The 56,321-nt window shown below is 64.7% G+C and carries 53 protein-coding genes (2 of these 53 running past the window's edge); 20 read left to right on the top strand and 33 right to left on the bottom strand.

Annotated features, from left to right (window positions below; all coding sequences use genetic code 11):
• From D6B98_RS20900 to D6B98_RS20880, 5 genes are all read right to left on the bottom strand, one after another.
• Window positions 1-786, bottom strand: the 5' portion of a protein-coding gene (locus D6B98_RS20900) for an ABC transporter permease (RefSeq protein WP_126259016.1). 27 nt of this gene lie to the left of the window's left edge; 786 of the gene's 813 nt are visible here — the first part of the coding sequence; it begins with the start codon at window positions 784-786; its stop codon lies beyond the left edge, outside the window.
• Window positions 787-790: 4 nt separating this feature from the next.
• Window positions 791-1,705, bottom strand: a complete 915-nt coding sequence (locus D6B98_RS20895) for an ABC transporter permease (protein WP_126258814.1) — start codon at window positions 1,703-1,705, stop codon at window positions 791-793.
• Window positions 1,702-2,871: an ABC transporter ATP-binding protein gene (locus D6B98_RS20890; RefSeq protein WP_126258813.1), complete on the bottom strand. Its 1,170-nt coding sequence runs from the start codon at window positions 2,869-2,871 to the stop codon at window positions 1,702-1,704. Before D6B98_RS20890 ends, D6B98_RS20895 begins: the two co-directional genes overlap by 4 nt.
• Before the next feature lie 52 nt (window positions 2,872-2,923).
• Complete coding sequence (locus tag D6B98_RS20885; RefSeq protein ID WP_126258812.1) at window positions 2,924-4,402, bottom strand: glycerol-3-phosphate dehydrogenase; 1,479 nt, start codon at window positions 4,400-4,402, stop codon at window positions 2,924-2,926.
• Between the two features lie 142 nt (window positions 4,403-4,544).
• Window positions 4,545-7,232, bottom strand: a complete 2,688-nt coding sequence (locus D6B98_RS20880; RefSeq protein ID WP_126258811.1) for a sensor domain-containing protein — start codon at window positions 7,230-7,232, stop codon at window positions 4,545-4,547.
• Between the two features lie 202 nt (window positions 7,233-7,434).
• On the opposite strand from D6B98_RS20880, the gene D6B98_RS20875 reads away from it, so the two are divergent.
• Window positions 7,435-8,538: an NAD(P)/FAD-dependent oxidoreductase gene (locus tag D6B98_RS20875; protein ID WP_126258810.1), complete on the top strand. Its 1,104-nt coding sequence runs from the start codon at window positions 7,435-7,437 to the stop codon at window positions 8,536-8,538.
• 127 nt (window positions 8,539-8,665) lie between these two features.
• On the opposite strand, the gene D6B98_RS20870 is transcribed toward D6B98_RS20875, so the two are convergent.
• Window positions 8,666-8,845, bottom strand: coding sequence for a YdcH family protein (locus D6B98_RS20870; protein ID WP_028138361.1), 180 nt, complete (start codon window positions 8,843-8,845; stop codon window positions 8,666-8,668).
• 330 nt (window positions 8,846-9,175) lie between these two features.
• Here D6B98_RS20870 and D6B98_RS20865 point away from each other — a divergent pair, with 330 nt between their 5' ends.
• The 3 genes from D6B98_RS20865 (at window position 9,176) to D6B98_RS20855 (ending at window position 9,986) form a co-directional block, all read left to right on the top strand.
• A complete protein-coding gene (locus D6B98_RS20865) occupies window positions 9,176-9,382 on the top strand; it encodes a YdcH family protein (protein ID WP_008546179.1) in 207 nt (68 codons plus the stop codon).
• Window positions 9,383-9,494: 112 nt separating this feature from the next.
• Window positions 9,495-9,713 carry a hypothetical protein gene (locus D6B98_RS20860; protein ID WP_026201909.1) on the top strand — a complete coding sequence of 73 codons (219 nt, stop codon included), beginning with the start codon at window positions 9,495-9,497 and terminating at the stop codon, window positions 9,711-9,713.
• A gap of 21 nt (window positions 9,714-9,734) precedes the next feature.
• Complete coding sequence (locus tag D6B98_RS20855) at window positions 9,735-9,986, top strand: hypothetical protein (RefSeq protein WP_126258809.1); 252 nt, start codon at window positions 9,735-9,737, stop codon at window positions 9,984-9,986.
• 3 nt (window positions 9,987-9,989) lie between these two features.
• Here the strand turns inward: D6B98_RS20855 and D6B98_RS20850 are convergent, their stop codons facing one another.
• Entirely contained in the window at window positions 9,990-10,703 is a 714-nt protein-coding gene (locus tag D6B98_RS20850; protein WP_164718748.1) for a GGDEF domain-containing protein, read from the bottom strand.
• A 141-nt stretch (window positions 10,704-10,844) separates the two neighbouring features.
• Here D6B98_RS20850 and purE point away from each other — a divergent pair, with 141 nt between their 5' ends.
• Window positions 10,845-11,333, top strand: coding sequence for a 5-(carboxyamino)imidazole ribonucleotide mutase (purE, locus tag D6B98_RS20845; protein ID WP_126258807.1), 489 nt, complete (start codon window positions 10,845-10,847; stop codon window positions 11,331-11,333).
• Window positions 11,330-12,436, top strand: coding sequence for a 5-(carboxyamino)imidazole ribonucleotide synthase (locus tag D6B98_RS20840; RefSeq protein ID WP_126258806.1), 1,107 nt, complete (start codon window positions 11,330-11,332; stop codon window positions 12,434-12,436). Before purE ends, D6B98_RS20840 begins: the two co-directional genes overlap by 4 nt.
• A 95-nt stretch (window positions 12,437-12,531) precedes the next feature.
• On the opposite strand, the gene aqpZ is transcribed toward D6B98_RS20840, so the two are convergent.
• Window positions 12,532-13,254, bottom strand: a complete 723-nt coding sequence (gene aqpZ, locus D6B98_RS20835; protein ID WP_126258805.1) for an aquaporin Z — start codon at window positions 13,252-13,254, stop codon at window positions 12,532-12,534.
• A gap of 259 nt (window positions 13,255-13,513) precedes the next feature.
• On the opposite strand from aqpZ, the gene rpsU reads away from it, so the two are divergent.
• Window positions 13,514-13,810: a 30S ribosomal protein S21 gene (rpsU, locus tag D6B98_RS20830; protein ID WP_008546194.1), complete on the top strand. Its 297-nt coding sequence runs from the start codon at window positions 13,514-13,516 to the stop codon at window positions 13,808-13,810.
• A gap of 125 nt (window positions 13,811-13,935) precedes the next feature.
• On the top strand, window positions 13,936-14,583 hold the full coding sequence (locus D6B98_RS20825; RefSeq protein ID WP_126258804.1) for a tetratricopeptide repeat protein: 648 nt from the start codon (window positions 13,936-13,938) through the stop codon (window positions 14,581-14,583).
• A 27-nt stretch (window positions 14,584-14,610) separates the two neighbouring features.
• Here the strand turns inward: D6B98_RS20825 and D6B98_RS20820 are convergent, their stop codons facing one another.
• The 12 genes from D6B98_RS20820 to D6B98_RS20765 all read right to left on the bottom strand — a co-directional run bounded on the left by D6B98_RS20820 (window position 14,611) and on the right by D6B98_RS20765 (window position 25,511).
• The gene (locus D6B98_RS20820) at window positions 14,611-15,510 is read right to left on the bottom strand and encodes a hypothetical protein (protein ID WP_126258803.1); all 900 of its coding nucleotides are present in this window, start codon (window positions 15,508-15,510) and stop codon (window positions 14,611-14,613) included.
• Between the two features lie 92 nt (window positions 15,511-15,602).
• Window positions 15,603-15,887, bottom strand: coding sequence for a cupin domain-containing protein (locus D6B98_RS20815; protein ID WP_126258802.1), 285 nt, complete (start codon window positions 15,885-15,887; stop codon window positions 15,603-15,605).
• A 57-nt stretch (window positions 15,888-15,944) separates the two neighbouring features.
• Window positions 15,945-17,042 carry a calcium:cation antiporter gene (locus tag D6B98_RS20810; RefSeq protein WP_126258801.1) on the bottom strand — a complete coding sequence of 366 codons (1,098 nt, stop codon included), beginning with the start codon at window positions 17,040-17,042 and terminating at the stop codon, window positions 15,945-15,947.
• 49 nt (window positions 17,043-17,091) lie between these two features.
• Window positions 17,092-18,423, bottom strand: coding sequence for a sodium:proton antiporter (locus D6B98_RS20805; protein ID WP_245481438.1), 1,332 nt, complete (start codon window positions 18,421-18,423; stop codon window positions 17,092-17,094).
• A gap of 97 nt (window positions 18,424-18,520) precedes the next feature.
• On the bottom strand, window positions 18,521-19,318 hold the full coding sequence (locus D6B98_RS20800; RefSeq protein ID WP_126259015.1) for an alpha/beta hydrolase: 798 nt from the start codon (window positions 19,316-19,318) through the stop codon (window positions 18,521-18,523).
• A gap of 216 nt (window positions 19,319-19,534) precedes the next feature.
• Window positions 19,535-20,932 carry an NAD(P)(+) transhydrogenase (Re/Si-specific) subunit beta gene (locus D6B98_RS20795; RefSeq protein ID WP_126258799.1) on the bottom strand — a complete coding sequence of 466 codons (1,398 nt, stop codon included), beginning with the start codon at window positions 20,930-20,932 and terminating at the stop codon, window positions 19,535-19,537.
• A 39-nt stretch (window positions 20,933-20,971) separates the two neighbouring features.
• Window positions 20,972-21,289, bottom strand: a complete 318-nt coding sequence (locus D6B98_RS20790) for a proton-translocating transhydrogenase family protein (protein WP_126258798.1) — start codon at window positions 21,287-21,289, stop codon at window positions 20,972-20,974.
• A gap of 21 nt (window positions 21,290-21,310) precedes the next feature.
• Window positions 21,311-22,441 (bottom strand): Re/Si-specific NAD(P)(+) transhydrogenase subunit alpha, encoded by a 1,131-nt coding sequence (locus D6B98_RS20785; protein ID WP_126258797.1) that lies wholly within the window; start codon window positions 22,439-22,441, stop codon window positions 21,311-21,313.
• A gap of 137 nt (window positions 22,442-22,578) precedes the next feature.
• Window positions 22,579-22,731 (bottom strand): aa3-type cytochrome c oxidase subunit IV, encoded by a 153-nt coding sequence (locus tag D6B98_RS20780; protein ID WP_008136857.1) that lies wholly within the window; start codon window positions 22,729-22,731, stop codon window positions 22,579-22,581.
• Between the two features lie 97 nt (window positions 22,732-22,828).
• Window positions 22,829-23,224, bottom strand: coding sequence for a type II toxin-antitoxin system death-on-curing family toxin (locus D6B98_RS20775; protein ID WP_126258796.1), 396 nt, complete (start codon window positions 23,222-23,224; stop codon window positions 22,829-22,831).
• 12 nt (window positions 23,225-23,236) lie between these two features.
• Window positions 23,237-23,461, bottom strand: coding sequence for an AbrB/MazE/SpoVT family DNA-binding domain-containing protein (locus tag D6B98_RS20770; RefSeq protein WP_061850860.1), 225 nt, complete (start codon window positions 23,459-23,461; stop codon window positions 23,237-23,239).
• An 82-nt stretch (window positions 23,462-23,543) separates the two neighbouring features.
• The gene (locus tag D6B98_RS20765) at window positions 23,544-25,511 is read right to left on the bottom strand and encodes a M3 family oligoendopeptidase (RefSeq protein ID WP_126258795.1); all 1,968 of its coding nucleotides are present in this window, start codon (window positions 25,509-25,511) and stop codon (window positions 23,544-23,546) included.
• Between the two features lie 127 nt (window positions 25,512-25,638).
• Between D6B98_RS20765 and D6B98_RS20760 the strand changes: the two genes are divergently transcribed.
• The 3 genes from D6B98_RS20760 (at window position 25,639) to mepK (ending at window position 31,575) form a co-directional block, all read left to right on the top strand.
• Window positions 25,639-27,135, top strand: a complete 1,497-nt coding sequence (locus D6B98_RS20760; RefSeq protein WP_126258794.1) for a sigma-54-dependent transcriptional regulator — start codon at window positions 25,639-25,641, stop codon at window positions 27,133-27,135.
• Between the two features lie 346 nt (window positions 27,136-27,481).
• A complete protein-coding gene (locus D6B98_RS20755) occupies window positions 27,482-29,683 on the top strand; it encodes a L,D-transpeptidase scaffold domain-containing protein (protein WP_126258793.1) in 2,202 nt (733 codons plus the stop codon).
• Between the two features lie 266 nt (window positions 29,684-29,949).
• A complete protein-coding gene (mepK, locus tag D6B98_RS20750; protein WP_126258792.1) occupies window positions 29,950-31,575 on the top strand; it encodes a peptidoglycan L,D-endopeptidase MepK in 1,626 nt (541 codons plus the stop codon).
• A 142-nt stretch (window positions 31,576-31,717) separates the two neighbouring features.
• Here mepK and D6B98_RS20745 read toward each other — a convergent pair whose 3' ends face one another.
• Window positions 31,718-31,990 (bottom strand): DUF2312 domain-containing protein, encoded by a 273-nt coding sequence (locus tag D6B98_RS20745; protein ID WP_008546273.1) that lies wholly within the window; start codon window positions 31,988-31,990, stop codon window positions 31,718-31,720.
• Between the two features lie 189 nt (window positions 31,991-32,179).
• Window positions 32,180-32,485 carry a DUF1244 domain-containing protein gene (locus tag D6B98_RS20740; RefSeq protein ID WP_126258791.1) on the bottom strand — a complete coding sequence of 102 codons (306 nt, stop codon included), beginning with the start codon at window positions 32,483-32,485 and terminating at the stop codon, window positions 32,180-32,182.
• A 177-nt stretch (window positions 32,486-32,662) separates the two neighbouring features.
• Here D6B98_RS20740 and D6B98_RS20735 point away from each other — a divergent pair, with 177 nt between their 5' ends.
• Both D6B98_RS20735 and pyk read left to right on the top strand, forming a co-directional pair.
• Entirely contained in the window at window positions 32,663-33,244 is a 582-nt protein-coding gene (locus D6B98_RS20735; protein WP_126258790.1) for a DUF1036 domain-containing protein, read from the top strand.
• The gene (pyk, locus tag D6B98_RS20730) at window positions 33,241-34,677 is read left to right on the top strand and encodes a pyruvate kinase (protein ID WP_126258789.1); all 1,437 of its coding nucleotides are present in this window, start codon (window positions 33,241-33,243) and stop codon (window positions 34,675-34,677) included. Before D6B98_RS20735 ends, pyk begins: the two co-directional genes overlap by 4 nt.
• Window positions 34,678-34,837: 160 nt before the next feature.
• On the opposite strand, the gene D6B98_RS20725 is transcribed toward pyk, so the two are convergent.
• Window positions 34,838-35,518, bottom strand: coding sequence for a TetR/AcrR family transcriptional regulator (locus D6B98_RS20725; RefSeq protein ID WP_028138383.1), 681 nt, complete (start codon window positions 35,516-35,518; stop codon window positions 34,838-34,840).
• A gap of 228 nt (window positions 35,519-35,746) precedes the next feature.
• Here D6B98_RS20725 and D6B98_RS40015 point away from each other — a divergent pair, with 228 nt between their 5' ends.
• The 3 genes from D6B98_RS40015 to D6B98_RS20715 all read left to right on the top strand — a co-directional run bounded on the left by D6B98_RS40015 (window position 35,747) and on the right by D6B98_RS20715 (window position 37,695).
• Window positions 35,747-35,917 (top strand): hypothetical protein, encoded by a 171-nt coding sequence (locus D6B98_RS40015; protein ID WP_164718747.1) that lies wholly within the window; start codon window positions 35,747-35,749, stop codon window positions 35,915-35,917.
• A gap of 292 nt (window positions 35,918-36,209) precedes the next feature.
• Window positions 36,210-36,944 (top strand): hypothetical protein, encoded by a 735-nt coding sequence (locus D6B98_RS20720; protein WP_126258788.1) that lies wholly within the window; start codon window positions 36,210-36,212, stop codon window positions 36,942-36,944.
• A gap of 271 nt (window positions 36,945-37,215) precedes the next feature.
• Window positions 37,216-37,695, top strand: a complete 480-nt coding sequence (locus D6B98_RS20715; RefSeq protein ID WP_126258787.1) for a hypothetical protein — start codon at window positions 37,216-37,218, stop codon at window positions 37,693-37,695.
• A gap of 347 nt (window positions 37,696-38,042) precedes the next feature.
• Here D6B98_RS20715 and D6B98_RS20710 read toward each other — a convergent pair whose 3' ends face one another.
• Window positions 38,043-38,207, bottom strand: coding sequence for a Flp family type IVb pilin (locus tag D6B98_RS20710; protein WP_126258786.1), 165 nt, complete (start codon window positions 38,205-38,207; stop codon window positions 38,043-38,045).
• Window positions 38,208-38,616: 409 nt separating this feature from the next.
• Here D6B98_RS20710 and D6B98_RS20705 point away from each other — a divergent pair, with 409 nt between their 5' ends.
• From D6B98_RS20705 to D6B98_RS20690, 4 genes are all read left to right on the top strand, one after another.
• Window positions 38,617-40,122 (top strand): hypothetical protein, encoded by a 1,506-nt coding sequence (locus D6B98_RS20705; RefSeq protein ID WP_126258785.1) that lies wholly within the window; start codon window positions 38,617-38,619, stop codon window positions 40,120-40,122.
• 32 nt (window positions 40,123-40,154) lie between these two features.
• Window positions 40,155-41,657 carry a hypothetical protein gene (locus tag D6B98_RS20700; RefSeq protein WP_126258784.1) on the top strand — a complete coding sequence of 501 codons (1,503 nt, stop codon included), beginning with the start codon at window positions 40,155-40,157 and terminating at the stop codon, window positions 41,655-41,657.
• Window positions 41,658-41,818: 161 nt separating this feature from the next.
• The gene (locus tag D6B98_RS20695) at window positions 41,819-42,814 is read left to right on the top strand and encodes a glycosyltransferase family 2 protein (protein ID WP_126258783.1); all 996 of its coding nucleotides are present in this window, start codon (window positions 41,819-41,821) and stop codon (window positions 42,812-42,814) included.
• An 8-nt stretch (window positions 42,815-42,822) separates the two neighbouring features.
• Window positions 42,823-43,506 carry a class I SAM-dependent methyltransferase gene (locus tag D6B98_RS20690; RefSeq protein WP_164718746.1) on the top strand — a complete coding sequence of 228 codons (684 nt, stop codon included), beginning with the start codon at window positions 42,823-42,825 and terminating at the stop codon, window positions 43,504-43,506.
• A 2-nt stretch (window positions 43,507-43,508) separates the two neighbouring features.
• Here the strand turns inward: D6B98_RS20690 and D6B98_RS20685 are convergent, their stop codons facing one another.
• From D6B98_RS20685 to tolA, 9 genes are all read right to left on the bottom strand, one after another.
• Window positions 43,509-44,954 carry a hypothetical protein gene (locus D6B98_RS20685; protein ID WP_126258781.1) on the bottom strand — a complete coding sequence of 482 codons (1,446 nt, stop codon included), beginning with the start codon at window positions 44,952-44,954 and terminating at the stop codon, window positions 43,509-43,511.
• Between the two features lie 196 nt (window positions 44,955-45,150).
• The gene (gene ftsH, locus D6B98_RS20680) at window positions 45,151-47,076 is read right to left on the bottom strand and encodes an ATP-dependent zinc metalloprotease FtsH (protein WP_097659839.1); all 1,926 of its coding nucleotides are present in this window, start codon (window positions 47,074-47,076) and stop codon (window positions 45,151-45,153) included.
• A gap of 271 nt (window positions 47,077-47,347) precedes the next feature.
• Window positions 47,348-48,406 carry a tRNA lysidine(34) synthetase TilS gene (tilS, locus tag D6B98_RS20675; RefSeq protein WP_126258780.1) on the bottom strand — a complete coding sequence of 353 codons (1,059 nt, stop codon included), beginning with the start codon at window positions 48,404-48,406 and terminating at the stop codon, window positions 47,348-47,350.
• An 82-nt stretch (window positions 48,407-48,488) separates the two neighbouring features.
• Complete coding sequence (gene ybgF / locus D6B98_RS20670; RefSeq protein WP_126258779.1) at window positions 48,489-49,583, bottom strand: tol-pal system protein YbgF; 1,095 nt, start codon at window positions 49,581-49,583, stop codon at window positions 48,489-48,491.
• A gap of 202 nt (window positions 49,584-49,785) precedes the next feature.
• Window positions 49,786-50,274 carry a peptidoglycan-associated lipoprotein Pal gene (pal, locus tag D6B98_RS20665; protein ID WP_018317777.1) on the bottom strand — a complete coding sequence of 163 codons (489 nt, stop codon included), beginning with the start codon at window positions 50,272-50,274 and terminating at the stop codon, window positions 49,786-49,788.
• 286 nt (window positions 50,275-50,560) lie between these two features.
• Window positions 50,561-51,301 carry an N-acyl amino acid synthase FeeM domain-containing protein gene (locus tag D6B98_RS20660; protein WP_245481429.1) on the bottom strand — a complete coding sequence of 247 codons (741 nt, stop codon included), beginning with the start codon at window positions 51,299-51,301 and terminating at the stop codon, window positions 50,561-50,563.
• Window positions 51,302-51,444: 143 nt separating this feature from the next.
• Window positions 51,445-53,775 carry a putative bifunctional diguanylate cyclase/phosphodiesterase gene (locus tag D6B98_RS20655; protein WP_126258778.1) on the bottom strand — a complete coding sequence of 777 codons (2,331 nt, stop codon included), beginning with the start codon at window positions 53,773-53,775 and terminating at the stop codon, window positions 51,445-51,447.
• Window positions 53,776-54,014: 239 nt separating this feature from the next.
• On the bottom strand, window positions 54,015-55,379 hold the full coding sequence (gene tolB / locus D6B98_RS20650; protein ID WP_478270996.1) for a Tol-Pal system beta propeller repeat protein TolB: 1,365 nt from the start codon (window positions 55,377-55,379) through the stop codon (window positions 54,015-54,017).
• A gap of 23 nt (window positions 55,380-55,402) precedes the next feature.
• Window positions 55,403-56,321: the 3' portion of a cell envelope integrity protein TolA gene (tolA, locus tag D6B98_RS20645; protein ID WP_126258776.1), read on the bottom strand. It continues 41 nt past the right edge of the window; only the last 919 of its 960 coding nucleotides appear in the window; the start codon falls outside the window, past its right edge; the stop codon is at window positions 55,403-55,405.

Here is a 56,321-nt window from a genome sequence, read left to right as displayed (position 1 = left end):
CGAGCTCGACAGTTTCGAGGCGAGCGAGGCGATGACGATGACGACCGCGATCAGGGCGATCACCAGCGTGCAGATCGCGTTGATCTCGGGCTTCACTCCCAGCCGCACCTCGGAATAGATCCGGATCGGCAGCGTCGCCGAGCCGGGGCCGGTGGTGAAGCTCGCGATCACGAGATCGTCCAGCGACAGCGTGAAGGCGAGCATCCAGCCGGCGACGATCGCGGGCGCGATCAGCGGCAGCGTCACTGAAAGAAACGCGCGTACCGGGTCGCAGCCGAGGTCCATCGCGGCCTCCTCCAGCGAACGGTCGAGCGAGCCGAGCCGCGACTGCACCACCACGGCGACGAAGCACATCGTCAGCGTGGTATGGGCGATGGTCACGGTCCAGAAGCCGCGCTCGGCGTTGAGCGCCACGAACAGCAGCAGCAGCGACAATCCCGTGATCACCTCGGGCATCACCAGCGGCGCATAGAGCATGCCGGAGAACAGCGTGCGGCCGCGGAACCGCTCGCCGCGCGACAATGCGACCGCGGCGAGCGTGCCGAGCAGCGTGGCAATGGTCGCGGAGGAGACCGCGACCCGCAGGCTCATCCAGGCCGCCTCGATCATGGCGCGGTCGTTGAAGAACTCGTGATACCAGCGCAGCGACCAGCCGCCCCAGACCGTCACCAGACGCGAGGCGTTGAAGGAATAGATGACGAGGATGAGGATCGGCAGATAAAGGAACGCCAGTCCCAGCGCCAGCGAGGCGACGTTGAAGCGGGACAGGCGGGAGGCCTTGCGCATCATCTCAGCGCCCCTGTTCCAGCTGCCGCTTCTGCAGGCGCTCATACAGCAACAGCGGCACCAGCAGCACGGCCAGCAGCATGATGGCGGCGGCAGAGGCGACCGGCCAATCCTTGTTGGTGAAGAATTCGAGCCACAGGGTCTGGCCGATCATCAGCGAATTGGAGCCGGCCAGAAGATCCGGAATGACGAACTCGCCGACGATGGGGATGAAGCACAAGAGCACACCGGCGCCGACGCCGGGCAGCGACAGCGGAAACGTGACCAGCCAGAACACCTGCCAGGGCGGTGCCCCAAGATCGGCGGCTGCCTCCTCCAGCGCCGGCTCCATCTTGGCGAGCGTGGCGTAGAGCGGCAGGATCATGAACGGCAAGTAGGAATAGACGATGCCGATATACATCGCGCTGTCGGTGGAGAGCCAGACCACGGGCTGGCTGACCAGGTGCAGCGCCAGCAGGATCTGGTTGAGCAGGCCGTCGTGCTGGAGGATGTTGATCCAGGCATAGATGCGGATCAGGAACGAGGTCCAGAACGGCACGATCACCAGCACCATCGCCACCGCCTGCCAGCGCTTCGGCAGCCGCGCCATGCCATAGGCGATGGGATAGCCGATCAGGAGCAGAAGCGCGGTCGCCGTGACGGCGACGGTGAGGCTGCGCAGATAGGCGAACATGTAGATGTCGTCGGAGGCGAGCAGCCTGAAATTATCGAACGACAGCGCCGCCAGGGCCGCCTTGAGTGCGTCCCACCCCGCCGTCAGATCGAACACCGGCTCGTAGGGCGGCTGCGCGATCGCCGTCTGCGACAGGCTGATCTTCAGCACGAAGGCGAACGGCACCAGGAAGAACAGCACCATCCAGACATAGGGAGCGATCGCGGCGAAGCGCGCCGGCCTCGCGAAGATGCGGCGGGCGCTCATGATTGCAGCACCACGCAATCGTCGGGCGTGAACCAGGCGACCACATGCTGGTTCAGGCTGTAGGCATCGACGTCGATGCGCGCATTGTTGGCGACGGACGCCAGCACCGTTCCGCCGGCGTCGAGCTTCACCTTGTAGGTCGTGGTGCCGCCGAGATAGCAGATGTCGGCGATCACGCCATCGAGCCGGTTGATCGCCGTCTCACGGCCGGCCTCGCTCACCGGGCCGTGCCGCGACAGCTTGACCTTCTCAGGACGGATCGCGACCGCCAATCTTCCCGCGCCGACCGGCTCACGCGGCTCGGCTACCACCAGCGCCCCCGCATCGCGCGTGCCGATGATCAGACGATGACCGTCGCGCAATTTGGACTCGCCGTCGAACAGATTGACGTCGCCGACGAACTCCGCGATCCAGCGCGAGCGCGGCGCCTCGTAGAGCTGGCGCGGGCTCGCGACCTGCGCGAGCTTGCCTGATTTCATCACGCCGATCCGGCTCGCCATCGTCATCGCCTCTTCCTGGTCGTGGGTGACGACGATGAAGGTCATGCCGAGCCGGCGCTGCAGCGCCATCAGCTCGCCTTGCGTGCTCTCGCGCAGCTTCTTGTCGAGCGCCGCGAGCGGCTCGTCGAGCAGCAGCAATTGCGGACGGCGGGCCAGCGCGCGGGCCAGCGCCACGCGCTGGCGCTGGCCCCCGGAGAGCTGGTCCGGCTTGCGCTTCTCGAGCCCTTCGAGCTTCACCAATGCGACCATCTCGGTCACACGGGTGGCGATGTCGCCGCGCGCCATCCCGGCGCGCTTCAGGCCGAAGGCGATGTTGTCGCGCACGGACAGATGCGGAAACAGCGCGTAGTTCTGGAACATCATGTTGATCGGCCGCTCATGCGGCAACGCCTGCGCGATGTCCTTGTCCCCGAGCAGGATGCGTCCCTCGTCCGGCGCCTCGAAGCCGGCGAGCATGCGCAGCAGCGTGGTCTTGCCGCAGCCGCTGGGCCCAAGCAGCGCGAAGAACTCGCCGGCCTTGATGTCGAGCGAGACGCCATCCACGGCGCGGAACGTCCCAAAGCTCTTGGCGACGGCCTCGATGCGCAGCAGCGGCTGGCCGGCTGCGACCGCGTCTCCATCGGCCGCACCCGTCGCGCCGTGCGTTTTCGGCAATTCGTCCGTCATGTTTCCTGCCAACCCCGATTCCGCCGCACGCTAGCGTTCGATCGGCTTTTGCTCAACCGGGTCGGGGTGGATCGTTCACACCCGCCATGAACGCGGCCAGCGCCTCACGATCCGCGGCCGGCATGGTCAGGCCGAGCTTGGACCGGCGCCACAGGACATCATCCGGAAAGCGCGCCCATTCGCGGGTCATGAGATAGCGCACCTCGGCCCCGGTAAGCTCGGGCCCGAAGGCGGGCCCGAGCTCGCCGCGGGTCTTGGCCTCCCCCAGCACGACGGCCAAGCGTGAGCCATAGGCGGCGACGAGGCGCTGGGCCTGCGCTTCGGAGAGAAAGCGCCAGCGATCGCGCGCAAGGTCGACTTCGGTGTCGAAACGGTCCCAGGCGAAATCGCCCCCGGGCAGCGCTGCCCCCGCAGTCCAGGGTGGTGACATCGGATAGAACGGCGTCAGCTTCGTCACCGCCCGCTCGGCGCGCAGACGCGAGGTGGTGACGTCGCCGCCGAACATCGTGATCAGCGGCGCCTTGCGCCGGCGCGCGTGGAACAAAGTCGTGCCATGACCTCGCCGTGCGGACGCCGGCACCAGATTGACCCCGGAGACCGTCCGGACCACATCGGCCGGGGCGACGCGCTCGCGGAAATAGCGGCTGACCGCCTCGCAGAGATAGCTGACATCGGCCCCCCGCATCGCGACGATGGCGGGATCGCCGGTAAACTCGTTCGTGACAGTGCCGATCAGCGTGAACTCCCGCTCGAAAGGGGAGGCGAAGATCAGGCGTCCGTCGCTGTTCTGGAAGACGTAGACGTTGTCGGAATCGAACAGCCTGGGCACGATGATCTGGCTCATCTGTATGGGCGCTGCGGCGGGTTGCGGCAGGCGCAGCACCGTCTCCGCGACCGTCGACGCCCACGCCCCGCTGGTGTTGGCCAGCGCCCGGGCCGTGATGGTGCGGCGATGGCCGCGATCGACCACCGCGAGCCGCCAGATGTCGGTTCGATCGGCACGCACGCAGCGCGCGCCGGTCCGGACCGCAGCGCCGCGTTCGGCCGCGTCCAGCGCCGTGAGCACCACCAGGCGGGAATCGTCGACGACGCAGTCCGAATATTCAAAGGCCGTGCCGAACGGGCGCTTCAGCGCGTTGCCGACCGGATGATGCGTGATGTCGATGGAAGCTGATGGCGGCAGGCCGCTTGGGCTGGAGAGCCTGTCATAGAGCAACAGGCCGGCGCGCAGCAGCCACGGCGGACGCGCGTCGGAATGCGCGGGGATCACAAAGCGCATCGGCCGGACCAGATGCGGCGCGATGGCGAGCCAGATCCGGCGCTCGGCCAGCGCCCGACGAACCCGGCAGAACCCGCGCCGCTCCAGCACCGACAGATCGCCGTGGATCAGCCGGGGTGTCGCCGAGGACGCCGCGCCACCGAGATCGCCCTGCTCGAACAGGACGACCCGCAGACCGCGGCCGGCCGCATCGCGCGCGAGGCTGACACCGTTCAGACCGCCGCCGATGATCGCAAGGTCGTAATCCGCCATGAGGCCGTCGAGAAGGAGCGAAGCGCCCCATCATCTCTAGAACGATTTCCGTTCCGATGAAATCAGAACGGAAATGGCTCCAAATTCCTATTTCGACGCGTTTTCTTGACGCGAACCGGTGTCCACTTCGCTCGAAAACGCTCTAGCCGGTCTTGAGCGCAAGCTCCATGACCTCTGCGCGACCGACCAGACCGGCATATTTGCCGATCGGCAACGGCTTGCCGAGGAGATAGCCTTGCACGCCGTCGCAGCCCTCCTTGGCGAGGAAGGCGAGCTGCTCGATCGTCTCGACACCCTCGGCGATGATCGACATGTCGAGGCCGTGGCCGAGATCGATCACCGCACGGACGATCGCAGCCGATTGCGGGTTGCGGCCGAGATTGATGATGAAGGCGCGGTCGATCTTGATCTTGTCGAACGGGAACGCCTGGAGATAGCTCAGCGAGGAATATCCGCTGCCGAAATCGTCCATGGAGATGCGCACGCCCAGCGCCTTGAGGCGTCGCAGCAGCGCGAGACCCCGGTCGAAATCTTCGATCAGCACGCCCTCGGTGATCTCAAGCTCGAGCCGGCCGGGCGCAAGGCCGGTCTCGATCAGGATCGAATGGACGAGGCCAACCACGTCGCCGTGCATGAACTGCGCCGGCGACAGATTGACCGCGACCTGAAGCGGTTTCGGCCAGGACGCCGCCTCGCGGCAAGTCTCGCGCAGGATCCACTCGCCCATTTCGACGATCAGGCCGCTTTCCTCCGCGATCGGGATGAATTCGGCCGGCGAGACCTGGCCGCGCACCGGATGCTGCCAGCGCGCCAATGCCTCGAAGCCGATGATCTCGCTCTCGGCGACGCTGCCGCCCGCGGCCCCCTGCGGCTGGAAGGCAAGCGAGAGCTCGCCGTTCTTGATCGCCATCGACAAGTCCTGATGCAGCACGCGGCGATCGCGGATCTGCTGGTCCATCTCCGGCTGGTAGAGGCTGATCGTGCCGCGGGACTTCTGCTTGGCGCGGAACAGCGCCGCACCGGCATTGGCAAGCAGCGAGGCGCCGTCGGTGCCATTGTGCGGGAAGACCGCCATGCCGGTGGTGGCGCCGGCGCGGACCGCCCGGCCGTCGATCTGGAATTCCTTCGCGACGGCTTCGCCGAGGTGCCGCGCCAGCGCAAGGCCGGAATCCGGCTGCTTGCCGTCGATGATGAGGCCGAATTCGTCCCCGGAGAGGCGCGCGACCACGCCGCCGCGAGCGGAGTCCTGAAGCCGCTGGGCCACCTCGATCAGGAGCTTGTCGCCGAGTGCGTGGCCGAAGACGTCGTTGACCTCCTTGAGACCGTCGAGGTCGACGCAGAGCACGGCGAACTCCTCGTCGGTACCCTCGCAGGCCTCGATCATCTGGGTCAGCGCCTGAAGGAAGGCCGCCCGGTTCGGCAGGTCGGTGAGGCCGTCGTGATAGGCCATGTGCGCCATGCGCGACTCGGTCTGCCGGCGGTCGGTGACGTCCTCGTGGGTCTTGATCAGATATTGCGGCTCGCCGGTGTCGCCGAGCACGGTGGCGCGGCGGGTCAGGAACAGCCGCAGGCCGTCCTTGGTGGAGATCGGATGCTCCTCGGTGATCATCCCGCGTTTCTTGATCGCGGCCTCGTCGCGCGCGATGATCAGCTTGGCTTCCTTGGGGTTGAAGATGTCGGACGCCGTCAGGCCCGTGGCTTCCTCGCGCCGGCGATTGAGGATCGTCTCCGCGCTGCGGTTGGCGAGCAGATAGCGGCCATCCTTGACCTGCTCGACGATCAGCGCCACCGGGATGTTGTCGACCACCAGTTCGAGGAACTTCTTGGTGCTCTCCAGCTCCTTCGACAGCGAGCGGCGGTCGGTGATGTCCTCGAACACGAGCATCAGGAATTCGGGCTTGTTGCTCTCGTTGCGGACCACGATCCGGATCGAGGCGACCATGCGCCGCTCGCCGCCCCGGTCGACCTCGAATTCGTTGCGGAACTGGCCGTCCGGCGAATCGAGTGCTGCCCGGTCGGTCGCCTCGATGCTGTCCGCCGAAGCGGATTCGAACAGCTCTCGCGCGTTCTTGCCGACGACGTGGTCGCGCGAGAAGCCCCAGAACCGCTCATAGGCGCGGTTGGCGAAGATATAGCGGCCGTCCTCGATGTTCTTCGCGGCCACACAGGCCGGAACGTTGTCGAGCACCGTTTCGAGAAACTGCTTGGTCGAGGCGAGCTGCCGCGACAGCTTGCGCTGCTCGCTGACGTCGAGATGCGTTGCCACCGAGCCGCCGTTCGGCAGCACGAAATATTTCACCAGGATGGCCCGACCGTCCGGAAGTTCGGTGATCAGGCCATTGGTGCTGGCCGCCTTCTCATAGAACTCGTCGTCGGAGGCGCCGCCGAGCACCCCGCGCTTGCGTCGCAGGTCGAGCAGCTCATAGCCGTTCATGTTAGGCCAGATATCCGAGCGCGTCAGGCCGTAGATCTCGAGATAGCGGTCGTTGCAGAAGATGATGCGGCGCTGCGCATCCGTCATCACCACGCCCTGATTGAGATTGTTCATGGCGGAGGAGACGAAGGCGTTGCGCCGCAGCTGCAAACGTCTGGTCCGGCGCAGCGAGGAATGAATCCACAGCGATATCGCGGCAAGGAAGGCGCAGACGACGATGCCTGCGATCAGGGCTTCCCAGACCACGTTGGGGTCGAGCTGACCAAGATAGCTCGGCGCGGCAAAGCCGTCCGACAGCGCAAGGGCGCGCGCGGGCGCAACCGTGCCGGCGAGGCACACAACGGCCTGCACAGCAATCGGAAGCGTGCTGCCCTCGTGCCAGTTCTTCTCAGCCATCAGCCACCCGCGATTTCAACGTCGGATTGTCTGGCTTCACGGGTTTGGATCGGGTAAACGCCTGTAAGCGCAACAGAAAAATGTGACGTGAAATACGGCAATTGGCCTGACATGATAAATTCTTCCTTAACGGAAAACGGCCCCGCGCCATTCGCTCCAGGTCTGACGCCACCGGCGCTCCCAGCGGACATGCTGCACAACCATGGATAGCGTCGATTGCGTCGTCATCGGAGCCGGCGTGGTCGGGCTCGCGGTGGCCCGAAGGCTGGCGCAGGCCGGGCGCGAGGTCATCGTGCTCGAGGAGGCCGAGGCGATCGGCACCATCACCTCCTCGCGCAACAGTGAGGTGATCCATGCCGGCATCTACTACCGCGCCGGGAGCTGGATGGCGCGCATGTGCGTCGCCGGCAAGCACGCGCTCTACCGCTACTGTGCCGAGCGCGGCATCCCGCACAAGAATTGCGGCAAGCTGATCGTCGCGACCAGCCCACAGGAGACCGCGAAGCTGCAATCGATCAAGGCGCATGCCGAGGCCAATGGCGTGCTCGACATGCAGCTGCTCGCGGGCGAGGCGGCACGCGCGCTGGAGCCGGCGCTGGCCTGCGACGCCGCGCTGCTGTCGCCCTCAACAGGCATCATCGACAGCCACGCCTACATGCTGTCGCTGCGCGGCGAAGCCGAGGAAGCCGGCGCGGCCTTCGCGTTCCGCACCCCGCTGATCCGCGCCAAGGCGGCCGGCGGCGTCATCGAGATCGAGGCCGGGGGCGCGGCGCCGATGACGCTGCAATGCAGCCTGCTCGTCAACGCCGCGGGGCTGTCGGCGACGATGGTGGCGCGCAATATCGACGGCATGCCGCTGGGCCGCATTCCGCCGGCCTATCTCGCCAAGGGAAATTACTTCAGCTGCAATGCCAAGGCGCCGTTCTCGCGCCTGATCTACCCGGTGCCCGAACCCGGCGGTTTGGGGGTGCACCTGACGCTGGACATGGCCGGCCAGGCGCGCTTCGGGCCTGACGTCGAATGGATCGAGACGATCGATTACGAGGTCGATCCGTCACGCGCCGAGCGCTTCTATCCGGCGATCCGCAAATATTGGCCGGCGCTGCCCGACGGCGCGTTGATGCCGAGCTATTCAGGCATCCGGCCGAAGATCGTACCGCCCGCGGTGGCCACGCAGGACTTCCTGATGCAGGGACCGCGCGATCACGGCGTCGCAGGCCTTGTGAATTTGTTCGGGATCGAGTCCCCTGGACTGACGTCATCGCTCGCGATCGCAGATCACGTCGCCGAGCTCGCAGAGGTCTAGAGCGCAGACAGGTCCAAGCATCGCGCAAGCACGTTGTGCGATGCTTCCCTTGCAGCAGGGACGAGCGCAATAACTCTCATCCCTGCATAAGGAAGGTACGATCAACTCTACGCTGTTATGGGGGTTACTAGTGGAGCGTGTCGCCGTGCTTCAGACGCTCGATCTGGTCCTTGACCATCAACTTCCGGCGCTTCAACTCAACAATTTGCAGGTCGTCTGTTGAAAGGTGCACGAGAGCGTCGTGCAATTCGTTTTCGAGAAGTTTGTGCTTCCGTTCCAATTCAACGAGATGTGCCTGAATTGTCATTCGAAACCTCCTCGGTAGGGTTGAACCTCAGGATTCGATCCGGACAACGAAGTCTACATCACCGATTCGTTCTGTCGATGGGTATCCGTCATTGCAGCTTCATTTTTGAAAATTCATATGTAACGAAGCGTGAGTAAAGGAACCGCGCCGGAAAAATCCGTGATATCAATGCGCTTGCACGGTCGCTCGGCGCCCCCGCAGAAATATGTTGCGGGAGATCGGCGAGCAAGGAGCGCAGATCGCTTGCGATCACGCCGCGCAAGGACGATAATTTCCACAGGGCATCCACAGCCTTAGTCTCACGCCTATCGGTTTTCGGCCACCGCAGACATGACCAATGAAGACGAGCGTGAGCTCGAAGCCGAGCTCACCCGGTTGCAGCAGGAACACCGAGATCTCGATGCGGCGATCGATGCATTGCATCAATCGCCCGCCCCCGACCTGTTGCGGTTGCAGCGGTTGAAGAAACGCAAGCTGTTGTTGCGCGACCGCATCGCGTTCATCGAAGACCAGATCACGCCCGACATCATCGCCTGATCCACCGACTGCGCGACAAGCCCACCCGGTATCGAATCCGCTTGACTCGAAAAGAACAAAATAAGAACATTGGGAATGCCCAACGCCCCCAGGAACGCCCGAGGAAACGCAGATGTCGACAGCCGCCCTTCTCGACAACAGCCACTATGAACAGGCCTGCGACCAGGCCATCGCGATGTGCGACGGCAATCTGCGCAGCACCATCAAGGCGCTGATCATGGCCAACGAATATCTGGAGGCCGAGCTGGAGGAATTGCAGGCGGCAATCTCCGCCGGCTGCATCCCCGAAACCTCGCGCAGCAAGATGCGGAGCAAGAGCAGCGCCGCCTGAGTTCAACTTTGGAGCAACGCCATGTCGGACGTGACCTATTACGTTGCAATGCCCTTCTTGATCGATGCCGACGGCTCGCCTGTCGCAGGTGCAGCGGAAGAATGCCAGAGTTCGACGGCCGCGTTGCGGCGCGCCGAGGCCCTGTCGCATGGCGCAGGCCACATCGGTGCGGTCGCGTTCAGCCGCAGCGGCGATCCCATGACCGGCGAATTCGGGGACGCCACGCTGCTGCGCAAATTCGGCAACGTGCCGGAAGATCTCGCCACGTTGTAGGAATCAGCTGCTGACCAGCCTGATCCGCGGCTCGTGCCGCCGGTGGGCCTTGCGCACATACATCGCGGCATCCGCCTCCTCCAGGGCGCGGCCTGCATCGGATTGCGCCCCCAGCAGCGCAACACCGACGGAGGCACCCGCGGTCACGTGCTGGCCGCGAAAGACGAAAGACAATTCGTCGATCGCCTGTTCGAAGGCGGCGGCCTTCGCCTTGGCATCGGTCTCGCTCAGATTCCAGAGCAGCAGCGCGAACTCGTCGCCCCCAAGCCGGCCGACCACGTCGGAGGCACGGACCTGCCGCGTCAGTGTGGCGACAATCGCCTTGAGCACCTCGTCGCCGGCGGCATGACCGAACGAATCGTTGATCGGCTTCAGCCGATCGACGTCGAGCACGATCAGCGCCCCGCTGGCGCGGTAGCGCTTCATGTAGGCGACAGCGCGCGCGAGTTCGCGCTCGAAGCCGCGGCGGTTGGGAATCTCGAGCAGGAAATCGGTATCGGCCGCGGCTTCCAGCTCCGCGACCCGGCGCTGCGCCGCCTTGAGCTTGGTCCGCAAGTCCCGGATCGTCGCCCTGAGGGTCTCCTTGGCGCCATCATCGCCCGCCGCGGCGCGCCGCAGCGGCTTCGCCGGACGCTTCGGGGCGGCTTTGGAACGGCCGGCGCTGGTCCTCCGGCCCGCCTTGGCCTTCGCAGCACGCGCCCTTTTTGGTTTCTTCATGGGCATCCTGCTCAATGAAGGCTTGCGGGGATTCACCAAGACAGGATAGTGGATTCCCTTCTCCTTGCCACCGCCTTGCGAGCCGCCGGCCGGAACCGTTAATCTGGCCTATCCTTCTGTTTTTCGGGCACAATTAACGTCATGACCGCGCCGATCGCCATCATCATGGGAAGCCAGTCGGACTGGGACACGATGCGGCACGCCGCCGACACGCTCGCCGCGCTCGGCGTTGCAGCCGACAGCCGCATCATTTCGGCCCACCGCACCCCCGACCGGCTGTTTGCTTTCGCCAAGGGCGCCAAGGCCGCGGGGTACAAGGTCATCATCGCCGGCGCTGGAGGCGCTGCGCACCTGCCCGGCATGGCGGCGGCGCTGACCGAGCTGCCGGTGTTCGGCGTTCCCGTCGAATCCAAGTCGCTCAAGGGCCTCGATTCGCTCTATTCGATCGTCCAGATGCCCGCCGGCATCCCGGTCGGCACCCTCGCCATCGGCAAGGCCGGCGCGACCAACGCCGCGCTGCTGGCAGCATCCGTCCTGGCACTGTCCGACCCGGCCTTGTCCGACCGCCTCGCCGCCTGGCGCAAGGCTCAGACCGAGGCGGTCGCTGAGCGCCCGGAGGGCAAGGCGTGACTGACACCCGGCACGTGAAGCTGAAGCCCGGTGACACCATCGGAATCCTCGGCGGCGGACAATTGGGCCGGATGCTGGCGATGGCTGCGGCACGGCTCGGCCTGCGCTGCCAGGTGTTCTCGCCCGATCCGGACTCGCCGGCTTTCGACGTCGTCTTGAACGCGACCTGCGCCGAATATGCCGATGTCGAAGCGCTCGAACTGTTCGCGGGCGACGTCGACGTCATCACCTACGAATTCGAGAACGTCCCTTCGGCCGCTGCGATGGTGCTGGACGCACGCCGCCCGGTGCTGCCCAATCGCAAGATCCTCGAGACCACCCAGGACCGGCTTGCCGAAAAGGATTTTGTCACCCGCCTCGGGATCGGCACCGCAGCCTACGCCGACGTCACTTCCGTCGCCTCGTTGCGCGAGGCGATCGCCAGGATCGGCCTTCCGGCCGTGCTCAAGACCCGCCGCTTCGGTTATGACGGCAAGGGCCAGGCCATCATCCGCGAGGGCGACGACATCGCCAAGGTGTGGACCAGCCTCGCTACCAAATCGGCGATCCTGGAAGCCTTTGTGCCCTTTGAGCGCGAGATCTCCGTGATCGCCGCACGCTCGGTCACAGGCGAGGTCGAGTGTTTCGACGTCACCGAGAACGAGCACCGCGACCACATCCTGAAGATATCGCGCGCGCCGGCCCCGATCCCGGACACGCTCGCCGAGGAAGCGCGCAGCATTGCCGGAAAGATCGCGGGCGCGCTCGACTATGTCGGCGTGCTCGCTGTCGAGATGTTCGTGCTGGCCAATGGCACCGGACCGAAGGTGCTGGTCAACGAGATCGCCCCGCGCGTGCATAATTCCGGGCACTGGACGCTCGACGGCGCGTCCGTCTCGCAGTTCGAGCAGCACATCCGCGCCATCGCCGGCTGGCCGCTCGGCAAACCGGTGCGGCACGGCGAGGTCGTCACGATGACCAACCTGATCGGCGACGAGATCAACGACTACGAGAAATGGCTGGGCGTGCCTGGCGCGACCGTGCACATCTATGGCAAGGGGGCGCCGCGCCCGGGCCGCAAGATGGGCCACGTTACCGAAGTCAGGCCATCGCAAGGCAAGTGAGGGGACCGCAGCAATCGCTGCGATCCCGCTTGGCAATTTCCTTCTGACGCGTTCTCTTGACGCGAACCGGCATCCACTTCGCTCGAAAACGCTCTCTACGCCGTCTTCGCGCCCGCGACGACGCCTGCGGGCTCCTCGCTGAGCCAGCGATAGATCACCCCGCCCAGCGCGCCGCCGATCAGCGGTGCGACCCAGAACAGCCAAAGCTGCGCTGTCGCCCAGCCACCGACGAACAGCGCAGGACCCGTGCTGCGCGCCGGGTTCACCGACGTGTTGGTGACGGGAATGCTGACGAGATGGATCATCACCAGCGCGAGCCCGATCGCAAGCGGCGCAAAGCCCGCGGGCGCGCGGCCGTGGGTGGCGCCCATGATGATGAACAGGAACATCATGGTCATCACCACCTCGGTGAGGAAGCACACGATCATGCTGTACTGGCCGGGCGAATGCGCGTCAAAGCCGTTGGATGCGAAGCCCTTGCCGACGTCGAAGCCGGGAGCCCCGCTCGCGATGACATAGAGAAGCCATGCAGCCACGATCGCACCAGCCACCTGGGCAATCACATAGGGCAGGATCTGCCCGGCGGGAAAACGGCCGCCGGCTGCAAGACCGACGGTGACCGCCGGGTTGAGATGGCAACCCGAGATATGGCCGATCGCATAGGCCATGGTGACCACGCTGAGTCCGAACGCGAGGGAAACACCGACCAGGCCGATTCCGACCTGCGGAAAGCCGGCGGCGATCACCGCGCTCCCGCAGCCTGCGAATGTGAGCCAAAAGGTCCCGATGGCTTCTGCAGCGTATTTCTTGATATCCATGTGTAGTCCCCTGCTTGCAAGATTCCGGAACAAAGCTCCGGAAACGGCCCCATCATTGGCGTCAAATCTCCCAAATCAGGGCCGCACGGAGGTATTTTGCCTCATTTAATGGCTGAACTTGGCCCGAATCCCCGCTTGGCCGGTGGACATTGCAGGTTTTGTCTGATACATGGGCGCCCTCAAGGTTAAGGGCTTGCGCGTTTCGCCATCCCCTTCGTCTTACCAGAATTCAAATCCGATCCACTGAAGAGGATGCCGCGTGCAGGTTCTCGTTCGCGATAACAATGTCGATCAAGCCCTCAAGGCGCTGAAGAAGAAGATGCAGCGCGAGGGAATTTTCCGCGAGATGAAGCTCCGCGGTCACTACGAGAAGCCCTCCGAGAAGAAGGCCCGCGAAAAGGCTGAAGCCGTGCGCCGCGCGCGCAAGCTGGCCCGCAAGAAGCTGCAGCGCGAAGGCCTGCTGCCGATGAAGCCGAAGCCGGTGTTCGGCGCCGGCCCCGGCGGTGATCGCGGCGGCCGTGGCGGCCCGGGTGCAGGTCCGCGCGGACCGCGCTGATCTACCGGATCTTGCAAGACTTCAGTTTCCGATGACGCGGGCCCCTGGCCCGCGTTATTGTTTGTGAGCGGTGCCTTTCTGGGACGGGGCACTACCAGTGCGGCACGAGCGCGAGCGAACCGTAAATGGCCTCCCCTTTCCCCGAGCGCGGCTTGACGCGGCGACGCCGGATCTGGCAGCCGTTCGCGCTGGCTTTGATGGGGACTGCACTTTGCGGCTGCTCCTTCGATCTGGGATCGTTGATGCCGGAGAGGGACAAGCCGCAGGAGGCGCCCAAGGCGGCCATGCCCGCTGAGAGCGCGGTGAGCCCCGGCAACGTCACCGAAGCTCAGGCCCACACCGCAAAAGCCCAATCCCTGGCGAAGTCAGGCGAGACCGCGGCAGCGCTCGACGAGTTCAATCGCGCGGTCGGTCTCGACCCCTACAATGCGCAGGCGCTTTATGGCCGTGCCCTGATCTACCAGGCCAATCATCAGCACGACTTCGCGATCGCCGATTTCAGCGCCGCGAGCGGACTCAACCCTCAGAAGGTCGAACCACTGCTCGGCCGCGCCACCAGCTATCTCGCGCTCGGCAAGATCAAGGAGGCCGCAGCCGACCTGGATGAGGCCTCCGAGGCGGATCCGCACAACGCGCAGGTCTGGACTACGCGCGGACAGGCCTATGAACGGCTGGGCGACAAGGCCAAGGCGGCGGCATCCTACACCAGGGCCGTCTCGCTTCGTCCACGCGACGACACCGCACGCAGCGGCCTCGCCCGCGTCGGCGGCTGACGGCTTGGACCCGGCGCAGACGCTGTCTTAGTCCGGAGTGGCGCTCTTGGGCAGAACGGAGTGGAACATCGACTTCATGCCCGACAGCATCTCGTCGGCCACATTGGTCTTCTTCGGCCGGGGCATGGTGGCACCGGCATCGGCGCGCAGATCGAGCGGCGGCGCGATCACCGGCACGGGAATGTCCGCCGGCGGCGAGATCCGATTCGGGTCGTCGTTGCCGACCGAGGCCGTGTAAGACGGCGACGGACCGCCATTGCCATAGGTCTCCGACGAGGGCGTGGACACTGTGATCGGCGGCGGCAGCGGACGGACCGCTGAAGGCTCCGTTGTGATGACGCGCGGAGCCTCGGGAACGCGGGTAGCTTCGCGCACCGCGGGCTCGGATGTCCGCTCGACCGGCTTGGTCTCGGCAGATTTGGCTTCGGCAGCTTTGCCCTCAGGCGACTTGCGAAGACGCTCGATGGCGGCGCGCGCCAAGTCGTTGGCGTCGGGGGTCGCAGCCTGGGACGCTCCGGCCGGCGCGGCATTGGCCTCCGCGACCGGTGCAGTGGTTGGCGGGGTCGCCTTCGCGGCGGCCTTCTCGCGCGCGGGGGGGCGGCCATGCGAGGGGGCGTCGGCAGGCGCGACGTCTGCAGCCTTGCTCTCACGCTTCTCGGCGGGCTTCTCGGCCGGCGCCTTGTCCGTCACACCCTTGTCGGAGACGCTCTTCTCCGAGATGCCCTTGGCCTTGACGCCTGGCCCAGGAAGGTTGGCGGTGTCCGTCGGCTTGCCGTCGCTGCCGGCCTGGGAAGGGGCCACCACGGCCGCAGGGGCATCAGCCGCCGGCTTGGCGTTGATGTAGTGGTTAACGATGTACGCCCCGATGATCGTCGCGAGCACCGAGGGGAAAATATCCATCGAAATTTTAGCGAGGTATTTCAGCATTCCGGCCACTCCCCGCGCGATCTGATGCGGGAACTTTGGGGCATTGTAAGGGATCAACTGCGACGGATCGATGGCAAGTGTTAAGGCCGGACTTACGGCTTCAGCTCGATCTCAAGGAACACGATCTCGGTTGAGGTTTCGTTAAGTACGTCATGTTGGACGCCCGCCTTGCGGAAATAGGATTTCCCGGCCGCAAGCTGCGCCTTGGACCGCTCGCCATTGGGTGCCACGATGGTCATTTCGCCGGCGACCACGGGAACAATCACGTAATCCATGCCGTGGGTGTGATGCCCGGTGGCGCTGCCCGGACCGAGCCGCCATTCGGTCACCCGGACCTGTTCGTTATCGACCTGAACCTCGGATCTGGCGGCAAGCATCGGAACTCTCCTGGGACGCGATCCGGCCGGTGAGGGCGGCGGACGCGCAAAATGGGTTCAGGGCACGAAAACCATGAATACGTAGACGGCAAATACCACCATATGGACCAGCCCGAACAGGACGTTTGTTCTGCCTGTGCCGAAGGTCAGCATGCTCAGGAAGAAGGTCAGGAGCAGGAGCACGCTGCCCTGGGCGCTGAGGCCGAGCTCGAGCTCCTTGTCGAGCGCGTAGGTGGCGATGCCGACGGCCGGGATCGTCAGCCCGATGGTGGCGAGCGACGAGCCCAGCGCGAGGTTGATGCTCTTTTGCAGATCGTTCCTGCGGGCCGCTGCTACGGCCGCGACGCCTTCCGGCATCAGGATCAGGAGCGCGACCAGAAGGCCGGCAAAGGCCGGGGGCGCGCCGATCCTGACCGCAACGGCATCGACCACCAGCGAGAACTTCTTGGCGAGCAGCACCACCGCCAGCAGTGCAATCAGCAGCAGCAGGACGCTGAGCACGAACTTTCTGCCCGACAGATGCACCGCGCCGCTGTCCCCGTCCGCCCGTTCATGGACGAAATAATCCTTGTGCAGGACCGTCTGGGTGTAGAGAAACACCCCGTATAGCGCGAGCGTGACGACGTCGACGAAACCGAGCTGAGCTGCCGAATAGACCGGCCCCGGCGTGCTGGTCGTGTAGTTGGGCATGATCAGCGTGATGGTCGCGAGCGCGAACAGGACGCTGAGATAGACGTTGGCGCCGGAGAGCTGAAAACCCTGTTCGCGATAGCGCAGGCCGCCGATGAAGATGCAGAGCCCGACGAGGCCATTGCAGACGATCATGACCACGGCGAACACGGTGTCGCGCGCCAGCGCCGGCGCGGGCTTGTCACCGAGCATGATCGTGGTGATCAGCGCCACCTCGATGATGGTCACCGAGAGCGTCAGCACCAGCGTGCCATAGGGCTCGCCGACCCGTTCGGCGATCACTTCGGCATGATGAACCGCGGCGAACACCGTGCCGAACAGGATGACGAGCAGCACGGTCGCGAAGACGAGCCCGCTCAGCGAGAGCGTGAACGCGTAGCCCGTCGCGCTGACGGCTGCGAACAACAGCACGGCCAGCCCCGGGAAGATCCAGGCCGACCGGGGCATCGGACTATGCGCGCTCATCCACCACTTCCATTTGCTTGAATGAGCAGTAGCAAATCGGCCGACAGATTCAATGCCAGTGCAGGATCGGGGCGACCGGCAGCAGCGTCAGCAGCAGGAACAGCGGGATCAGCACGGCACTCGCGCGCAGGAGATAGCCGAAGAAGCTTGGCATCTCGATGCCGCTCTCGCTGGCAATGCTGCTCACCATGAAGTTCGGCGCGTTGCCGATATAGGTGAGCGCTCCCATGTAGACGGCCCCCATCGAGATCGAGGCAAGCGTACCCGAGAGCTCGTGCATCAGCACTTGCGGGTCGCCGCCGGCGAGCTCGAAGAACAGCAAATAGGTCGGAGCATTGTCGAGGAATGCGGACATCAGGCCGGTGAACCAGAAATAGGCGACCTCGCGCGGCGCGCCGTCCGGCCCCGTCACGGCGGAGAGGAGCCATGCGAACGCACCGTGATGGCCGGCATTGAGCATGGCAATGACCGGGATGATGGCGACGAAGATGCCGGCGAACAGCTTTGCGACCTCGCGGATGGGCTCCCACGTGAAGCCGTTGGCCTGCCTGTGCTCGTCGGGCGTCAGCCACACCGACAGCGCCGCAATGGCCAGCAGCGCCAGATTGCGGACGACGTCCTCGAGGTCCAGCTTGGTGCCGAGAATGTCGAAGGCTACGCCGGGCTTCCACATCGCCGAGGCCAGCAGGCTCGCGACGATGGCCGCGATCAGCACCAGATTGACGAGGCCGCGGATGCGGACCGGCTGCGCCGGGCCGGTGTCACCGACCGGCTCGCTCCGGAAATGCCAGACGTCGACGGCGACGAAAATCGCGAGCAGCAGTCCGGCCACGATCGCGGTCTGCAACCAGAGGGCCCGCGTGGTCCAGAAGAAGTCGACGCCGTGCAGGAAGCCGACGAAGAGCGGGGGATCGCCGAGCGGGCTCAGCGCGCCGCCGACATTGGCCACCAGGATGATGAAGAAGATGACGACATGGGTGTTGTGGCGCCGCGGCCGGTTGGCACGGATCAAGGGGCGGATCAGGATCATCGCGGCACCCGTGGTGCCGACGACGCTCGCCCCCAACGTGCCGAGCGCGAGGATGCCGGCATTGATCGCCGGCGTGGCCTTGATGTCGCCGGTGATGAGAATGCCCCCAGCCACGACGTAGAGCGAGAACAGCAGCACGATGAAGCCGAGATATTCGGCGAGCATGGCGTGGACGAGCGCCGCCAGTGTCGCCGTGCTGCCGGCGAAAATCACGAGCGAGACGAGCGCGGCCAGCGACCAGGCGGCGGCGATCTTGCCGTAATGATGGTGCCAGATCTTCGGAAACAACAAGGGCCCCAGCGCGATCGACAACAGCAGACCGGCAAAGGGCAGCGCATAGGGCCAGCGCATCGCCGCACCGTCGAGCCCGGTTGCGGCCCAGGCCTGCTGCGGCAACAAGGCGAGCATGGCGACGAGGGATACGCCCCTGAGCCGCGTGACGGATCGTCTAATATCCAATGAAGCGCCTTGCCGTTTCGACCGCACCGAAACTGTCGAGATCGTCATGTCCGCCGCCCGCAAAGCGAACGAACTGCTTCGGTTCGCGCGCGAGCGCGAACAGACGCTCTCCGAACATGATCGAAATGACAAGGTCATTGGTGCCATGCATCACCAACAGCGGCACCGTGACGCGCGCGATCCGTTCGTCGGAGCGAAACTGGTCGCGCATGAGAAGGCGCACTGGCACATACCGGAATGCCAATGCTGCAATGTCGGCGGTCGAAGTGTACGGCGCCTCCAGGATCAATCTGCCGATGGCGTGTTCGGAGGCGAGCGCGACCGCCACGCCCGTCCCGAGCGAAAAACCCCAGGCGACGATTCGTTCCGTCCCATAGCGTGCGCTGGTGAAAGCGTAGGCTTTGGCCGCGTCGCGCAGCAGGCCCTGCTCGCTCGGCGCGCCGCTCGAGCCGGCATAGCCGCGATAGGACAGCGCGACGAGGCCGGTGCCGTCAGCAATCATGGCCTTGAAGCGGCTGACACGACCCGCAAGAAAATCGCCGTTGCCCGGGAAATACAGGATCACGGGACGGCCGGACTTCGCCGGCACGTGCCAGACAATGACCTTCTCGCCATCCGCGGTGGTCAGGACATGCTCTTCTGCGTCGGGCAAACCTGCGGCATCGGGTGCAGTGCGACCGACGGGCGGGATCGGAAACAGCATCTCGCGCTGCCGGAGATACAGCACGACGAGCCCGGCGAGATAGACGGTCACGAGCAGGATGACAGTCCACTTGGCGATGGTGATCATGGCGCGGCCGGCCCCGGTTTGAAACTCAGGGCTTGCGACGGCTCCGCAGCAATTTCATGACGTCAGGCCGAAGGCTTGGCGGCACGTCGCGACAGCCGCACGCCGCCTTGTGGGCCGCGTGCCATTTGACGCGCTGCTCGCGCGTCGCCTTGGGCGGCATGCGATGGGACCGGTGCCATTCCTTGTCGATGGCCACGGCCGGCGCGTCTCGCGCTACATCGCCTTGACGATGTTCTCGGTGACCTTCTTGGCGTCGCCGAGCAGCATCATGGTGTTGTCGCGATAGAACAGCGGATTGTCGATGCCGGCATAACCCGAGGCCAGCGAGCGCTTGATGAACATCACGGTGCCGGCCTTCCAGACCTGCAGCACCGGCATGCCGTAGATCGGCGAGGTCTTGTCCTCTTCGGCCGCCGGGTTGGTGACATCATTGGCGCCGATCACGAAGGCGATGTCGGCCTGCGCGAATTCGGAGTTGATGTCCTCGAGCTCGAACACCTCGTCATAGGGCACGTTGGCTTCGGCGAGCAGCACGTTCATGTGGCCGGGCATACGGCCTGCCACCGGGTGAATGGCGTATTTCACCTCGACGCCTTCCTTCTTCAGGATGTCGCCCATCTCGCGCAGCGCGTGCTGGGCCTGCGCCACCGCCATGCCGTAGCCGGGCACGATGATGACCTTCTGCGCGTTCTTCATGATGAAGGCCGCATCGTCCGCCGAGCCGAGCTTGGCGGGCTTCTGCTCGCCCGTACCGCCGCCGGCCGCGGCGGTCTCGCCGCCGAAGCCGCCAAGGATGACCGAGATGAAGGACCGGTTCATCGCGTGGCACATGATGTAGGACAGGATCGCACCGGAGGAGCCGACCAGCGCGCCGGTGATGATCAGCGCGGAATTGCCGAGCGTGAAGCCGATGCCGGCCGCGGCCCAGCCGGAGTAGGAGTTCAGCATCGAGATCACGACCGGCATGTCGGCGCCGCCGATCGGGATGATCATCAGCACGCCGAGCAGCAGCGCGATGATGGTGATGAGCCAGAAATCGACCGCACTGCCGGAACGAACCAGGCCGAAGATGAAGAACACCAGCGCCAATGCAAGCACGATGTTGATGATGTGGCGGAACGGCAGGATGATCGGCGCTCCGCTCATGCGCGCGGACAGCTTCAGGAACGCGATCACCGAGCCGGTGAAGGTCAGCGCGCCGATGGCGACGCCGAGCGACATTTCGATCAGACTGGAGGCATGGATGTTGCCGGGCGTGCCGATGTCGAAGGCTTCGGGCGCGTAGAACGCGCCGGCGGCGACCAGCACGGCGGCCATGCCGACCAGTGAATGGAAGGCTGCGACCAGTTCCGGCATCGAGGTCATCGGCACGCGGCGCGCGATCACCGCGCCGATGGCGCCACCAATGGCGATACCGAGGATCACCAGGATCCAGGCGACTCCGTCCGCCGGCGGATGACTGGCGAGCGTGGTCGCGACCGCGATGCCCATGCCGATCATGCCGAACAAATTGCCCTGGCGCGACGTCGCCGGGCTCGACAGCCCGCGCAGCGACAGGATGAACAGCACCCCCGCCACGAGATACAACAATGCAGAGAGATTGGCGTTCATCTCAGGTCCCCATTGATCCCTTCAGCCCGAGGTGGCCGCTTACTTGGCTTTCTTCTTGTACATCGCCAGCATGCGCTGGGTGACAAGGAAGCCGCCAAAAATGTTGACGCAGGCAAAGACGAGCGCGACGAAGCCGAAGGCGCGCGCCCAGCCCGAGCCACTCGAGACGTTGGCGACGCCGCCCGCGAGCAGCGCGCCGACCACGATCACCGAGGAGATCGCGTTGGTCACGCTCATCAGCGGGGTGTGCAGCGCCGGCGTCACCGACCACACCACGAAATAACCGACGAAGACGGCGAGGACGAAGATCGACAGCCGGAAGACGAAGGGGTCGACGACCTGTGCAACATGCTCCATGGCGGCTCTCCTTATGCCCAATTAAGCCGATTTGGGCTGGAAGTTCGGGTGGATGACGGCGCCGTCTTTCGTCAGCGCGGTCGCCTTGACCAGCTCGTCGTCCCAGTTGACGGCGAGCTTCTTCTCTTTCTTGTCGACCATGGTCTCGATGAAGGAGAACAGGTTGCGGGCGTAGAGGCTGGAGGCCGAGGCCGCGACGCGGCCGGCGACATTGGTGTAGCCGACGATCTTGATGCCATCGAGGTCGACGACCTCGCCCGGCTTCGCACCTTCGACATTGCCGCCGCGCTCGACGGCGAGATCGACCAGCACCGAGCCCGGCTTCATCGACCTGACCATCTCGGCGCTGACCAGCTTCGGCGCCGGCCGGCCCGGGATCAGCGCGGTGGTGATCACGATGTCCTGCTTCTTGATGTGCTCGGCGGTGAGCGCGGCCTGCTTGGCCTGATATTCCTTGGACATTTCCTTGGCGTAGCCGCCGGCGGTCTGCGCGTTCTTGAACTCTTCGTCCTCGACGGCGAGGAATTTTGCGCCGAGCGATTCGACCTGTTCTTTCGTGGCGGGACGCACGTCGGTCGCGGTCACGACGGCCCCTAAGCGGCGCGCGGTCGCGATGGCCTGGAGGCCGGCGACGCCGACGCCCATCACGAACACCTTGGCCGCAGGCACGGTGCCGGCCGCCGTCATCATCATCGGAAAGGCGCGGCCGAAGGCCTCGGCGCCCTCGATCACGGCGCGGTAACCGGCAAGGTTCGCCTGCGAGGACAATACGTCCATCACCTGCGCGCGGGTGATGCGCGGCATCAGCTCCATCGCGAAGGCGGAGACGCCGGCATCGGCGATCGTCTTCAGCGCGGCCTCGTTGCCGTAGGGATCCATGATGGCGATGACGAGCGCGCCGCGCTTGTACTGCGACAGCTCCGAGGCTTCGGGGCGCTTCACCTTGATGATGATGTCGGCATCTTTCAGCGCGTCGGTGCTGACGGTGGCACCTGCGGCAGTGAATTCGGAATCCGGCAGGCCCGACTTGATGCCGGCGCCCGGCTCGACGGCGATCTCGGCGCCTAACGCCTTGAACTTCTTCACCGTATCAGGCGAAGCGGCGACACGCGGCTCCGACGGATCGATTTCCTTGGCAACGGCAATCTTCATGAGGCCTCCGGCGACGCGGGAAAAAGCGCGCACGCGAACTTAGCGTTACTCCCGCAACGTTGGATACCGGTTTTGGGACCGGCTTGAATGCAAATTTTATGGGCACCGACGACGCTGGCGGCGCGGCAGGCGATGGATCAGGTGAGGAAGATCGCCATCAGGATCACGATGAGCGCGACCGAGGCCGTGCCGTACTTCACCAGCTTGATGAAGCCCTCATAGGTCTGCTCGTGGGCAACATAGTCGTTGCCGTCGGCGGTGGTGTAGGCCACTTCGCTATGGTCAGCCATGGATTGTCCCCAGTCGAAAGTCGAATTCCTGGGTGGCAATACCGCAAAGCTTCGGGCAGGGCAACGGCACGCAGGCGGGGTTTTCCCGCAAATCGGCTCATTTGGAATCCCAATTGTCGCGGATCCAGCGCGCAAGGCTCTCCTCGCTGACTTCGCCAGCAGCAAGTGATAGGATGATCGCTGTCGCCTCCGCAGGATCGGGACTGAAGGCCGCGCCGTTCTTGTGCAGGAAGACCATCATCGCCATGAAGGCAATGCGCTTGTTTCCATCGACGAATGCATGGTTCTTCGCGAGACCAAACGCGTAGGCTGCGGCAAGTTCATCCAGCGGAGCCTGCTGGTAGCGCCATTTGTTGATCGGCCGCTCCAGCGCCGATCGCAGCATGCCGTCATCGCGTAGCCCCGGCGCACCGCCAAAACGGCGAAGCTGGCGGCTGTGAATTGCGACAGCCTGCTCATAGCTGATCCAAAGCGGCTCTTCAGGCTCGCTCATCCGGTCAGCCGGCTATTTTGCGAGCGCAGCGAGCGTATCGCGATACTTGTCCATGATCTCGTCGGCGATTTCCATCGTCCGCTCGAAATCCGGATCGTAGGGCAACGCCTGGAAACCGCCGCCGGGCAATTCGACGATATGCAATTGCTGCCCGCGCTTCAGATCGAGCCGCTGCATCAGTTCGCGCGGCAGCAGCAACCCGTCCGAATTGCCGATCTTCTTGATCTCGATTTTCATGGCTGCTCCAGCGCGTTATACATATGTATAACGCCCCGAGAGACCCGGTTCAACAGATGTTTTACTTGCGCCGGCACGAGGCTCAGCCCATCGCCTCGAGCTCGTCGATCATCCCGGCGATGACCGCAAGACCACCCTCCCAGAATTTGGGATCCTTGGCATCGAGCCCGAACGGTCGCAGCAGCTCGGAATAATGCTTGGTGCCGCCGGCGGCGAGCATGTCGAGATAGCGCTCGGCAAAGCCCTCGGCCGCGTTCTCGTAGACGGCATAGAGCGAGTTCACGAGGCAATCGCCGAAGGCGTAGGCGTAGACGTAGAACGGCGAGTGGATGAAGTGCGGGATGTACATCCAATAGTTCTCGTAACCCGCCTTGATCTCGATCGCCGGCCCGAGGCTCTCGCCCTGCACCGACAGCCAGATCTCGCCGAGCCGCGTCGCCGTGAGCTCGCCGTTCTTGCGCTCGGTGTGGACCGCGCGCTCGAAGGAATAGAACGCGATCTGCCGCACCACGGTGTTGATCATGTCCTCGACCTTGCCGGCCAGCAGCGCCTGGCGCTGCTTGGCGCTCTTGGTCTGCGCCAGCAGCCGTCGGAAGGTCAGCATCTCGCCGAACACGCTTGCCGTCTCCGCCAGCGTCAGCGGCGTCGGCGCCATCAGCGCGCCGTTCTTCGCGGCCAGCACCTGATGCACACCATGGCCGAGCTCGTGAGCAAGCGTCATCACGTCGCGCGGCTTGCCCTGGTAGTTCATGAGCACGTAGGGGTGCGCGGACGGCGTGGTCGGATGCGAGAACGCACCCGGCGCCTTGCCCGGCCGCACCGGCGCGTCGATCCAGCGATCGGTGAAGAAGCGCTCGGCGATATCGGCCATCTTGGGCGAGAAGCCGCGATAGGCCGTCAGCACCATGCTTCGCGCCTCCGGCCAGGCGATGACGTCGGTCGCGGCAAACGGCAGCGGCGCGTTGCGGTCCCAATAGGCCAGCCGCTTCTTGCCGAACCACTTCGCCTTCAGCGCATAATAGCGATGCGACAGCTTTGGATAGGCCGCGCGCACCGAGGCCACCAGCGCGTCCACCACCTCGCGCTCGACCCGGTTGTTGAGGTGCCGGGAATCCGCGACATCCTGAAAACCGCGCCAGCGGTCGGAGATATCCTTATCCTTGGCGAGCGTGTTGGTGATCAGCGCAAAGGTGCGCTCATTGGCCTTGAACGTTTTCGCCAGCGCTTCCGCCGCGCTCTTGCGCTTTGAGCCATCGCGGTCCTGCAGCAGGTTCAGCGTCGGCTCGATCGCGAGCTCCTTGGACCCGACCTTGAAACGCAGGCCGGAGATGGTCTGGTCGAACAGCCGGTTGAAGGCGGAATAGCCGGTCTGCGCCTTCTCCAGGAAGAGCTGCTCCAGCTTGTCGTCGAGCTGATACGGCTTCTCCTTGCGCAGATCCTCGATCCACGGACGGTAATGCGCGAGCTCGGGCGTCTGCATGGCGCGGTTCAAAATATCGTCATCGACGCGATTGAGCTCGAGCGCAAAGAACAGAAGATGCGTCGATGCCGCCGTCAGCCGCTCGGAGACATCGCCATAAAACTTTGAAATCGCAGGGTCCATGCTGTCGCCGGCATGGACGAGCCCGGCATAGGAGCCGAGACGACCGGCGAGATCATCGATCGCCTCATAGCGTCGCACGGCTCCCGCGAGCCATTTTCCGCCATCTTCGTTTGCTGTCCCTGTCGCCAGCTTGCCCTTGTAGTCCGTCTCGAACGCGACGCAGTCGGCAGCCATCTTGTCGAGATCGCGCGTCACTTCCGGCGCATCGATCCCGGAATAGAGATCGGCCAGGTTCCATTCCGGAAGCCTGCCGGTCTTGCTCGCGGGCTTTGCGAGTGAGGTCTTGGAGGGCTTTGTCTTGGCGGCGGATTTGTCGGCAGCGGGTTTCTTGACAGCTGATTTCTTGACGGCGGATGTCTTGGTGGCGGGCTTACGGAGAGCGGGCATTTTGAGAGCAGACTTCCTGAGAGCAGACTTCCTAAGAGCAGACTTGGAGCGCGAATTCATTGTGTGGGAAACCTGTGTTCAACAAGCGCGGCGGCGGGCGGGGGCGTCAAGGTTTAAGAGTGCGTTAATCGGCTTCGGCCAGAGTGCCCCGATTCGAGACAGATAGTAGTAGCGTGCGGGGAACACCATGGCTGCCAGTATTTTGATCGCCGACGACGACGCCGTAGCTCGCCGGCTGGTCGAGAACATGGTGCAGAAATGCGGCTATGAGACGGTCGTCGTGGACTCCGGCGATGCCGCGATCGCCGCCCTCACCGCTCCCGATGCTCCGGCCATCGACGGTGTCATCCTCGATCTCGTGATGCCCGGCCTCGACGGCATGGGCGTGCTGGCGAAAATGCGTGAAGCTGGCCTCAATGTCCCCGTCATCGTGCAGACCGCACATGGCGGCATCGACAACGTGATCTCGGCGATGCGCGCAGGTGCGGCCGATTTCGTGGTCAAGCCGGTCGGCCTGGAGCGGCTTCAGGTTTCGCTGCGCAACGCTCTCAACGTCTCCGCGCTCAAGGGCGAATTGCAGCGCATCCGGCACAGCCGCGAGGGCCGGCTGACCTTCTCCGATATCATCACCCGCGCCGAGGCGATGGCGCCGGTCATGCGCGCCGCGCAGAAGGCGGCGAACTCCTCGATCCCCGTTCTGATCGAAGGTGAGTCCGGCGTCGGCAAGGAGATGTTCGCGCGCGCCATCCATGGCAGCGGCGAGCGCAAGGCAAAGCCGTTCGTCGCCGTCAATTGCGGCGCCATTCCCGACAACCTCGTCGAATCCATCCTGTTCGGCCACGAGAAGGGTGCTTTTACCGGCGCCACCGAGCGGCACATGGGCAAGTTCGTCGAGGCCCATGGCGGCACGCTGTTTCTGGACGAGGTCAGCGAGCTGCCGCTGGCCGCTCAGGTCAAGCTCTTGCGCGCGCTCCAGGAGGGTGCCGTCGAGGCGGTCGGTGGCCGCAAGCCGGTCAAGGTCGACGTCCGCATAGTCTCGGCAACCAATCGCAAGCTGCTGGAGCGGGTGAAGCAGGGACATTTCCGGGAAGACCTGTTCTATCGTCTGCACGTGCTGCCGCTGACGATCCCCTCGCTCCGGGCCCGGCGCGAGGACATCCCGCATCTGCTCCGGCATTTCCTGGTGCGCTTTGCCGCCGAGGAGAACCGCCAGATCGCCAGCATCAGCGGCGAGGCGATGGCGCATCTCGCTCAGCTCGACTGGCCCGGCAACATCCGCCAGCTCGAGAACGCGGTCTACCGTGCCGTGGTGATGAGCGACGGCGACCAGCTCGGCCTCAGTGATTTCCCCCTGCTCGCTTCGCAGCCGCATCCCATCACGGAAATTCCGACCGCCCCGCTGATGCTCGAGCCGGCGGCCACTCCTTCGGTCGTGTCGGGTAATGAAATACCAATCGCGCCGCTCCCAACCGCCGGAACTCTCGCCATGCTGACCCCGACCGGCGAGGTCCGCCCGCTCGAGGACATGGAGAACGAGATCATCCGCTTCGCGATCTCGCATTATCGCGGCCAGATGTCTGAGGTGGCTCGCCGCCTCAAGATCGGCCGGTCGACGCTCTACCGCAAACTCGACGAAGCCGGGGTTCCCGGACATGGCGGGAAAAGCGGCGAGGAGACGCACTAAGCCTGATGCGAACACAGCTTCGCGGGGCGATGCGAGACCGGCTGTAAACCGTTCGCCCGACGACAGAATTCGATGCGTCTTGAACCGTGACTTGGAAGTGACAGACACAGGGAAAAGCGCGTGACGCAAGCGCACAATCCGTTGCCAAGAGGCTGCCTTGAAGTCAGTTTGGCGTGAATTGTCCCGGGTAGCGCTGGCTGCAAAACCGGGGCCTGTATATCGTCTGCGTGGGAATCGTTGCGTGCAGGCGTGCAACTTTCGAGAGGCCGGCGCGATTTAGCCGAAGCTCAATAGGCGATAACGAAGCTGTTCCATGAGGGACAGTTCACCCGAGGGGTGCGACACAATGCGGAACTGTTTAAACCACCGTGCGGGCTTTGACCGTGTCTTGATGACGGTCGCGGCCACCTTCCTCACGGTGTCGGCCAGCTCGGCCCTGGCGCAGGATCAGGCGCGCAGCAGCGCGGCAGAGCTAGCGATCGAAGCCGCGATCCCGCGTCCCGAGCCGGCCAACGTCCCGCCCCCGACCGCAGCCGACATCAGGCTCGACACCACCGCCACGCTCCAGGATTCCGCCAAGGAGCCGACAAAGGAGCCCGTGAAGGCTGACGTCGCCCCCGCCCCGGACAAGGTCGAGACCAAGCCTTCCGACCTCGCCACCACGCCCGCCACCGCGGCGCCGAAGAGCGAGACCGCCAAAACTGAGCCTGCCAAAACCGAGCCTGCGAAGACCGAGCCTGCGAAGACCGAGCCCGCCAAGGCCGACACCGCGACGGCAGCACCCGCTGCGGCTCCGGCTGTCGAGCCGGTGAAGGCCGCGAGCAATGTTCCCGCCGCCGACCAGCCGGTCGCCGACAAGCTCAAGGACATCATTGGCGCCAAGACGTCGCGCCATTTCGACCGCAAGAACGAGCGCGCGGCGATCGAGAAGTTTTATGGAGCCCGGGACTTCGCGCCGGTTTGGACGCAAGGCGGCAGCCTGACCGCCGCAGCCAAGGGCGTCATCGCCCGGCTGAAGGACGCCGCCTCCGACGGCCTCAGCCCCGCCGATTATCCGGTGCCGGATTTCGCCGCCGCCACCACGCCCGATGCGCTGGCCGATGCCGAGCTCAAGCTCACCGCCAGCATGTTCGACTATGCACGCCACGCGCAGAGCGGCCGCATGCACTGGTCGCAGGTCAGCGGCGACATCCTCTATCCCGAGCATCCGGTCGACCCGAACGAGGTGCTCGCCAAGGTCACGACCGCAGCTGACACTTCCGCAGCGCTCGACAGCTACAACCCGCCGCACAAGCTCTACAAGGAGCTGAAGGCCAAGCTCGCGGAGCTTCGCGGTCAGGGCAACGGCCCGGTGATCGAGATCGCCGACGGTCCGGCGCTGAAATACACCGCGGCCACCAAGAAGCAGGCCGAGATCGTCGTGGAAGATCCGCGCGTGCCGCAGCTCCGCGCCAAGCTCGGCCTCGCCGAGAACGCCAGCGACACCCGCTATGACGCCGCCGTCGCCGACGCGGTGCGCAAATTCCAGAGCAGCGCCGAGATGAAGCCGACCGGCATTCTCGACGACAAGACGGTCAAGGCGCTCAATACGCCCAAGCGCGACAGGCAGATCGACGTCGTGCTGGTCAACATGGAGCGCTGGCGCTGGTTGCCGCGCGACCTCGGCGCGCCCTCGCTGGGCGATGCCTATGTGATTCTCAACATCCCCGACTACACGTTGAAGGTGATGCAGCGCGGCCAGCAGGTCTGGACCACCCGCGTCGTCACCGGCAAGCCGGGTTCGCATGCGACCCCGCTGCTGACCGAGACGATGAAGTACATCACGGTCAACCCGACCTGGAACGTGCCGCCGTCGATCGTCTACAACGAGTACCTGCCGGCGCTTCAGCAGGACCCGACCGTGCTCCAGCGCATGGGCCTCAAGCTCGAGCAGAACCGCGACGGCTCGGTGCACATCTCGCAGCCGCCCGGTGAGGCCAACGCGCTCGGCCGCATCCGCTTCAACTTCCCGAACAAGTTCCTGGTCTATCAGCACGACACGCCGGACAAGAACCTGTTCGCCAGGGAAGATCGCGCCTTCAGCCATGGCTGCATGCGCGTGCAGAACCCGGATCAATACGCCTCGGTGCTGCTCAACATCGTCATGCCTAACGAGAAGTACACGCCCGAGCGCGTGCGCAGCATGTACGGCAAGAGCGAGATCGACCTGAAATTCCCGACGCCGATCCCGGTCAACATCACCTATCAGACCGCCTTCGTGGACGATGCCGGCAAGTTGCAGTTCCGCAAGGACGTCTATGGCCGCGACGCGACCATGATCAACATCCTGAAGAACAACCGCGGCAAGGATCTCGAGGCCGTCGTTGCGCACTCGCAGCCGAGCTATTCGCGCCCGGCGACCACCCTGCCCTCAGGCGTGGCGGTGGCCAACAATGGCGGTGGCTTCGGCTCCTCCGGTCCGAACTTCTTCGAGCGGCTGTTCGGGGCGCCCACCCCGCCACCGGCTCCGGTCGGCCGCCGGCCCCCGCAGCGGGTGTTCACCCGCTGAGCCTGAAGCGGCCCCACTCTAAATACCGCAACGAAATCAACGGCTCCTCCCATGGATGGGGCCGTTTAACGTTAACCATTATAGATCCGGGTCCGGGCAGCGGGCGTTTTTTTGCCACAGTCAACCGGTTAGGATCGTATTCTGACTTGGTTTGGGGGCGGGAAGGTCAACCTCGAATTAACCTTCTTGCTTTAAGAAAGCGTTCATCCTCTTCACGCTGCTAACGGGGTTGGCGGGAGAGTCCATTTTGAACGCTCGTCGACTGGGTGGGCTCATACGTGCTGACTGGTCTCGCACGCAAATTCGCTGTGCTATCGTTGTCCCATGCGGGAGTGAAGGCCGGTTCGCGGATCGGCCTCACTGCCGCATTGCTGCTTGCGGGCGCGGGCTCGGTTCATGACGCCGCCGCGCTGAACGAGACCAAGACGCTCTCCTTCCATCACACCCATTCCGGCGAAGATCTGACCGTCACCTTCAAGCGCGACGGCCGCTACGACGAAGCGGCACTGAAGCAGCTCAACCACTTCCTGCGCGACTGGCGCACCCAGGAAGAGACGGTGATGGACCGTCGCCTGTTCGACATCCTCTGGGAAGTCTATCGCGACGTCGACGCCAAGCAGCCGATCCAGATCATCTCCTCCTACCGCTCCCCCGCCACCAACGCCATGCTCCGCCGCCGCTCCTCCGGGGTGGCGCGCTCCAGCCAGCACATGCTGGGACATGCGATGGACTTCTTCATCCCGGGCGTGCCGCTGGAGCAGATCCGTTTCGCCGGCCTGCGCCTGCAGCGTGGCGGCGTCGGTTTCTATCCGACCTCCGGCTCGCCCTTCGTGCATCTGGACACCGGCAGCGTCCGGCACTGGCCGCGCATGACGCATGACCAGCTCGCCCGCGTCTTCCCGGACGGCAAGACGGTGCATCTTCCGACCGACGGCGTGCCTCTTAAGGGTTATGAGGTCGCCAAGGCCGAGATCGAGCGACGCGGCAGCGGCGACGATGCCGGCAGCAAGCCGAATTTCTTCGCCGCCTTGTTCAGGAGCAAGCCGGCTCCCGCCGCGAGCAGCGACGAGGATGACGAGGGCGCGCCCGCAACGGCCGCGAAGCCGTCCGCGCCGACCGTGGTCGCAGCCGCCGCCAAGCCCGCCGAGCTGGTGCCGACGCCCCGCGCCAAGCCTCAGATCGCCGCAAGCTTCCAGCTCGCTTCGGCCGATGCCCAGATCGTTGCGCCACCCAAGCCGAAGCCCGCGCCGGTGGCTGACAAGCCCGCTGCCGGCAAATCCGTTGACGGCAAGCCGGAGACCCCGGCCGACATCATCAATGCACGCGGCTTCTGGGATGATGTCCCGGCCGCGCCGCAGCAGGCGACGCCGGCCCAGGTCGCCGCACTGAAGGCCCGCCAGGCCCTTGCCGCCGCCACCGATCCGCAACCAACCGCGAGCCTGCCCAACGCAGCTCTTCAGGCGTTGGCTTACGCGCCGGCCGCCTCTCCGGTTGACCGCGCCAATGTCGTCGCAGCCTCCGCGCCGATCCCGCGTTCGGCCCGCCCCGCATCGCGCAGCTTCGCTCAGGCGACCGAGATCAACACGGTGGTCGGCAAGAGCACCGACGGCATGGTCGCGACCGCAACGCGTCTCTCCGCCGCCAAGGGCGAGAGCATCTGGCTCAAGATCGTGATGCTGTCGCCGAGCGCCAGCCGTGCGATGTCGGTCACGCTGATGGGCGAGCTGGATACGGCGGCGCTGCGCGCCTATTTCGTCAAGCCGCGAGCCGTGATCGCGATGGGTTTTGCCGACGATCCGATGCAGGGCCTGTCCTGCGAGACCTTCTCCGGCAGCGCCACCGCCAAGCTCCAGACGACGTCATTCGTCGTGCGCACCGCCGCGCTGCGCTGATCGAAGCGGCTATTTCCACAGACTCGGTCTCGTAGCCCGGATGAGCGAAGCGACATCCGGGAAAAGCTGCGCAAGCTGAAATATCCCGGATTTCGCTTGCGCTCCATCCGGGCTGCGGCAGCGGTGTCTGAGGCAGGACGCCTCAGATCATTCCCAACGCCTGCATGTAGGTCTCGAGGATCGTCTCGGCCTCGGCGCGCTCGTTGGGGTCCTGCTTGCGCAGGCGCACGATGGTGCGCAGCGCCTTGACGTCGTAACCGTTGCCCTTGCTCTCGGCATAGACGTCGCGGATGTCGTCGGAGATCGCCTTCTTCTCTTCCTCCAGCCGCTCGATGCGCTCGATGATGGATTTGAGCTGGTCCTTGGCAAATTTCGTCGCGGGCTCGTCGTCGCGGACGGCGGCGGAGGTGGCCATCTAGGTACTCCCAATGGAACTGGCAAAACGAGGTGACGCCGGCATCCTCACCGCGCGTGCTGGCTAGAACCCTTAGGGTCGGTGCCGACTGCGTTCAAGGCACCATCGTGCTCGTCCACAGCGCGCCCACACCTTCCTGCTGCGGGGCGCAGAAAGCTGTTGTGTGGTGCGACTCAGGTGTGCGCGAACTCAGTGGCCGTGGGGATGCACCTTCTTCATCGTCTCGAGCTGCTCGGGCGTCGCCGTGCCCTGGTATTTCGCTTTCCAGGTCTCGTAGGGCATTCCGTAGACGGCCTCCCGGCTCTCGTCCTTGCTCAAAGCGACGCCTTGCGCGTCGGCGGCTTCCTTGAGCCAGTTCGACAGGCAGTTGCGGCAGAAGCCCGCCAGATTCATCAGGTCGATGTTCTGGACATCCGTCCGCGTCTTCAGATGATCGACCAGACGCCGGAAAGCGGCCGCCTCGAGCTCGGTTCTGGTCTTGTCGTCGATTGCCATGGCTGTATCCCCTTAACCCTGCCCCGATGGAGGTCACCCTTACGGGATCAGGTGGGCACTGTCACAGATTTTGCCATATCCCGGCGCAAACCGCCCCGAAACTGGCGTTGCCGCTCTTTGGGGGTGGTTCCTGGCCCTACGCCAAATCGTCAATGATCTGGTATAGCTTCCGCGACAATGATTGCCGAATCTCCCCGCTCCCCGCTTCGCCTGCTCGCCCGGTTGGTCCCGGTGCTGGTGGTTGTCTGGCTGTGCCTTTGCGCCAGCCCGGCCTCCGCCGATTTCCGCCTCTGCAACAACACGTCGAGCCGGGTCGGCATTGCGCTCGGCTACAAGGACGCCGAGGGCTGGACCACCGAGGGCTGGTGGAACATCTCCTCCCGCTCCTGCGAGACCCTGCTGCGGGGAACGCTGGTCGCCCGTTACTATTACATCTACGCGATCGACTATGATCGCGGCGGCGAGTGGTCGGGGCAGGCCTTCATGTGCTCGCGCGACAAGGAGTTCACCATCCGCGGCACCGAGGATTGCCTCGCGCGCGGCTACGACCGGACCGGCTATTTCGAGGTCGATACCGGCGAGCAGCGGGCGTGGACGGTGCAGCTGACCGACGCCAACGAACAGCCGGCGCAACAGCGCGTGCCTGGCCTGCCCGGCCCGGTTGGCCCGGGCGGAGTTCCCGGTTTGCCCAATGGTCCGCCCGGTGCTACGCCCCCCGGCTCGCCCGGCCTGCCACCCCCGTCTGGAAATAAGCCATGAGGCGTCTTCGCCGTATCAAGATTCTTGCGACCCTGGGACCGGCGTCGTCAGACCTCGCCATGATCCGCCGCCTGTTCGAGGCCGGCGCCGACCTGTTTCGCATCAACATGAGCCACACCTCGCATGACAAGATGCGCGAGCTGGTGGCGACGATCCGCAACGTCGAGTCGAGTTACGGCCGGCCGATCGGCATCCTGGTCGACCTCCAGGGCCCGAAGCTCAGACTGGGTGCCTTCGCCGAAGGCTCGGTCCAGCTCCAGAACGGCCAGACCTTCACGCTGGATTCCGACAAGACGCCAGGCGATGCCACGCGCGTGCACTTGCCCCATCCGGAGATCCTGGCCGCGCTCAGGCCCGGCCACGCGCTGCTGCTCGACGACGGCAAGGTGCGTCTGATCGCAGAGGAGACCTCGAAGGAGCACGCGGTGACGCGTGTCGTGGTCGGCGGCAAGATGAGCGACCGCAAGGGCGTCAGCCTGCCCGACACCGACCTGCCGGTCTCCGCCATGACGCCGAAGGACCGCGCCGACCTCGAAGCCGCGCTCGTCACCGGCGTCGACTGGATCGCGCTGTCCTTCGTGCAGCGCGCCGACGACGTGCTCGAAGCCAAGAAGATGATCCGCGGCCGCGCCGCCGTGATGGCCAAGATCGAGAAGCCGCAGGCGATCGACCGCCTCGCCGACATCATCGAGGCCTCCGACGCGCTGATGGTGGCGCGCGGCGACCTCGGCGTCGAGCTGCCGCTGGAGCGCGTGCCGAGCCTGCAGAAGCAGATGACGCGCATGGCGCGCCGCGCCGGCAAGCCGGTGGTGATCGCGACCCAAATGCTGGAATCGATGATCCAGTCGCCGGTCCCGACCCGCGCCGAAGTCTCGGACGTCGCCACCGCCGTCTATGAAGGTGCCGACGCCATCATGCTGTCGGCGGAATCTGCCGCCGGAAAATTCCCGGTCGAGGCGGTCTCGACCATGAACCGCATCGGCGAGGAGGTCGAACGCGACCCGACCTACCGGTCGGTGATCATGGCCCAGCGCCCGGCGCCGGAATCCACCGCGGGCGATGCCATTGCGGATGCTGCGCGGCAGATCGCCGAGACGCTCGACCTGCCCGCCTTGATCTGCTGGACCTCGTCGGGCTCGACCGCGGTGCGCGTGGCGCGCGAGCGGCCGAAGCCGCCGATCGTGGCGATCACCCCGAACATCACCGCCGGCCGCCGGCTCGCGGTGGTCTGGGGCGTGCACTGCGTGGTGGCCGAGGACGCACGCGATCAGGACGACATGGTCGGCCGCGCCGGCCAGATCGCGTTCCGCGACGGCTTCGTCCGCGCCGGCCAGCGCGTGATCATCGTCGCCGGCGTACCGCTCGGCATTCCCGGCACCACCAACATGGTGCGCATCGCCTCGGTCGGCCCCGAGGGCGACGCGAATATGTAGGTCTGTAGGTCGGCCGCGACCCCGGCCAACACAAATATCGCAAAACAACCCCATGCAAAGTAGCCGGAGCGTCCGGGACGATTGCTGCGGTTTCACGAAAAAGCTTGCCCGTTCAACGACCTGAGCGGGATCAGGCCGCCGCCTCGCTCGCGCGGCGATGTTACGCGCCAACCAGAGCCTTCGTCGTCGGCAGCAGTGTCTGCTGCACCACCAGGCCGCGGGCACGGGCGTCCATGACGCCGACCGCGCGCAGCGCCAGCAGGGTCACGGTCTGCACCGCATCGCGCATCTTGACGGGGTCGTCGAGATTGTCGGGCGCCAGCGGCCCGACCAGCGCCTCATGCAGCGCGCCGAGCAAGGCGGTGGCGGCGAGCGCGGTGTCCTGCGCCGGCAGGTGGCCGGCCCGCACCGCAGCGTCGATCCGGGCGGCCATCTCGCCCGCGATCTCGCGCCGGCTGGCCAGCCGCGAGGCGCTGACATCGACATCGACGGGCTCGGCCAGGATGCCCCAGGCGAGCCTGCGCTGCGATAGGGTATGGACCGCAACAGTCGTCACGGCCGCGGCCAATGCCGAGGACGGACCCGGGGCGGCGTCGGCCGCCCGGCGGATCGCCGCAAGCTCGTCCCGGGAGACCTCGGCAATGAGTTCAGAGATCAGCTCGGCCTTGGAGGGGAAGTAGCGGTAGACCGTCCCGGCCGCGACATTGGCCCGCACCGCGACCGGCGCGATCTGCACCGCCGCCATGCCGCCCTCCGCCGCCGTCTCCCGCGCCGCCGCCAGAATCGCGCTGCGCCGCGCCGCAAGGCGCTTCACCACTTGATGCGTCCGCCGATAAACCATGGCGCGCTTCCTGTCCCAAACGCCAGCCGCACGCCCTGCGGCCGAACGCTTCGTCACGTCAAAGATGCAAATCGCCCCGCAAGGACTGAACAACTATTCAGGGGAGATGACAAGATGGGAAATGCGTGGAGCGTCATGGGTGGCGGACGGAGGCGCCAAGGCTGATTCAGCGGTCGCGCTGCCGTTGGCAAGACCTATGACGGCTATCTCGGCGAGTGGGACCGCGAGATGATCTATCCACTCACGCCGGATCAACTCGCACGCGACTACGCCGTCGTCATGTTCTCCGATCCAACCGATGGAAAACGCCGGCTCGTCGGCTTTCCGATCAGCAGCGCCCAACACCGGGATTGGATGGCTAAGCGCTCGGAATACTGGCGCTCGGGGCACAAGAGCTAAGATCAACGAGAGGCGACGCGTTTGTAACGACGCCGCGTTTACATCCAGAAGTTCTTCTGTAGTGTTCGCAACCGGACGTTGATTTGAGCCAGCGCGTAGTGGTAGGCGGCGTCGCCGTTTCCGGGGCTGTGGTGTGATTGGGACTCGCAATTCGTTTAATCTCGGTTGGCGCAGAGCACGTTCATCGCGCCTCCACGGGGGCCATTTGGCCAACTCATATCGAAAGTCCGAGCGCCCTGCCGTTGCTCTCGAGCCGCGGTGGAGAGCTTGGTGTGAGAACGGAGTGTGCAACATGAAGCGGCTCATGGGCCTTGCCATTGCAGCCATTCCTTTTCTCATGCTGAGCTCCGCTCGCGTGACGGCCGCTGAGCTATTCTCGGTACGATGCGAGGGCGGCGCTCCCGTCCGCCCCTATTTTGCGACGTTCGACGTCGATGCCAAAGCTGTCGTCTTTGAAACGCCGCCGATAGACGTTGAGACAAACTTCGGTATCAACGTGCATTCGGGAGAGATCATTTCGACAAGCGATGGAAAGATCGAATTCATGCTGCCCGTCCGTCCGGGACGGATCGACCTGATCCTTGATCGCAATAAGAAGACGATGACCTGGCCAGGGCTAGACGATCCCACCTTTCGGCCGACATTGACCCATCAGTGCACGGTCACGCCCCCGAGAAGCATTTTGAGCTTCCGTGTTCGCGATCCCATTCAGCATCCGGTCTCCGTCCGCTGTGAAGACGCGGGATACCTGTATTTCACGATGGATGCTGCTTCAAAGCAAGCGATCTTCGAGCGCGGCAAGGAGGGACAGCTCTACCGAGGTGAAGTAACCGACGTCAGCTCTGATGAGATTGCGCTGGTGATGAATTTTGATGTTCCTCGTCGGGTCGTATGGAACAAAAGTCGTCAGACCATCACATTTGAAGGCATTGAGGGCGATGTATCGCGGCCGCGGGGCGTCATGCAGTGTGAAGAAGTCGCGCCCCGAACGATGATCGTCTACCACGCGAGACTCTGGCGACGTTGAGCGCCAGCCCCGGATGGGCCGGCTGCAATAGTTCCATCCGCTTCAATTGATCGAATGAAGACGAACGACTGGCCTGACCGGCGTGCCACGGCATAGACATCGATGGAGCGTGGATTTGAGACTCTCAATCGCTGGACGCGGAGCAAGCTGCACCATTCTGGTTCTGGCGCTGCCCACAGTCAGCTCTTCGGCCGAGGATCTGGACCAGAGCCTCCTCCGATCCGCTGCGCATTTGGGCCCAACAACCTCACCTTGGAGAGGAGAACGAAACATGCTGCTCACAGCCGGATCCGAGCTGCCCGTTATGTACTTTCTCGATAAGCCTCCGAGCGATATTCGCACGTCAACATTACCCACGACGGCCAAGGAAGTACTGCTGGCGAGAGTGCGGCTACTGGGCGCTGCAGCATATCGCGGCGGGCGAGTGGACCGTGGAGGACATCGGCAACATCCCCTCCCAAAGGAGCTTCTCTTCGCGCGCCTCAGGATTCTCGAAGCCCTCAACGGAAATGTAGCCGTCGGTTCGGCCGTCGACGTGACCTTCGGGGCGATTGATAAAACTCACTCTCTCATTCCAGCGCCCCGGACTCCGCTCGAGCTGAAGAGGGAGTACTACGTACTCCTATACGCGGGCGATGGGGGTCAATGGCATCTAGCCGGTTTTCCGATGAGCGAGGCAGATTATCGGAAATGGGAAGAGAAGTTCTGGAACGATGAGCGCGCGCGCATGGGTGTCAACTCAAGACAGTAAGCGCGACAGAAAAAGCAGAAAAGGATCTCTCATGAGCTGGGCGGACGTTTGGGGCAAGATTCAAGTTCTATGGTCCGTTGACGCTGCGGGAAGAGCAAGGACTGAGGCCTATTCAAATGGGCTAAGCAACAAACGCGTGGCACGCTCCGCAGCGCAGCCGCTGCCAACACATAAAACTACCGTGCCAGGGTTGTAAGATCGATAACTACACTTCTTACCGAGATCTTAAAGCGGGCTCGTAACAATACGGAGGCAATGCAACTGACAAGCCCTACGGACAAGTCTCGTCAAAAAGAAAAGAGCCCCGTCAAGAACGAGGCTCTCCGAAATTCTAAGGTCGTCCGGCTTTACTTGAGGCCGGTCGAGATCGCGGTGAACTTGGTGTTCAGCGTGCTGCCGAGATTGTTGACGACGGTGATAATCGCCAGCGCGATGCCGGCGGCGATCAGGCCGTATTCAATGGCGGTGGCGCCGGATTCATCCTTCACGAAACGCGCAACGAGGTTCTTCATAGAGTGCTCCAAATGAGTACACGAGGCTTACAACTGATCTGGTCTCTCCGGCTTCCCAGCGCCGCCGACCATGGAACCGAACGTAGAGGCAAAGAATTGCGCCGCAGTTAATTCGACTGCGTAAACACCGGGCGGATCGCGTGTGTGGGTCGATGGTAAAATCGAATCTAAAACAATCTGTTAAATTGTCGGGACATGACATGGCGCTGCGGGTTTACCCGAAGTTATGACCGCCGTGGTCCAATGCCACCGGCTCGAACTGAAGCGCGACGAGATCAATCGTTCGTCGCGTTTCACGTCGTTGTTCGAGCGTGATCTCTCGGAAAGGCCGCACCACACTTTGCGCTAACGCGGCGCTGCGGGTCCGGATCATGCTCGACCGACAAGAACAACAGGACGACGAGGCGGCATGTCGCTTTCCTTTGCCGACGGCATCGCGGTGCAGAGCCGCGCGAGGGCCCTGGTGCCGCTGTGCGCCGGTGCCGCCGCCTATCTGCTGTTCCTCTATCTCGGCGACACGCGGCTGCAGGATTCCGACACGTTCTGGCAGATCAAGATCGGGCAATGGATCCTCGATCACCGCGCCATGCCCACCATCGACTTCTATTCCTTCACGCGATCGGGCACGCCGTGGATTTCGACGTCGTGGCTGTCGCAGGTGCTGTTCGCCTCCTCCCATGCGCAATGGGACTGGGCAGGTCCCGTCATCCTCACCGCGCTCGGGGTCGCGCTCGCGGTAGCGATCTTCGTCCATCTGCTCGGCGCCCAGATCGAGGCCCCACGCGCCGTGCTGTTCGCGATGCTGGCGCTGCTGCTGTCGGCCCACCACGTGCTGGCGCGTCCGCATATCCTGGCGCTGCCCGTCATGGTGGCGTGGATCGGCCTGCTGATGGCGGCCGCCGACCGCAGGAGCGCGCCGTCCGGGTACTGGCTGCCGCTGATGGCGCTCTGGGCCAATCTGCACGGCGGTTTCGTGCTGGGTCTGGCGCTGATCGGCCCGATCTCGCTCGAGGCGGTCGAGCATGCCGAGAGGGGACGACGGCTTCGCCTGTTCATGCGCTGGGTGCTGTTCGGAATCGGCGCGCTGATCGCGAGTTGCTGCACGCCCTACGGCTGGCGGACGCTCCAGGGCGCGACCAGCATCCTCGGCCTCGGCGAGCTGCTGTCGCTGATCTTCGAATGGATGCCGGCGAACTTCGCCACCTTCACCCCGTTCGAAGGCGCCCTGCTCGGCCTGATCGCATTCGGCTATTATCGCGGTCTGGTGCTGTCGGCGCCCCGGATCTTCCTGATCCTGTTCCTGACCTGGAGCGCACTGACCCATGTCAGGAGCATCGAGGCATTTGCGTTCCTGGTACCGCTGGTGCTGGCAAAGCCGCTCGGCGAGATGTTCCAGCGCGCGCCGGCTGACGCCACGGGCGCCGATCGCTGGCCGGCCCGCTATGTCACCGCAGCAGGCGCGCTGATGATCGTGGCGGCTGGCTGGACCTCGACGTCGCTCTACATGGCGCACCACCGCTTCAGCTTCACGATGACGCACACCCCGGTTGCGGCGGTCGACCTGCTCGAGCAACGCAAGGTGCAGCGCATCTTCAACGCCTATCAGTTCGGCGGTTATCTGATCTCGCGCGATATTCCGGTCTTCATCGACGGCCGCGCCGAGCTCTACGGCGAGAAATTCGTGGTGGACTTCTTCAAGGCGACGGAAGGCAAGAAGCCCGAATTGCTGCCGCGCCTGCTCGATGAGTACAAGATCGACGCAACGCTCCTGGTCGCCGATGCGCCCGGCCCGCAGATCCTCGACCAGCTCAAGGGCTGGAAGCGCATCTATGCGGACGACATTGCCGTCATTCATGTCCGGGACCACACCGAGGGCGCGGCCGCGACGCCTCCGGATCCGACAGGCCGGCCTTGACAATTCCGGCTCCTGTCGGCTCGGACCGATCGGTGGCGATTGCCGTTCTTGCAATGCTGGCGGCCGTCTCGCTTCTTCCGGTGCTGCTGACTCCCATTCCCGCGATGGTCGATTATCCCAATCACCTCGCCCGTATGTACATTCTGAGTCAAAGCGGCACCCCCGATGCCAATCCGCATTACGAGGTGGCCTGGGCGTTCTATCCCAACCTTGGAATGGATCTGCTGGTCCCGCAGATGGCGCGGCTGATCAGCGTCGAGAGCGCCACACGGCTGTTTCTGCTGCTGAGCCAATTGCTGATTGTCTCCGGCGCGCTGCTGCTCGAATGGGTCCGGAAGGGACGGATTCAGCTTGCCGGCTTCGCTGCACTGGCTTTCCTCTACTGCCTGCCGTTCAGCTGGGGCTTCGTGAACTTCGAGTTCGGCCTCGGCCTCGCGCTCTGGGGCATCGCCGTTTATCTGATGCTGGCAGAAGGCCCATGGCCGCTGCGCTTCGCCGCCAATTTGATCTTCGTCGCCGCGCTGTACGTGGCGCATTTCTTCTCGCTCGGCATCTACGGCGCGACGCTCGGCCTTTTCGAGCTGTCGCGCATTCGCCAGCGGCAAGTCGCCTATCCCGTCGCGGCCGCGCGGCTTGGCGCGTTGGCACTCCCGGCGCTGGCGCTGTTTGCGATCATGCACGTCACTGCAGGCTCGGTCGGAAGCGAAGGCACCAGCTGGTTCCTGGGATTCAAGCCGGTCTGGCCGCTCCGCATCATGAACGGCTACAATCTGACGATCGCGGCAGCGACCGGGCTGGCGCTGACGATCGCGCTGCTTCTCGCCGCAAGACGCGGCGCCCTCAGGCTCGATACGGCCGGGATCTGGCTCGCGGTCGGCTTTACGCTGCTCTATTTTGTCATTCCTTCGAAGCTGTTCGGAACCTCGTTCGTCGATCTTCGCGTGATTCCCGCCGCGGCTCTGATCCTGCCCGCCTTCTGCTCACTGTCGCTGCCGAACCGGGCGTGGAGAATGGCTGCGCTCGCCGGTATCAGCGGCATCATACTGCTCAATCTCGCCGTCGTTCTCTCGGTGTGGCTGCCTTACCGCGCCGATTACGCGTCGATCATCGCCTCGTTCCAGAAGATCGATCGCGGCTCACGTATCCTCGTCGGCAGCACGGACGACAATGGCGACCCGCCCTTCGCCGACCTCACCTCGTATCCGATGTATTATGCGCCGACGCTGGCGGTGCACTACGCTGGCGCATTCGTCCCCAACCTGTTCACGGAGGTGGGCAAGCAGCCCGTGCGGCCGCATGAGGCCGTGCGCAAGATTTCCATTCCCTATGGAGGGCCGGTACCGTCGGGCCTGCTGGCCGCGATCGCGACGGGCCAGGCACCGGCGGACATTCCGCCAATTGTCCGCACCTGGTACCAGGATTTCGACTACCTCTATGTGCTGGGATCGCCGGCCGCAAATCCGCTGCCGGATCGGCTGGAGGTGCTGGAGACCTCGGCGCGATTTGTTCTCTACAGGATCCGCCGCAAGTCCTAGACCGAAGCCGGCGCGTCCCAAGCGTGGTTAATCGGACTCCACCTCTCGGCCCGTCCCTCCCGCCAATACCCCAGGCCCTAGACCCTTAACATTTGCGGCAAGGCGACCTTAACCACCGGCTTATAGACTCCCGCCCCTGCAACCCAGCCGGAACCCTTCGCATGGCGGCCAATTCCAGATCGATCCGCTACAGCCTCGTCATCCCCGTGTTCAACGAGGAAGCCGTGCTGCCGGTCCTGTTGCGCCGGCTCGACCAGGTCATGTTCCGGCTCGACGGGCCGGCAGAAGCAATCTTCGTCGACGATGGCAGCAGCGATTCCAGCTCGATCGTGCTACGGGCGCTCGCCGCGCGCGACTCGCGCTTTCGCTACATCGGCTTGTCGCGAAATTTCGGCCATCAGATCGCGATCACCGCCGGCATGGACGCCGCGCAAGGTGACGCGATCATCGTCATGGATGCCGATCTGCAGGATCCGCCCGAAGTGATCGAGCAATTGATCGCGAAGTGGAAGGAGGGCAACGACATCGTCCACGCCCGCCGCCTGTCGCGCGAGGGCGAAAGCCGCTTCAAGCGTGCGACCGCGCATCTGTTCTATCGGCTGCTCGGCAGGATGTCCTCCGTCGGCATCCCCGCCGATGTCGGCGACTTCCGCCTGATCGATCGCAAGGTGCTGGAGGCACTCCGGCAGATGCCGGAGCAGGATCGCTTCGTGCGCGGCATGATCGCCTGGCTCGGCTTCCGCCAGGCCGAGGTTGCCTTCCACCGCCTCGAGCGCGCCGCCGGCGAAACCAAATACCCGCTGTTCAAGATGGTCCGGCTGGCGGTGAGCGCCGCGCTCGGCTTTTCCGATCTGCCCTTGCGGCTCGCCATCTGGTGCGGATTGACGGTGTCCGGGCTCGCGCTGCTCTACGGCGGCTGGGTTGTCCTGTTATGGCTCGGCAAGGACAGCCATCTCGTGACCGGCTGGTCCTCGACGATCGTCGTCGTGTCGCTGCTGTGTGGCATCAACATGCTGATGACGGGCATCGTGGGGCTCTATGTCGGCCGCATCCATGCCGAGGTGAAACGCCGCCCGCTCTACGTGGTGCAGGCACGAATCGGCTTCGATCGCGACGAGACGGCGGCGACGCCCGCGATCCACGCCGTCAACGAGTGATCCAGCGCATGGCCGAACTGTTCGACGGCTATCACGACAATTACCGTGATGTGGTCCAGTCCTCGATCGACTTCTCGGGTCTGCCGCATGATTTCTTCATGCGCGCAAAGGCCGATCTGCTGCGCGATCTGATCGCGCAGCGGTTGGACGTTGAGAAGCCCGACATGCTGGACGTCGGCTGCGGCGTCGGCAGTCTTCATCCGCTGCTGCACGGCATGGTCGGCCGATTGAGCGGCATCGACGTTTCCTCGGCCAGCCTGGCGCAGGCGCGCGCTCACAACCACGGCGTCGACTACCGGGAGTTTGACGGCGCTACTTTCCCGTTTAGCGATGCCAGCTTCGATCTGGTTACGACCATCTGCGTAATGCACCATATCGTGCCGGCGCAATGGGCGCAGTTCATCGCCGAGATGCGCCGCGTGACGCGTCCCGGGGGACTCGTCTGCGTGATCGAGCACAATCCGTACAACCCGCTGACGCGGCTTGCCGTTGCGCGCTGTGAGTTCGACCGGGACGCCGTCTTGCTCGGGGCCGGCACGACGCGGAAGTTGATGGCAGCTAGCGGCCTGCGCGAGATCGGCGCGCGGCATTTCCTGCTGCTGCCCTGGGACAGCAAGCCGGCCCGGCGCCTCGAAGACGCCTTGAGCGGCGTGTGGCTCGGAGGCCAATACGCCGCCTTCGGGACCGCTTGAACCTATCGTTGCGGCGTATCCCGCCGCTTGTGCACAACCGCCACATCGTCGCTGTAGACGCGCTGCCACTCCGGCAGCCGGTCGAGCATCGCGACCGCCGGTGTGCGCGGTGCAAGCAGCGTCGCGCCGATGTTGTATTGGTCGAGCAGCTTGAGAAAATCGTCCAGGTCGATCAGCGCCAGGGCGCGATTGTAGCGTTCGATGAACGGGCCCCCGTACAGTTCGCCGCGACCGTCGATGAAGGTGGGAATGCCGGCGAAGATCAAATAGCCGCCGAAGGAATAATCGTTGAGCACGGGCCCCGCCTTGGCGAGGTTGGCTTGGGCGACGGCGGCCTCTGGGGTGATGGCCGGAGCCGGCCGGACGTCACGCGCCAAGGCCAGCCCGCTGATTGCAATCGACAGACCGAGCCCAACCCAATTCAGACCGCGCGGCAAGACCGTTGCACCATCCTCGGCCGGCCCGCCGAACGTCCGACCCAGCGGAGCCGCCAGATAGAGCGGCGCCAGCATGGCCAGCAGATCCGCATTGCGGATTTGCGCCAGCGCGAAATGAAGCAAGCCGATTACCACCAAGGCCCGCACGACCGGCAGCGTGACGCCGCGCGAGAGCGCAAAGATGCCGGCGAGCAGCAGCAATTCGAAGCCACTGACGTGGCTGAAGTCCTGCGGCCGCCATTCTCCGATCCAGGCGAGCGCGGAGCCGAGGCCGAGCGTCGTCAGCGGCATCAGCAACGGTTCCGGCCCGTGCGGCGTCAGGCAGGACGCCGCGACGGCAAGTGCCCCAAATGGCAGCCACCGCAGCAGCACGCGCGGCCATTGGGCGCGCTCTTCACGCAGCAATGCCTCGAGCACCGCCGGGCCGATCAAGCCAAGCGCCAGCACCACGCTGCCGTGCAGATTGGCCCACAGCACCAGAAGCGGCAGGGCCCAATATGGCGGAGGGCCGCCGCCGTCCATGCAGCGGACCAGCGCCGCGGCCCAGATTACCATCAGCGGCAGCACCAAGACATGTGGCCGCGCCAGCATATGCGGCGCCAGCAGCACGATTGCCGCGATCACCATGAGCAGCGTCAGGGTTGGCGAGAGCTCGCGCAGCAGGAAGGACGTGAACAGGCCAAAAGCGAGCGCGATCGCCGCGGCCGCGAGGGCAACGACGCCTGGCCAGCCGGCAAGCGCATAGATCCCGGCATAGATGACCTCGGACAGCCATTCGAAGGTGATCCAGGGTGCGCCGTGCATCGAAAAGGAAAAGGGGTCGCTCGCCGGCAGCGTGCCGTGTGCGATGATCCACCGCCCGACCTCGATGTGCGAATAGCTGTCGGGATCACCGAGCAGCCGCGGCCCGGCCACCAGCAGCATGGCATAGACCACCAGCCCTACGGCCCAAGGCAGCGTTGCACGTGCCGAAAACGGTTGAACCGCGCTGTGGACGACCTGGTCAGTCATGGCGGGCCAAAGTAGGCCGCAAGCGTTAAGTTCTTCTTGAGTGTTTCGCGCATTTGCCGCGCGAAGGCGGGTTCAGGCGCTCCGCGTCGGCCGCCCGTTTCAGGCGTCGCCCTTCGCTCGCGCCTGGAACGCGCAGCCGGCCAACAAAAAACGCGGCGTTTCCGCCGCGTTTTTCAATCTCATCTGCCGCTTGCGATCAGGCCTGCGGCTGCGGCTCCAGGCCGGGATCCGCATCGGGCCGCGGGCGCGGCGACTTGCCGGCCGGAGGCACCGCGGAGGCACGCGGCGTGGTCGGCTCGAGCACGGATTCGCGGTTCGGCTTCTTGCCCTTGAGCAGATCGACGATCTCGTCGCCGCTCAGCGTCTCGAACTCCAAGAGACCCTTGGCCAGCGCCTCGAGGTCGGCATGCTTCTCGGTGAGGATGCGGGTCGCTTCCTTGTAGCCTTCCTCGACCAGACGGCGGATCTCGGAGTCGATCTTCTGGACCGTCGCCTCGGAGGCGTTCTGCGTCCGCGACACCGACATGCCCAGAAACACCTCGTCCTGGTTCTCGCCATAGGAGACCGTGCCGAGCTCTTCCGACAGGCCCCAGCGCGTCACCATCATGCGAGCCAGCCGCGTGGCCTGCTCGATGTCCGAGGCGGCGCCCGAGGTCACCTTCTCGCGACCGAAGATCAGCTCTTCGGCGACGCGGCCGCCCATCATGATCGCGAGGCGCGAGGTCATCTGCTCCAGAGACATCGACAGCTTGTCACGCTCGGGGAGCTGCATGACCATGCCGAGCGCACGGCCGCGCGGGATGATGGTCGCCTTGTGGATCGGATCGGTCGCGGGCACGTTGAGGCCGACGATGGCGTGGCCGCCCTCGTGATAGGCCGTCAGCAGCTTCTCTTCCTCGGTCATGACGAGCGACTTGCGCTCGGCGCCCATCATCACCTTGTCCTTGGCCTCCTCGAACTCGGCCTGCGTCACCATCCGCTTGTTGCGGCGGGCGGCGGTGAGCGCGGCCTCGTTGACGAGGTTCATCAGGTCGGCGCCGGAGAAGCCCGGCGTACCGCGCGCGATGGTCTTGAGGTTGATATCCGGCGCCAGCGGCACCTTGCGAACGTGAACCTTGAGGATCTGCTCGCGGCCGACGACGTCCGGATTGGGCACCACGACCTGGCGGTCGAAGCGGCCCGGACGCAGCAGCGCGGGATCGAGCACGTCGGGGCGGTTGGTCGCAGCGATCAGGATCACGCCCTCGTTCGCCTCGAAGCCGTCCATCTCGACCAGCAGCTGGTTCAGCGTCTGCTCGCGCTCGTCATTGCCGCCGCCGAGGCCGGCGCCACGGTGACGACCGACCGCGTCGATTTCGTCGATGAAGATGATGCAGGGCGCGTTCTTCTTGGCCTGCTCGAACATGTCGCGGACGCGGCTCGCGCCGACGCCGACGAACATCTCGACGAAGTCCGAGCCCGAGATGGTGAAGAACGGCACGTTGGCTTCGCCCGCGACCGCACGCGCGATCAGGGTCTTACCGGTGCCGGGAGGGCCGACCAGCAGCACGCCGCGCGGAATGCGGCCGCCGAGGCGCTGGAACTTGCCGGGGTCGCGCAGGAATTCGACGATCTCCTGCAGGTCCTGCTTGGCCTCGTCGACGCCGGCGACGTCCTCGAAGGTGACGCGGCCATGCGCTTCGGTCAGCATCTTGGCGCGCGACTTGCCAAAGCCCATCGCCTTGCCGGCGCCGCCCTGCATCTGCCGCGACAGGAAGATCCACACGCCGATCAGCGCGATGAACGGCAGCCAGGAGACCAGCAGCGAGACGAACCACGGGACGTTGTCACCCGGCGGCTTCGCGGTGATCTGCACCTTGCTGTCGTACAGGCGCTTCACCAGCGTCGGATCGTTCGGCGCATAGGTCTGGAAGCTCGATCCATTAGTGAAGGTGCCGTGAATGTCCGGCCCCTGGATCACGACGTCGCGCACATTGCCGCGGTCAACCTCGCTCAAGAGCTGCGAGAAGGCGATGTCCTGCGAGGAGGCCCGCTGGCCCGGATTCTGGAAGAGCGTGAACAACGCCAATAGCAGCAAAACAATGATGACCCAGAGGGCGAAATTGCGCAGATTGGCGTTCATCGATCTTCCTTCGTGGTCGCGCGGATCGCGGCCTGGTCCTTCAGGAGTTACTTGGGCAAGCTAGAGAAAATCCCCAAGGAATCCTCTCGGTTAGACGCATACAATCTAGGTGCCGCCCGGGTCGCTGCCAAGGGAATGAGATGGGACTATTTAGCCCATCTTAGCGCGATTCCCGCTGAAAAAATGGCGCCCAGAGCGGGGTTTTTCCTGCCTGGTTAAGTTGTCCTGACGGTGCGGGGCCGAAATGGCTGGTGTCATGATCCGCCCACGCCTATCCGCCCTTGCGGCGCCTAGCCGGCGCCGGTGCGATGTGGATACGCCCGCCGGCAAGGCTGATCAAGGCTCCCGCAAGCGTCTGCTTCAGGACCGGGCGACGACTGGCGCGGGCGCGCAGACTTGCCGCAATGGCCTGATCCAGCACGGACATCAGGGTTTCGACCTTGCCGAGTTCCGCCGGCCCTTCATGTCCGAGCGCGTTGATCGCGCGCAGCAGGAGCCGCAGCCGGACCTCCTCCGGCAGGGCGGCAAAGGCCGAGGCCTCGAAGCTTCGGACCCCCGCCTGCGGCGCAACGCCGCGATCCCGCAAACGGAGGAAGCGCTCGGCGCCGTCGGCCAGCACCTCGACCGCCGCATTGGCCCGCGCCAGCCTGGTCGCAAGCCGCGCCAGATTCCTGCTATCGCCGCCCTCGGCCGCGAGCAGCGGCAGCAGCGCGCGCAACCGCGGCCGGGTGAAGGCGGGGTCGCGGTTGGTGGGATCGTCGGCAAAGCCGATTTTGGCCCGCCTCAAGGTCGCGACCAGCTGCGCCTTCGGGACGTCGAGCAGCGGCCGCGCCAGCACGATGCCGTCGCGCTCGCTGAGAGGGGCCATGGCCGACAGTCCCGCAAGTCCGCTGCCGCGCAACAGGCGCATCAACAAGGTCTCGGCCTGGTCGTCGCGGGTATGGGCGGTCAGCACATGGCTCGCGCCGACGGCACGGGCGGCTTCCGCGAGCAGGCGGTAGCGCGCCTCGCGCGCGGCCGCCGGCAGCCCCGTCTTCGGCTTGGCGCCGCGCCAGCGCAGGGTCCGGTGCGGCAGTCCGAGTTCGGCGGCGAGCCGCTCGACCTCGCGCGCCTCGCACCCCGCCTCGCGCCGCAGGCCGTGATCGACCGTGACGACGGTGAGCAGCGGCGCGCGCGCAAGGCTGCGCTGCCAGCGCGCCGCAAGCCACATCAGTGCGACCGAGTCGGGCCCGCCGGAGACGGCGAGCACCAGCGCCGGCGCGCTCTTGAGGCCGGCGAAGAGGCGGCTCGCCTCGCGGGTGGAGATCGGAGAATTGTCATCGTCTGACATGACGCTGCCCAGCAATCGCCAGCGAATGGCGGGCGCAATCTAACGCAGCGCCATCGGCTTTGTCAGTGATCCGCGCGGTGGATCAGCACTTCACCCGCTTCTGCTCGCGGTCCACGGCCGCTTTGACGCCGGCGGAGGCGCGCGGATATTTGCGGCCGACCTCGCCGAAGGCGGCGCAGGCGGCCTCCTTCTCCTTCAGGGCGGCGAGCGACTGGCCGAGCCGGAGCAGCGCATCCGGGGCCTTGGCCGATTTTTCGTATTTGGTGGTGACGGCGAGGAAGGCTTCCGCGGAGTCGCGATATTGCTGGCGCTGGAAGTAGCTCTCGCCGAGCCAGTATTGCGCGTCTCCGAGCAGCGGATCGCTCGGATATTTCTGCGCAAAATTCTTCATGGTCTGCTCGGCGAGCGCATAGTCCTTGCGCTGCATGTAGCCGATGCCGAGGTCGAACTCGTCGCGCGGCGTTGCCGAGGGCGGCAGGGTGGTCAAACCGGTGGCGCCCGCAGGCGCCGGATAGCCAGGCTGGGCCGCCGGGGGTGCTGCCTGCGGCTGATAGCGCGGGCTGGTGTTGGCGAGATCGAGCGGCTCGCCGGCGCCGCGGCCGCCGGGCGAGCCGATCTGGCCGCTGGGCGAGCCGATTTGGCCGCCGGGTGCTCCGACCTGACTGCCTGCCGGCATCGGCTGCTGCCCGCCGCCGAGCGCGCGCGGCGCGCCGGGCGCATTCGGGTTCTGGTTGGGGTCGAAGGCATCGCCGCGTCGGCGTGTGCCGGGGACGCCGGGCGCCGGCTGCTCCTGAACGATCGGCGCGGGAGACGCGATCTGCGGCTGCTCGTAAGTTGGCTGCACGGCCTGCTGCTGCGGCTGGCGATAGCCCGGCGCGACCTGACTTGGTGCGATCTGGGCGGGCGGCATGGCGGCGACATTGGGCGCCTGTCCGGGCGCGGCCGGCGCGCCGCCCTCGAGCGCCCGCAGCCGCTCTTCGAGCTGGCGGTTGCGGTATTGCAGCTCTTCGTTCTGGCCGGTGAGCTGGCGCAGCTGGTTCTCCAGCCGCTCGATCCGCATCTCGGGGTCGGCATCATCCGACTGCGCGAAGATCGACTGCGCAGTTGCGGGCGAGCACAAAGAGAGCAGCGCGGCGGTCGCCACGGTGCCGGTAATTGCCTTGAATTTCGATGACATCTTGCCCTGACGACGAAAGCGACGTGGCGCGCGGCGGACCATTCGCCGCGCCACACAATGAGGAAGGGAGTACGCCAAAACTGTGACTGCCACCAAGGGGTTTTAGGTCACGGATTGCTGAAACGAAACCGGCGCCCGAGAGGGCGCCGGCATAATCGGTTTCTGAAAATGAACGGCGCCTGACTGAGCGTCAGGATCTCCGTCAGGAGCTCGCGTTCAGCACGGTGACGGCGCGACGGTTCTGCGACCAGCACGAGATGTCGTTACAGACGGCGACCGGCCGCTCCTTGCCGTAGGAGATCGTGCGCATGCGGTTCGGATCGATGCCGCGCGAGGCGAGGAACGAACGCACCGACTGGGCACGGCGGGCACCGAGCGCGATGTTGTATTCGCGGGTGCCGCGCTCGTCGGCATGACCTTCGACGGTGAAGGAGTAGCGCGGATAGGTCTGGAGCCACTGCGCCTGCTTCTCCAGGGTCACGATCGCCTGCGGAGTCAGATCGGTCTGGTCGCTTTCGAAGAACACGCGGTCGCCCACGTTCACCACGAAGTCCTGCTGGCTGCCCGGCGTCGCCGCATTGGCCATCGCATCCGTCGCGGCATTCTTGTTGGCGCAGGCGCCCATCGACAGCGCGACGGCCAGCACCGCGACCAGCTTCAATCCCTGGAGGATACGCATAGGATGTTTCATTCCGGAGCCTCCACGCTCACGTTAGTCCACTGCTGTCCGGTCTACAGGGGGTTGGTTAAGCGAACGTTCCGTCAACCTTGACGGAACCTTGCCTCAGCCGATCAAATGCCCCCAACCCGCGAAAAGCACCCGTCATGGTTAATGGGTTGTAAATGTGGCGCGAGGGTGAAGGCAAGCGTCGGCACCGGCGCAAACCGGCTAAAATTAAGCCCGGTCGGGGGCCTGGCGCCGGGCCGGAGCTCGGTTGCGGGCAGGCGCCCGAGGGCTCTCAGGAATACGAGGGCTCTCAGGAATAGACGACCAGCTTTGGACGTTCGGAGGCGAATTTCGGCGAGACGATGCTCTGGGATGGCTCACCGCTGGGCCCAAACAGCATTCGTCGCTCGAATGCACTTGAGCGCATGATCGGAAAACGCGTTAAGACCTTTTCCCGCACGGCACGGAAGTTGGACGCCATCAATGCGACCTTTGCCAATGCATTCGGGAACAAGCGCGGTTCTGCGATGGTCTCGTTGAGAAAGACCCGGCGATAGAACGCCTCGTGCGCGGGACGAACCAGCGCGAGCCCGGTATCGGCATTAAAATGCTCGCAAGCCAGAAAGACGAGCCGCACCGTCACATAAGGCAGCTCCGGAAAACACTTGGCTTTTTCCGGGCTCGCAACAAAGCGGGCCGGATCGATGAAAACTTCGCCGCGATCAAGGCGGGGGTGAAGAACGTCGCCGAACAAGTCGGTCGTGCAGGACGCCCGCTGTTCTGACGTCAGGACGTGGAGACGGATGGAGCTGCAGAGCTCTCCGTCAACATACACTCCGAACGTCCGGGCGTTGGGGGCATCGTCGTAGCTATCGCTGTAGCGCTCGGACTCTGACGGCGGAATCAATCCGCCACGCGTATAGGCCCTATAGCGCATCTGATAGAGCTGATCTTTCTCCTCAGGAGTCTCGATGGATCGGTAGTCGACGCGATCGAACAGCGCTCCCCCCCGCACAGAGAGCGAAGCGCGCGGTTCGGCTTCGGGCTTCATCCAACATTCCTCAACTGACAAACAACCCTTGCGGGTGGAACAGGATTAACACCTTCTTAACGCCGGCGCAATTGAAGCGCCCCGTTAGGGTTAACCCTGCCGGTTGCAAAGAATCAGGGATTTCCCGCAATTCTACGGAGGTGTCAGGCGATCGATCGCGAGGCGATGGTCAGCTGATCGTCGGGCGAGCGGCGGCCGTGCGAGGCATTCAGCAACTGCCGAACCCGAATGGCGGGCACCGGCCGGCTGAAAAGATAGCCCTGCCCTTCGGTGATGGTACCGTCGGCACTGATCAGCTCGAGCTGCTCGTTGGTCTCGATGCCCTCGACCACGACCGACATGCCGAGATCGGCGGCTAGCCGCGCCACCCCGCGCAACAGCGTCAGCGGCCGATCGGCATCGATGCCTTCGAGGAAGGAACGGTCGATCTTCACCTTCTGCATCGGGAAATTGTGCAGATAGCTCAGGCTGGAATAGCCGGTGCCGAAATCGTCGAGCGAGATCCGCACGCCGAGCGCATGAAGCTGCGAGAGGATGTCGTGCGTGAGCTGGGTGTTGCGCAGCAGCGAGGACTCGGTGATCTCGATCTCCAGCCGATGCGTCGGCAGGCCCGAGACTTCGAGCGCGTAGCGGATTTCGCTCAGCACGTCGCGCTGGTGGAATTGCTGAGGCGAGAAGTTGACCGCGACGCTGACGCCGTCCGGCCACTTCATGCACTCCATGCAGGCCCGCCGCAGGATCCAGCGGCCGAGATCGACGATCAGGCCCATGTCTTCGGCGACCGGGATGATGTCGACCGGCGAGACCGTGCCGCGCACGGGATGGTTCCAGCGCAGCAGCGCCTCGCAGGTGGTGATCTTGCCCGACTTGAGGTTGACCAGCGGTTGATAGAACAGCTCGAATTCCTCGTTGGCGAGCGCCTTGCGCAAGTCCAGCTCCAGGATCCGGCGCGCCTCGACGGTCGCCGCCATCTCGTCGCGGAAGAAGCAGAAAGTACCGCGGCCGTCGGCCTTGGCCCGGTACAGCGCCATGTCGGCGTTCTTGAGCAACGTGTCGGCGCTGGCGCCGCCATCAGGCGAGGTCAGCGCAATGCCGACGCTCGCGCCGATCTCGACGAGGTGATTGTCGATGCGATAGCGCTCGCTGAGGCGCTCGACGATGCGGCGGGCGAGGCTGGCGGCGTCCTCGGGCGAGGAGATGTTCTGCTGGAACACGACGAATTCGTCGCCGCCGAAGCGGGCAACGAAATCCTCGGGCCGCAGCATCTCGCGCAGGCGATTGGCAACCGCGCACAACAGCTGGTCGCCACAGGGATGGCCGAGCGTGTCGTTGACCTGCTTGAACTGGTCGAGGTCGACGAACAGGAGCGCGGAGAGGCGCTCGGAATGATGCGAATTCGCCAGCAGGCGCTGGATCTCGTCGTGGAAGCTGACCCGGTTGGGCAGTGCCGTGAGCTCGTCGTAGCGGGCAAGATGGCTGATCCTCGCCTCGGCGTTCTTTCGCTCGGTGATGTCCTCGAGCAGCACGACCGTGCCGCCATCGGCCATTGGTTGGAAGGTCCAGGACAGCGCGCGCCCACGCGCGAAATCCGGATCCGTGGTCAGGAGCTCGCGGACCCGTCGATCCTCGATCTCCCGGAGGATCAGATTGCCGTTCTCGCTCGAGACAGAGCCGCCGCTGACGCACGCCGCGATGATTTCAGACGCATTGGGGCCGCTCTGCACGAGATCGTCAGGCAGATTCATCATTTCGCTGAAACGATGATTCATCACCGCAAGCTGTCCGTCGACACGGAACATGCACAGGCCATGGGGCATGTTGTTCAACGCGCTGTCGAACTGGCCCGCCAGGGCCGCTTCGCGCTCACGCGCGACGAGCGCGCGCATGAATATCCTGTGCAAGTTGGCCGAGATTTGTATGACGGCCACCAGAAACGCGGCGCACAGGACTGACATGACGATGTAATAGGGTGTGCCGCGTAACGCCAGCGCGACCACCGTCGAACCGAAGCAAAGCGTAGCCTGCAGCTGGTATATCCATTGCCGTCCGTAGGCCCTGCCTGCACCTCCCGCCACGAAGCCCGTGGTCGTGGAGAGAGAAATCATATGGGCGACGGCATCGTCACTGACCAACAACGTGGTCGTGCTCCAGATGCCGACAGCGGCGGCCTGGATCATCGCCCCGATCTGATGCCGGTTCTTCCATCGCGCAGCTTCGTCGGCGGTCAGCGTCGATTTGCGCATCTGGTACCGCCGCAAGTCGAATGCCCGAATAGCGCCGGCGAGGATCAGAAGCCCGACACACGCCCAGATCGAAGGTTCTCCCGTCTTCAGCGCGGTCGCGGCCGCCGCAACGACGCCGAAGATAAGCCCCGTCAGCAAGGGAGCAGGAGTTTCGAACAGCGAATCGATCAGCGCGGCCGAAATCCTCGGCGACGCCGGCTCAGGTTCTCCGCTCTGGCTTGCGAACTGCATTGGTGTTTGTACGCGCGTCCTGTTTGGCGCGTACTTTTACCCATCTCAGGTGAAGTCTTTCTGAGGGAACATCGTTAAAGTCGAGTTGTTCTTCCGCACCACCGAACCGATTTCGGCTTACCCATCAAGCAATTAGGCAAGTCCTGCCGGGCGCAAGGTAAAGAAAAGCTTACCTTCCTCGCCAAACGCAAGGAAATCGGTGCGATTTTCGACAAGATCGCGCATTCCCAACGCGCGATCTATTGACCCGCCGTCGAGGACAGCAACGGCGACCAGGCCGGGTCGGAGGCGAAGCCCGGCGTCGGCACCTTGAGCTCGTTGCGACCGGAGATGTCGACGCTGTACAGCGAGGGCCCGCCATTGCCGCCGGGATCGCGGAAGAACATCAGCACGCGGCCGTTCGGGGAGAAGGTCGGACCTTCATTGTGGAAGCCGGAGGTCAGCAGCCGCTCGCCGGAGCCGTCGGGCTTCATGACGCCGATCGAGAACTGCCCGCCGCCTTGCCTGGTGAAGGCAATGTAGTCGCCCTTCGGCGACCACACCGGGGTCGAATAGCTGGCGTTGGTGTCGTCCTTGGAGAAGGAGATGCGCTGCGCCTGTCCGCCGCCCGCCGCCATCACGTAGATCTGCGACCGGCCGCCGCGATCGGACTCGAAGCAAATGCGGGTGCCGTCCGGCGAGTAGGATGGAGAGGTGTCGATCGCCGGCGTGTCGGTGAGGCGCGTGGTCGAGCGCGAGCGCAGGTCCATCACGAACAGGTTGGAATTGCCGCCCTGCTGCAGGCTCATGATGACGCGCTGGCCGTCCGGCGAGAAGCGCGGCGCGAACGTCATGCCGGGGAAGTTGCCGACGATCTCGCGCTGGCCGGTCTCGATGTTGAAGAGATAGACCTTCGGATCGCCCTGGCCGAACTCCATATAGGTGATCTCTTGCGAGTTGGGCGAGAAGCGCGGCGTCAGCACGAGGTCGGAGCCGCGGGTCAGATAGCGCACATTGGCGCCGTCCTGATCCATCATCGCGAGCCGCTTGACGCGGCGCTCCTTCGGGCCGCTTTCGTCCACGAACACCACGCGGCTGTCGAAATAGCCCTTCTCGCCGGTCATCCGCTCGTAGATCTGGTCGGAAATGATGTGGGCGATGCGGCGCCAATATTCCGGCGAGGTGAAATATTGCTGGCCAGCGAGCTGCTGGCCGGAGATCACGTCCCACAGACGGAATTCGGCCTTCAGGCGGCCATCGGGCTGGCGCGTCATGCGGCCGGTGACGAGGGCCTGCGCGTTGAGGGTCTTCCAGTTCTGGAATTGCGGCGCGACGTCGATGTTGCTGATGCGCTCGATGAATGCGGCCTGGTCGATCGGGGCGAACAGGCCCGAACGCTTGAGATTGTTGGTGATGACTTGCGTGACGCCGTTGCCGACGTCGCCGTCCGACGGCGAGCCCGGCACGAAATTGCTGATCGCGATCGGGATCGGCTGAAACTCGGTCGGATCGATACGAAGTCTCGGCTGGGCCTGCGCGAAGGCCTGTCCGCCCCCGAGCATCGCGAGCGTCGATCCGGTCAGTGTCATGAAGCGGCGGCGGTTCATCGATCGAACGTCATTCATTGCAAAGTTCTTTTGTTCGGATGTCACAACATATCTTTCAGGCCGAAAGTCATCGGAATGAGCTTCCAGCTCTCGTACTGCTGCTTCGGCATGAACGAGTAGACCTGACACTGCACGATGGCGCGCTTGGCGCTCTCCGCCACCGCCTGCGCGATCGACCGCGACGGTCCTCGCACCGCGACGACAATCGGCTCGGAGGCGAGCGATCCGTCGATCTTCATGGGAATGTCGATGTCGGCCTCGTACTGATCGGCATCCTGGCCATTATAGGTCGGCGTGAAGCAGCGCTTGACCGCGCCCTGGAATGCACCGCGCCAGGTCGCGACGTTGTTGGCGGCAGTTCCCGTCGCCGATCCCAACGCGGCCGACGCATTCAGCGCGGAGCCAGTCAGCTCGTGCCGGGTCGCGGCACGCTTGTCGAGGTCGCGCTGGATCTGCGCGGGATCGAAGCTGCGCTCCTTGGGCTTCGGCTGCTGCTGCGGCTGCACCGCCGCAACCTTCTGCTCCACCGGCTTGGGCGGCGGCTTCTTGGTGTCCAGCTTCTTTTGCAGCTCGGCGATCGGATCTTCCTTGGCCGGATCAGGCTTCTTTTCCTGTGGCTTCGGCTCCTCTTTCGGCTTCGCTTCGGCGACCGGCTTCGGCGGCTCGGGCTTCTTCTCGACCGGCTTTTCGACGGGCTTTGGCGGCGGCTCGGGCTGCGAGTTGGTCTTGATCAGCTCTTTCTTCTCGGTGACCTTGCCGACGGCGTCTTCCTCGGGCTTGGGCTCCGCGATCTTCTCGACCTTCGGCTTCGGCTCTTCCTTCTTGCCGGTCTTCTGCCCGGCCATCATCTTGGCGAGCTGATCGGTGGAGATGATGTCGACCGGCAGCGACTCCTCCGGCGCGATGTAGGCCTTGCTGCTGAAGGTGACGAGCCCCCATCCCAGCACGAGGACATGGAGG

The organism is Bradyrhizobium sp. LVM 105, assembly GCF_003957705.1.
Taxonomy (GTDB): Bacteria; Pseudomonadota; Alphaproteobacteria; order Rhizobiales; family Xanthobacteraceae; genus Bradyrhizobium; species Bradyrhizobium frederickii.
Note: the sequence above shows the minus strand (reverse complement) of the source record. Positions and strands in the feature narration are given on the sequence as shown.

Bases quoted from the DNA above. Each gene is read 5' to 3' on its own strand.
- D6B98_RS20815 (WP_126258802.1), bottom strand. From the start codon at position 15,887: ATGCTTGCCGCCAGATCCGAGGTTCAGGTCGATAACGAACAGGTCCGG.
- pal (WP_018317777.1), bottom strand. From the start codon at position 50,274: ATGAAACATCCTATGCGTATCCTCCAGGGATTGAAGCTGGTCGCGGTG.
- D6B98_RS20655 (WP_126258778.1), bottom strand. From the start codon at position 53,775: ATGCAGTTCGCAAGCCAGAGCGGAGAACCTGAGCCGGCGTCGCCGAGG.
- D6B98_RS20705 (WP_126258785.1), top strand. From the start codon at position 38,617: ATGTCGCTTTCCTTTGCCGACGGCATCGCGGTGCAGAGCCGCGCGAGG.
- D6B98_RS20735 (WP_126258790.1), top strand. From the start codon at position 32,663: ATGATTGCCGAATCTCCCCGCTCCCCGCTTCGCCTGCTCGCCCGGTTG.
- D6B98_RS20775 (WP_126258796.1), bottom strand. From the start codon at position 23,224: ATGAGCGAGCCTGAAGAGCCGCTTTGGATCAGCTATGAGCAGGCTGTC.
- D6B98_RS20855 (WP_126258809.1), top strand. From the start codon at position 9,735: ATGTCGGACGTGACCTATTACGTTGCAATGCCCTTCTTGATCGATGCC.
- D6B98_RS20690 (WP_164718746.1), top strand. From the start codon at position 42,823: ATGGCCGAACTGTTCGACGGCTATCACGACAATTACCGTGATGTGGTC.
- D6B98_RS20755 (WP_126258793.1), top strand. From the start codon at position 27,482: ATGCGGAACTGTTTAAACCACCGTGCGGGCTTTGACCGTGTCTTGATG.
- D6B98_RS20765 (WP_126258795.1), bottom strand. From the start codon at position 25,511: ATGAATTCGCGCTCCAAGTCTGCTCTTAGGAAGTCTGCTCTCAGGAAG.
- D6B98_RS20780 (WP_008136857.1), bottom strand. From the start codon at position 22,731: ATGGCTGACCATAGCGAAGTGGCCTACACCACCGCCGACGGCAACGAC.
- D6B98_RS20865 (WP_008546179.1), top strand. From the start codon at position 9,176: ATGACCAATGAAGACGAGCGTGAGCTCGAAGCCGAGCTCACCCGGTTG.
- D6B98_RS20810 (WP_126258801.1), bottom strand. From the start codon at position 17,042: ATGAGCGCGCATAGTCCGATGCCCCGGTCGGCCTGGATCTTCCCGGGG.
- D6B98_RS20895 (WP_126258814.1), bottom strand. From the start codon at position 1,705: ATGAGCGCCCGCCGCATCTTCGCGAGGCCGGCGCGCTTCGCCGCGATC.
- D6B98_RS20825 (WP_126258804.1), top strand. From the start codon at position 13,936: ATGGCCTCCCCTTTCCCCGAGCGCGGCTTGACGCGGCGACGCCGGATC.
- D6B98_RS20860 (WP_026201909.1), top strand. From the start codon at position 9,495: ATGTCGACAGCCGCCCTTCTCGACAACAGCCACTATGAACAGGCCTGC.
- pyk (WP_126258789.1), top strand. From the start codon at position 33,241: ATGAGGCGTCTTCGCCGTATCAAGATTCTTGCGACCCTGGGACCGGCG.
- D6B98_RS20770 (WP_061850860.1), bottom strand. From the start codon at position 23,461: ATGAAAATCGAGATCAAGAAGATCGGCAATTCGGACGGGTTGCTGCTG.
- purE (WP_126258807.1), top strand. From the start codon at position 10,845: ATGACCGCGCCGATCGCCATCATCATGGGAAGCCAGTCGGACTGGGAC.
- D6B98_RS20790 (WP_126258798.1), bottom strand. From the start codon at position 21,289: ATGGAGCATGTTGCACAGGTCGTCGACCCCTTCGTCTTCCGGCTGTCG.
- D6B98_RS20880 (WP_126258811.1), bottom strand. From the start codon at position 7,232: ATGGCTGAGAAGAACTGGCACGAGGGCAGCACGCTTCCGATTGCTGTG.
- tilS (WP_126258780.1), bottom strand. From the start codon at position 48,406: ATGTCAGACGATGACAATTCTCCGATCTCCACCCGCGAGGCGAGCCGC.
- D6B98_RS20870 (WP_028138361.1), bottom strand. From the start codon at position 8,845: ATGACAATTCAGGCACATCTCGTTGAATTGGAACGGAAGCACAAACTT.
- D6B98_RS20805 (WP_245481438.1), bottom strand. From the start codon at position 18,423: ATGCGCTGGCCCTATGCGCTGCCCTTTGCCGGTCTGCTGTTGTCGATC.
- aqpZ (WP_126258805.1), bottom strand. From the start codon at position 13,254: ATGGATATCAAGAAATACGCTGCAGAAGCCATCGGGACCTTTTGGCTC.
- tolB (WP_478270996.1), bottom strand. From the start codon at position 55,379: ATGAATGACGTTCGATCGATGAACCGCCGCCGCTTCATGACACTGACC.
- D6B98_RS20785 (WP_126258797.1), bottom strand. From the start codon at position 22,441: ATGAAGATTGCCGTTGCCAAGGAAATCGATCCGTCGGAGCCGCGTGTC.
- D6B98_RS20715 (WP_126258787.1), top strand. From the start codon at position 37,216: ATGCTGCTCACAGCCGGATCCGAGCTGCCCGTTATGTACTTTCTCGAT.
- D6B98_RS20685 (WP_126258781.1), bottom strand. From the start codon at position 44,954: ATGACTGACCAGGTCGTCCACAGCGCGGTTCAACCGTTTTCGGCACGT.
- D6B98_RS20725 (WP_028138383.1), bottom strand. From the start codon at position 35,518: ATGGTTTATCGGCGGACGCATCAAGTGGTGAAGCGCCTTGCGGCGCGG.
- D6B98_RS20745 (WP_008546273.1), bottom strand. From the start codon at position 31,990: ATGGCCACCTCCGCCGCCGTCCGCGACGACGAGCCCGCGACGAAATTT.
- D6B98_RS20720 (WP_126258788.1), top strand. From the start codon at position 36,210: ATGAAGCGGCTCATGGGCCTTGCCATTGCAGCCATTCCTTTTCTCATG.
- D6B98_RS20760 (WP_126258794.1), top strand. From the start codon at position 25,639: ATGGCTGCCAGTATTTTGATCGCCGACGACGACGCCGTAGCTCGCCGG.
- ftsH (WP_097659839.1), bottom strand. From the start codon at position 47,076: ATGAACGCCAATCTGCGCAATTTCGCCCTCTGGGTCATCATTGTTTTG.
- D6B98_RS20850 (WP_164718748.1), bottom strand. From the start codon at position 10,703: ATGAAGAAACCAAAAAGGGCGCGTGCTGCGAAGGCCAAGGCGGGCCGG.
- D6B98_RS20695 (WP_126258783.1), top strand. From the start codon at position 41,819: ATGGCGGCCAATTCCAGATCGATCCGCTACAGCCTCGTCATCCCCGTG.
- D6B98_RS20795 (WP_126258799.1), bottom strand. From the start codon at position 20,932: ATGAACGCCAATCTCTCTGCATTGTTGTATCTCGTGGCGGGGGTGCTG.
- D6B98_RS20885 (WP_126258812.1), bottom strand. From the start codon at position 4,402: ATGGCGGATTACGACCTTGCGATCATCGGCGGCGGTCTGAACGGTGTC.
- D6B98_RS40015 (WP_164718747.1), top strand. From the start codon at position 35,747: ATGATCTATCCACTCACGCCGGATCAACTCGCACGCGACTACGCCGTC.
- D6B98_RS20740 (WP_126258791.1), bottom strand. From the start codon at position 32,485: ATGGCAATCGACGACAAGACCAGAACCGAGCTCGAGGCGGCCGCTTTC.
- D6B98_RS20875 (WP_126258810.1), top strand. From the start codon at position 7,435: ATGGATAGCGTCGATTGCGTCGTCATCGGAGCCGGCGTGGTCGGGCTC.
- D6B98_RS20710 (WP_126258786.1), bottom strand. From the start codon at position 38,207: ATGAAGAACCTCGTTGCGCGTTTCGTGAAGGATGAATCCGGCGCCACC.
- D6B98_RS20820 (WP_126258803.1), bottom strand. From the start codon at position 15,510: ATGCTGAAATACCTCGCTAAAATTTCGATGGATATTTTCCCCTCGGTG.
- D6B98_RS20890 (WP_126258813.1), bottom strand. From the start codon at position 2,871: ATGACGGACGAATTGCCGAAAACGCACGGCGCGACGGGTGCGGCCGAT.
- ybgF (WP_126258779.1), bottom strand. From the start codon at position 49,583: ATGTCATCGAAATTCAAGGCAATTACCGGCACCGTGGCGACCGCCGCG.
- D6B98_RS20660 (WP_245481429.1), bottom strand. From the start codon at position 51,301: ATGAAGCCCGAAGCCGAACCGCGCGCTTCGCTCTCTGTGCGGGGGGGA.